Below are 57671 nucleotides of genomic sequence, written 5' to 3'. Positions count from 1 at the left end.
GCTGAGCATAAAGATCCCAGCACGAACAGCACGGCGCCAATCATCAGGCTGTATTTACGCCCGATGCGGAAGTTCATCCAACCACTGCCCACGGCACCGACCGCTGCGCCAAACATCATTGAGCTGACCACCCACTCCTGCTGGGAATTGGTCATATGAAACGAATCGGTGATAAACGGCAGAGCCCCCGCAATAACGCCGATATCCAGACCAAACAGCAGTCCGGCCAGTGCGGCCAAAAAACAGACGAAGAAAGTCATGCCTGCATTGCTTTGGCTATTCTCAGCCGCCGACACTTTGACGGTAGTACTCATACTGCCTCCAATCGATAACGTTCTTAAGTTGCCGTTATGATAGGAGGCAATCCGTCAGAGGTAAGTGAGTGCGATCACATTAGTGGAAACGATTACACTACTTTATTTTAATCAGCAAAAAGGCCGGATCACCACAAAACAGTAAAAAACCCTTGATTAAGAAAGACAATAATCTCATTCACTGCTTTAAAATGAAGACAACCGCAACATCTTATTACCATATCGCAGGGCGTCCATTTTAATAACCCTCAACTAAATGTAACCGATATCACACCACAAACGTCCGAACGCCGTGGATAAAAGATTGGTGATTGGGGTGAAGCGAAGGTCAGATAAGAGGGAAATAGCGATCGTTGTTCGGCTGGCCCGGTAACCTGGGCCAGCTTGATATGTGAGTTAACCGTCGTAACTGCGGAACAGCGCCTGCCCGCGCAGCAAGCGCACGCCCAGCCAACCACCGCACAGCGACAGCAACAACGCACTGAGTAGCGGCAGTGCCCACCACAGCACCGGTGTTGGCGCCCATGGGAAGTCAAATACCTGGCTTTGCAGCAACCACAGCGCCGCTTCTGCCCCCACCGCGGCGGCAATGCCCGCCACCAGCCCCAACAGGGCAAACTCACACCACAGCGTGCTGCGCAACAGGCGCTTGCCGGCGCCGAGCGTACGGTACACCACCAGTTCCTGACGCCGCTGACGCATACCCACCTGCACCTGCGCCATCAGCAACAAACCGCCGCAGAGCACCACCAGCACCACCATCACTTCCAGCGCGCGGCTCACCTGCTGCAGCACACCGCCCACCTGTTTGAGGATCGAACCTATATCCAGCAGGCTGAGCGTCGGGAACTGGCGATTAAGCTGGGTCAGCATCTGCCCGTCCCCGTCGTAACGGAAACTGGTGAGCCAGGTTTGCGGCTGACCGTCCAGCGCACCCGGCGGGAAGATGAAGTAAAAGTTCGGTTTCAGGCTTTCCCAATCCACCTGGCGCAGGCTGGTGACCCTGGCGCTGAACGACTGGGTATCACCGCTGAAAGTCAGCGTATCACCCAGTTTGATTTTGAGTCGTCCGGCAATGCCCTGATCCATCGACACCTCGCCGGCTTTCGGCGGCCAACTGCCTGCCAGCAATGGATTGTGCGCAGGAAGATCGGCCAGCCAGGTCAGGTTCAGCTCACGATTCACCGCCTCGCCGCCCGGATCGTCCTCATGCACCCGTTCGGTCGCCACCTGCTGGTTAATCTCGGTCAGGCGCACGCGGACAATGGGATAGTAGGTTTCCGGTTTAACTTGATGCTGTTGCAGGAAGGTTTTCACCTGTGGCACCTGCGCCTCAGTCATGTTCAGCAGGAAGTAATTCGGGCTGTCCGGTGGCAGTTGCTGCTGCCAACGCTCAAGCAGATCGCCACGCAGCACCAGCAGTAACGCCAGCAACATAAACGACAGCGAGAAAGCCGCCAGTTGGCTGACCGTGACCCAGGGTTGATGCAGCAGACGGTTAACCGCCAGTCGCAGTGCCAGATTCTTCAGCGTAATGCGTCGCAGCAATAACAGGCTGCCCCAGCCGATAGCGCCCAACAGCAGCGCCAGCACCAGAATACCGGCGAGGATCGACCACAGTAGCGTGCTGGCCCCCATCAATGCCGTTAACAGCGCCACCACAATCACCGCCGTCACCGGCAGGAAATAACGCAGCGGCCAGACGTTGGCCACCACATCGCGGCGCAGCACCCGCAGCGGCTGGGTCGCCAGTAACTGCCGGTACGGCCGCAGCCCCACCAACAGAGAAATCATCAGCAATGCGCCGACCGCCCACAGCCACGGCCAGGCCCCGGCGGCTGGCAGTTCCGCCGGCAGCACCGGTGCCAGCAGGCGGATCAACAACGCTTCAAACCCCAGCCCGATAATGCCCCCTCCGACGGCGGCCAGCAGAATTACCGCCAGCCACTGGCCGACAATCAACTTACGCAATGCGCTGCGGCCGGCCCCCAGAGTTTTCAACACCGCGATCAAGTCATAACGGCTGCGGCAATAATGGCTCATCGCCACCGCGACGGCGGCAATCGACAGCAGCAAGGTCAGCAGCGCCGACAGCAACAGGAACTGCTGCGAACGCTGCAACGATTTACCCAATGCACTACCGGACTCCTGCAAGCCAAACCAGCGCTGATCGGGACCAAGCTGTGGCGTCAGACGATCTTCATAACGCTGGATATCCTCCGCAGCCCCGGCAAACATATAACGGTAGGTCAGACGGCTGCCCGGCTGCACCGCCCCGGTTTTGTCCACGTCCGCCAGATTGATCATGATGCGCGGTGCCGTCTGGAAGGGGTTAAAGCCGGAATCCGGCTCCTGAATAATTTCACCGGCAATGCGCAGGCTGGTATCGCCCACGTCCAGCCTGTCACCGACCTTCACGTTCAACAACGCCAACAAACGTGGCGCCACCAGCACGCTCCCCGGCGTCAGTTTGACGTTGGCCGGGCGGGTCTCCAGCTTGCCGTACAGCGGATAGGCAAGATCGGTGGCCTTCACGTCTGCCAACTGGGGCCGATCGCCGGCATAGGTCATGGTGGTGAACGACAACTGTCGACTGACTTTCAGCCCCTGTTGTTGCGCGTCCAGCAGCCAGCCTTCCGGCACCGGCCGGGCGCTGCGCAGTACCCGATCGCCGGCAATAAAATCGCGGCTCTGCTGGCTCAGACCTTTGTCCATGCGATCGCTGATACTGCCCAATGCCAATACGCAGGCCATCGACAGCGTCAGCGCCAGCCAGACGATCAGCAGTGACGGTGAACGCCACTCACGCCAAAACCAGCGCCAGATCATGCTTCCTCCCACAGCTGGCCTTCACGCAGGCGCAGCCGACGCTGGCAGCGAGCCGCCAGGGTTTCGTCATGGGTGACCAGGATTAACGTAGTGGAGAAATCGCGGTTGAGGGAAAACAGTAGATCGGCGATGCGTTCACCGGTCTGGCGATCGAGGTTACCGGTGGGTTCATCGGCAAACAGCACCCGTGGTCGGCCACTGAACGCCCGCGCCAGCGCTACGCGCTGCTGTTCGCCGCCGGAAAGCTGCGCCGGCAAGTGGTCAAGGCGCTTGCCCAACCCAAGTTGCTCCAGCAGCTGCACCGCCTGTTCGCGGCTCTGGCGATCGCTTTCCCCACGCAGCAACGCCGGTAACTGGACGTTTTCCAGCGCATTGAGCGTCGGTACCAACATAAAGGATTGAAACACAAAGCCGACATTTTTGGCGCGAAGCGCGGCGCGCCCCTCTTCATCCAGCGCGGTCAGTGACTCGCCCAACAAATGCACCTCCCCTTCACTGCCGTCGTCCAACCCGGCGAGGATCCCCAGCAGCGTTGACTTGCCCGAGCCGGACTCGCCAATCAGGGCAATTGTCTGCGCGGGTTTGACAACCAGCTCGACTCCGGTAAGGATGGAGAGCTGATGCTCACCCTGACCAACGTGTTTACTAAGATGATGAACTTCAAGAACGTTTTCCGCTGGCATCTTCCCTTCCTTTTGCTGTTGGGATTATTCAGTTTACGCGCTGTCGCCGCCGATACCTTATTGATATTAGGCGACAGTTTAAGCGCCGGTTACCGCTTGCCGGTGGCGCAAGCCTGGCCGACGCTGCTGGCCGACCAATGGCAGAAAAAACCGGGTGACCCGCAACTGGTCAACGCCAGCATCAGTGGCGATACCGCCGCTCAGGGGCTGGCACGTCTGCCCGAGCTGCTGAAACAACATCAGCCACGCTGGGTACTGATTGAACTGGGTGCCAACGACGGTCTGCGCGGTTTCCCGGCGCAGGATCTGCAACGCGACCTCAGCCAAATCATCACGCTGGTGCAACAAGCCGGCGCGCAGCCGCTGCTGATGCAAATCCGTATTCCGCCCAACTATGGCCGCCGCTATACCGAGGCCTTCAGTGCGATTTACCCGCAGCTTGCCAAACAATTCGACATTCCACTGCTGCCGTTCTATATGGAACAGGTGGTGGTGAAAGCGGAATGGATGCAGGATGACGGATTGCATCCCAATAAGGATGCCCAACCGTTTATCGCCACCTGGATGGCGGAACGCCTGGAACCTCTAGTAAAACATGAGTCTAACTAAATAGGGTTGTACACTAGGTAAAGTTATGCAAAAAGCAGTATTGATAACCGGCTGTTCCAGCGGGATTGGATTGATTGCCGCGCAGGATCTGCGTAACCGTGGCTACCGGGTGCTGGCCGCCTGTCGCAAGCCGCAGGACGTTGAAAATATGCGTCAGCTTGGGCTGGAAGGCATTGAGCTGGATCTGGACGACAGTGACAGCGTCGAACGCGCCGCCGCACAGGTGATCGAACTGACCGGCGGCCGCCTGTATGGCCTGTTCAACAACGGCGGTTTTGGCGTTTACGGCCCGCTGAGCAGCATTTCGCGGCAGCAATTGGAACGCCAATTCGCCACCAATCTGTTCGGCACCCATCAATTAACCCAGTTGCTGTTGCCGGCGATGCTGCCGCACGGCGAGGGGCGTATTATTCAGACCAGTTCGGTGATGGGGCTGGTGTCCAGCGCCGGGCGTGGTGCCTACGCCGCCAGCAAGTTTGCGCTGGAAGCCTGGTCCGACGCGCTGCGGATGGAGCTGCACGGCACCGGTGTTCAGGTCAGCCTGATTGAACCCGGCCCGCTCACCACCCACTTTACCCAGAACGTCAATCAGGCGCAGAGCGACAAACCGGTGCACAACCCCGGCATTGCCAAACGCCTCACGCTACCACCGGAAGCCATTTTGCCCAAACTGCGCCACGCGCTGGAAAGCCCAAGGGCCAAGCTGCGGTATCCGGTGACCCTGCTGGCGCACGCGCTCAGCGTATTACGCCGCATCCTGCCCGGCCGCTGTCTGGACTGGGTGTTACGCAGCAACGGTTAATTTGGCTACCCGGGGTTGAAGAATGCCGTCCCGCCCCCATCTAAAAGCCAATGGCTCCGCAAGATCAGAGAGAAAATTACATGCTAGCTCAAGCTGTTGTTGATATTAACGAAACAAACCTGCACCAGACGCTGGAACAGTCAATGTCCATGCCGGTGGTGTTCTACTTCTGGTCGGATCGCAGCCAACACTGTCTGCAACTCACCCCGATACTCGATAAGCTGGCGGCGGAATATGCCGGCCAGTTCCTGCTGGCAAAAGTGGATTGCGACGCCGAGCAGGCCATCGCCGCTCAATTCGGCCTGCGCTCGCTGCCGACGGTATATCTGTTCAAAGACGGTCAGCCGGTAGACGGTTTCCAGGGCCCGCAGCCGGAAGAGATGATCCGTGAATTCCTGCAGCGTTTCCTGCCGAAGGAAGAAGATTTGAAACTGGCGCAGGCGACCGAGCTGTTGGCCGAAGGCAATGCGGCAGAAGCGCTGCCGCTGTTGAAAGACGCCTGGCAAGCGAGCCAGCAACGCAGTGATATCGGTTTGACGCTGGCGGAAACCCAGATCGCGCTGAACCGCACTGAAGAGGCCGAAGCCGTGCTGGCGACCATTCCGTTGCAGGATAAAGATACCCGTTATCAGGGCCTGCTGGCGCAGATTGAACTGCTGAAACAGGCCGCTGATACGCCGGAAATTCAGCTGTTGCAACAGCAAGTGGATCAACAGCCGGAGAACGTCGATTTAGCCGTGCAGCTGGCGCTGCAACTGCATCAGGTTGGGCGCAATGAAGAAGCGCTGGAGCTGTTGATCGGGCATCTGAAGAAAGATCTCGCCGCCGCCAACGGCAGCGCGCGTAAAACATTGATGGATATTCTGGCCGCACTGGGCACCGGCGATGCGCTGGCCGCCAAATACCGCCGTCAGCTGTATTCGCTGTTGTACTGATAGTTCGGGGCGCAGTCCGCTGCGCCCCTCCCTTCTCAACGGTAAACCCGTGCCCCACCTTCAACGCCTTTCGGGCTGAACAACACCTGCCACAGCTGAATATCACGCGAGCGGAATGCTCCGGCGCAGGCGTTCAGGTAATAGGTGAACATCCGCTCGAAACGTTCAGAATAGCCCTCGGACAGCATCGGCCACGCCTGTTTAAAATTCTCATACCAGGCCATCAGCGTGCGATCGTAATCGGCGCCGATATTGTGCCAATCCTCCATCACAAAGCGCCCTTCGCTGGCTTGGGCAATATGGCGCACCGAAGGCAGACAGCCATTGGGGAAGATGTACTTGTTTATCCAGGCATCGACGTGAAGATTGGTTTGGTTGGCGCCAATGGTGTGCAGCAGGAACAAACCGTCGGGCTTAAGATTACGCGCGGCAACACGGAAGTAAGTGTCGTAGTTTTTCGGCCCCACGTGTTCAAACATACCAACTGAAACAATACGATCAAACTGGCGGTTCAAGTCACGGTAATCCTGCAGCACAATTTCGACCTCAAGACCGGCGCAGCGCTCCTGCGCCAGTTTTTGCTGCTCGGCGGAAATGGTCACACCATGCACTGTTACGCCGTAGTTTTCCGCGGCATACTGCGCCAGCCCACCCCAGCCACAGCCGATATCCAGCAACGACATGCCCGGTTTCAACTGCAGTTTCTCGCAGATCATTTTCAGCTTGGCCAACTGCGCCTGCTCCAGCGTATCGGCCTCTTTCCAGTAACCGCAGGAATATTGCATATAGGGATCGAGCATCGCACGGAACAGATCGTTGCCGATATCGTAATGTTCTTTACCCACCTGCCAGGCGCGTTTGCGTGACTGAAGGTTGAACAGCCGGGTATAGGCGATGCGCGCAATGTCGCTCAGATTTTTTGGCAAGCGTTCATCAACGCCGGCCTGCAGGACGCGGGTGAATAATGCGTCCAACCGCTCGCAGTCCCACCAGCCGTCCATGTAGCTTTCACCGAACCCGAGCGACCCCTCCTGCAAAATACGTTTAAACAACGCCGGGTTGTGTACCTTGATATCGCAGGCACGGTTGCCATTGATGGCAATACCGGCAGCGGACAGTAATTCCTCCACAATGCGATACCAACGATCTTTTTTTGGGGCGAGTTCATCAACACTGATTGAGTCCATAACAATCCTTGGAGAAATGTCATTTCAAAAAGCATAGTCGCAAATAAAAATGACAAATATTCGAAGTGAAAAGCGGCAATGCTTTTTACTCTAGCCAAGACGGACAACGTCATGAAATGAATTAAAATTATTGGAAACATGCCAATTTGGAATGTTAATGGCACAACACCTCTGATTATACCCTATAGCTTTCAAGTTGCAGCTAGGCGGCCAACTCGCTCATCCCCAGGCGCTTACTCAAGTAAGTAACTGGGGTGAGCTAGTGCAGATAACAACGCTGCAACTTGAAAGATGACGGGTATATTAGTCTTTGCACTCTAGCTGGCGTAATATCTGTTTACATATGTCTGACAGGAGGTTTGCCATGTTTACCCTTATTCCCATCGTGATTGTCGTCGCACTGATCATCGTATTCGCCGGCGTCAAAATTGTTCCCCAGGGGTTCCAATGGACGGTGGAACGCTTCGGCCGCTACACCAAAACGCTGATGCCCGGTTTAAACCTGGTGGTGCCCTTTATGGACCGCATCGGCAGAAAAATTAATATGATGGAGCAGGTGCTGGATATTCCTTCACAGGAAATTATCTCGCGCGACAACGCCAACGTGGCCATCGATGCGGTGTGTTTTATCCAGGTCGTCGATCCGGCACGTGCCGCTTATGAAGTCAGCAATCTGGAACTGGCGATCGTCAACCTGACCATGACCAACTTCCGTACCGTGCTCGGCTCCATGGAGCTGGACGAAATTCTCTCGCAGCGTGACAGCATCAACAGCCGCCTGCTGCATATCGTCGACGAAGCCACCAATCCGTGGGGCATTAAAATCACCCGTATCGAGATCCGTGACGTACGTCCACCGGCAGAGTTAATCTCGGCAATGAACGCCCAGATGAAGGCCGAGCGAACCAAGCGTGCGGATATTCTGGAGGCCGAAGGTGTGCGTCAGGCCGCCATCCTGCGTGCCGAAGGCGACAAACAGTCGCAAATCCTCAAGGCGGAAGGTGAACGTCAGTCGGCGTTCCTGCAGGCCGAAGCCCGTGAACGTGCCGCTGAAGCGGAAGCGCGAGCCACTCAACTGGTTTCCGACGCTATCGCCAGCGGTAATATCCAGGCGGTGAACTACTTTGTGGCACAAAAATACACCGATGCGCTGCAAAAAATCGGCTCTGCCAACAACAGTAAAGTCATCATGATGCCGCTGGACGCCAGCAGCCTGCTCGGTTCCATTGGTGGCATTGCCGAACTGTTGAAAGACAACAAAGGCAAGTAATCATGCTCGAACAAATTGCAGCAAACCCGCACTGGTTTTGGCTTTCCCTTGGCGGGCTGCTGCTGGCGGCGGAAATGCTCGGTGCCAGCGGTTACCTGTTATGGAGTGGCGTATCGGCGGTGGTGGTCGGCGCCATCGTCTGGCTGCTGCCGCAGCTGGCCTGGGAGTGGCAGGGGGTGATTTTTGCCGTACTGACCGTGGTGGTGGCCTACCTGTGGTGGTACTGGCTGCGCCAGCGCCCGGCAGCGGCTTCCAGCGGTTCGCAGGTGCTTAACCAACGCAATCGTCAGTTGATTGGCACCCGCGCTACACTGACCGAACCCATGCACAACGGTATGGGTCGTATTAACATCGGCGACAGCAGCTGGCGCGCGCAGGCCAGTGAAGACCTGGCGGTGGGCACCGAAGTAGAAGTCATTGCCGTCGAGGGCATAACTTTGGTGATCCGCGCCATTGCCCGTTAATGCTTATGGCAACAGCCCGCCAGGTTGTTAATGATTGGGCACTCGGCTCCGTCATCACCCGGACATTGATCCGCCAGCGCCACCAAACGCTGGCGCATCTCACCGAGTTCGGCGATGTGCTTTTCAATATCCGCCACTTTTTGCAGCGTGCGCGCTTTCACATCGGCGCTGTGGCGGGCCGGATCGTTAAACAACGCCACCAGCTCACGACATTCATCCAGATTAAATCCCACCTGCCGTGCCTGGCGCAGCAGCGTCAGTTCTTCGATGTGCTTCGGGCTGTAGCTGCGATAGCCGTTGTCGGTACGGATCGGCGCAGTCACCAGCCCTTTCTCTTCATAAAAGCGAATGGCCTTGCTGGTTAAACCGGTTTTTTTCGCTACGTCGCTGATATTCATTTTCACTCCTTGACCTTCCCCTTGCTGGAAGGTTTATCCTTCATTCTTAGTGAAAACAGGTAAAGCGGTCAACCTTTAAACACCGTTCTTGAGAGGAATCGAACCATGTCACAAATTACCGTACTGGCATTGCAGGGGCTGACCTGCATGCATTGTGTTAGTAGCACACGTAAAGCTTTAGAAGCCGTGCCTGGCGTTAGCGCCGTGGAAGTCGCCCTTGATAGCGCCAAAGTAACCGGCGATGTCGCGCCACAAATGCTGATTAACGCGGTGGAACAGGCCGGTTATCAAGCCACCCTTGCCTAACCTCCCCATAGGCCGAGCCAAGACCACGGGGCGCACATCAATGCGCCCTTTTTTCTTTGGGATAATTCCTTCACTCTTCAGACTTTCTTGTCTGCCTGATAGCGTTTAGCATGGGGTAAATGTTACGCCCCTCACCTTTCAAGCTGAAAGGCGAACAAGTTATTCAGGAGCCACGCTGTATGGGTCAACTGTTACGCCGCATCGCCGCCTTTCTCGGTCTGATCTCTCCCATGACCTACGCCTATCCGGCGCTGGATATTCGACTGCCTGGCGATCGTCAGTTCCATCTGGTCGGCAGCATTCATATGGGTACGGTAGATATGTCTCCGCTGCCGGCCAAACTGGCCGCACGCCTCAAGCAGGCAGATGCCTTGATTGTTGAAGCCGATATTACCGGCTCCGCCTCGCCGTTTGACCATATAGAACAACAAGCAGAACTTGATCAACGGCTCTCTGAACCCGAATTTCAGCAGTTACTGACGCTGTGTCAGGAACTGGGCACCGATGCAGCAACCTTTTCAACCCTGCCCGGCTGGCAGGTGGCGCTAATGATGCAGGCCCGCCAGGCTCAGCGTTTGGGGTTGCGCGCTGAATACGGGGTGGATTATCAACTGCTGCAAGCGGCCAGAGCACAGCATAAAAAGGTGATCGAACTGGAAGGCGCGCAGCAGCAAATGGCGATGCTGGAGCAGTTACCGGAAGGGGGCATGGCCCTGCTGCGTGATACGCTGGAACACTGGCATACCAACGCTCGGCTGCTGCAAACCATGGTGAGCTGGTGGCTGGACGCGAAACCCAGCGGTATGTTGGAAACCCTGCCAGCCACTTTCAGTGCCGATCTTTACGACGTGCTGATGCATCAGCGCAATCGCGATTGGCGACAAAAACTGGAGGCGTTACCGGCCGGCAACTACGTGGTAGCGGTGGGTGCGCTGCATCTGTACGGCGAGGATAATCTGCCGGCAATGCTGCAGGGGCAGTAAAAAAGTGGCCAATATCGCTACTGGCCAGTCAAAGAGGAATTTCTTGTATTGTAGTTATACGCATTGTAACCCTGTTAACGGTTACAATAGACAGGGTAGCAACCGAGTGAACATCTTGGCAACCCGCATTACGCTGCCGTTGCTCAGGTTGCTGTTACCGTTATATTTTTGTAATTTTGTTGCATCCCGTTGCAACCTTGAGCAGTGGGAGAAATAGGAAAACAAATGACGCCCGCAGTGATTCTGCTAGAGAAACAAAAAGTCGCCTTTACTCTTCATTCCTATCATCACGACAGTGCCGAAACCAATTTCGGTGATGAAGCGGTGAAAAAGCTCGGACTGGATGCCGACCGCGTCTATAAAACGCTGCTGGTGGCGCTGAACGGCGATGCCAAACATCTGGCGGTGGCCGTCACGCCGGTTGCTGGGCAATTGGATTTGAAGAAGGTTGCCCGCGCACTGGGGGCGAAAAAGGCCGAAATGGCCGATCCCGTACTGGCGCAGCGCGTCACCGGTTATCTGGTGGGCGGCATCAGCCCGCTGGGGCAAAAAAAGCGCCTGCCTACGGTGATTGACAGCCCGGCACAGCAGTTCGCCACCATTTACGTCTCCGGCGGCAAACGCGGGTTGGACATTGAGCTGGCGGCAGAGGATCTTTGTCGGCTGCTGGCCGGCAGCTTCGCCGATATCGCCAAGCGCGACTGAATCGATAGGGGGAGACTTACGCCTCCCCCGCTGACGACTTACTGATAAACAATCTCGCCCTTCGGCTCATAGGCCGCCGCATCCAGCGGTGAGTGCTTCTCAATGTACTGTTTCAGTACTTCGGCATCGATAAAGCCGGTGTTGACGTAGCTTGGCAAAGTATCCAGCTTCGGATAACCGTCACCGCCCAGCGCATTGAAGTTCAGCGTGGCCATACGGTAAGTTTTATCCGCCTGCAGCGGCTCGCCTTTGATTTTGACATTGCTGACGCCCTGCTTGCCGTCCGCCGTCAGGCTGACGTTGGCAAACTGTGCATAGGCGCCGGAATCCACTTTCATATTAGCCACCACCGCCAGGTATTTCTCCACCTCGCTGCCTTTCATTTCGACGTAAACCAGCGTGTTGCCAAACGGCTGTACCTTCAACACGTTTTTATAGGTAATGTCACCGGCTTCAATCGAGTCACGTACCCCGCCCCCGCTCATTACGGCAAAGTCGGCCTCGGCACGTTCCATCTGCGCTGCCAGCAGCACGCGTGACAGGTTGGTCTGAACAAAGCGCACCTTACTGCGATCGCCTTCCAGCTTGCCATTGACGCTGCCAATTTTAACGTCCAGCTGCGCCTTGCCCTTTTCCTGGAACGGCGTCAGCAGTTTCATCATCGACGCATCTTCCGCGATCTGCTGGGTGTAATACACGCGCTCGCTGGTGCCGTCGGCTTTCTCTACCTTCTTCTTGAGATTGACCGGGATCAGCTGATAATGCACCAGCTTCAGTTCGCCGTTACGGAACTGGAAGTCGGCACGGCCCACGTACTTGCCCCACTCATGCGCCTGCACGATCCAGGTGCCGTTCTGACGATCCGGCGAGCACGGGGTGCCCGGCACATAATCCACCTGCTTGTGGTTTTCACCGGCCATACAAACCGGATCCTGCGAGTGGCCACCGACGATCATATCCAGATAACCGGCAGGCAGGCTGCGCGCCATTTCTACGTCACCGGGTGCATTGGAGCCATGGTTGCCGTCATCGTAATGGCCCATGTGGGTCGCGGCGATGATCACGTCCGGTTTCTCTTCCTTGCGCAGTTGCTCCACCACCTGTTTGGCTTCCTGTGCCGGTACGTGGAACTCAATGTCGGTGAAATATTCCGGGTTGCCAATCTTGGAGGTGTCATCGGTAGTCAGGCCGATCACCGCGATCTTGATGCCCTGCTTATCGAACAAGGCATAGGGTTTGAACAGGCGCTGCTGGGTGCTTTTCTGATAGATGTTGGCCGACAGCAGCGGGAAAGTGGCCCACTTCTCCTGCTGGCGCAACACGCTGAGCGGATTGTCGAATTCATGGTTGCCGATCGCCATCGCGTCATAGCCCACCAGATTCATGCCGCGGAAGTCCGGCTCGGCATCCTGCAGATCGGATTCCGGTACGCCGGTATTAATATCACCGCCCGACAGCAGCAACAGGCTACCGCCCTTGGCCGCGACCTCCTGGCGAATGCCGTCCACCAGCGTTTTTTGTGCGCCCAGACCATATTCACCGTGGTCGTTCTGCCAGAAATGGCCGTGGTGATCGTTGGTATGCAAAATGGTGATGTCGTAGGTCTTATCCTTTTCCCAGGCGCTGGCGGCTCCCGACAGGAAAGTCAGGGACACGGCCAAAGCGCATGCGGTGGTCTTTAACGAAAAGCGCATGGCGGAACTCCATATGATATTTAACTGCTTTTTTGAGATGGCCGAAATTGTAGCGCGAAACAAAGGCAACTAATTTCAAATTTTTGCGATGTGCGTCAAATTATGTCGGATATGGTAAATATTGAACAACTTGCCTAAGATATCTGCTCTGTCCTCTAAAACTTACCAGGCTAATAATAAAATGACCGACCGTAGCGAAACCGCCCTGCCACAGGCCAAGGGCAGTGCGGTTAAAGGGACTGCTTTCTCGATTCTCGGTGCCATCAGCGTCTCTCACCTGCTCAACGACATGATTCAATCGCTGATCCTGGCGATTTACCCAATCCTGCAGGCTGACTTCAGCCTCAGCTTCGTGCAGATCGGCATGATTACTCTGACCTACCAGCTCACGGCGTCCTTATTGCAGCCGCTGATTGGTTACTACACGGATAAACATCCACAGCCGTATTCGCTGCCCATCGGCATGGGTTTTACCCTGTGCGGGCTACTGCTGCTGTCCGTGGCCAACACCTTCCCGCTGGTGCTGTTGGCGGCGGCATTGGTCGGTACCGGCTCTTCGGTATTCCATCCGGAATCCTCCCGAGTGGCGCGGATGGCCTCCGGTGGCCGACATGGCCTGGCACAGTCACTGTTCCAGGTGGGCGGTAACTTTGGCAGTTCCCTCGGGCCACTGCTGGCGGCGCTGATTATCGCGCCTTACGGCAAGGGTAACGTCGCCTGGTTCTCCCTGGCAGCGCTGCTGGCGATTGTGGTGCTATTGCAGGTCAGTAAATGGTATCAACAACAGCATCGGGCAACAAAAGGCCAGCCTAAAACGGCCTCTTTGGTGAAACCGCTGCCGAAACGTACGGTTACCTATGCCATTGGCATCCTGCTGGTGCTGATTTTCTCCAAATACTTCTATCTGGCCAGCATTAGCAGTTATTACACCTTTTATCTGATGCACAAGTTCGGTGTTTCAGTGCAAAACGCCCAATTTCATCTGTTCGCCTTCCTGTTCGCCGTAGCCGCAGGCACCATTATCGGCGGGCCTCTTGGCGACAAGATAGGTCGAAAACGTGTTATTTGGGGCTCAATCCTTGGTGCAGCACCCTTTACGCTTGTTTTACCCTATGCATCTCTGTACTGGACCGGCATTTTAACGGTGTTTATTGGGGTAATACTCGCTTCGGCGTTTTCTGCCATTCTGGTTTACGCTCAGGAACTGATCCCAGGCAAAGTGGGCATGGTTTCCGGTTTATTCTTCGGTTTTGCTTTTGGCATGGGCGGATTAGGTGCGGCAGTTCTTGGTTATGTCGCAGATTTGACCAGTATCGAGCTGGTCTACCAAATCTGTGCTTTCCTGCCACTGATCGGCATTATTACCGCATTGCTGCCCAATATGGAGCATAACTCACAATAACCCTGCTACAGGCCCGGTTTGAATTCATCGCCAAACCGGGTCATCCCCCACACAAATCCATATTATTTGGCTTATTAAGTGTTAAATCTCCTCATTGGCACACCAAAAGCGGAATCCTCTGCTTTTTCGCAAAATAGCTATATTTAGCTAAGCACGTCGCGAACAAATGCAATAAACTAAATGTATCTTTTCGTAACTCTGTTGCGTTTCCCCTCTGCTGCAATGCATAGCTAGAAGGAGTCTGGATGCATAATTCAACACCGTTAATCACCACCATTGTCGGAGGCTTGGTCCTCGCCTTCCTCCTCGGAATGCTGGCGAATCGCCTGCGCATCTCCCCGCTGGTCGGGTACCTTGCCGCAGGCGTGCTCGCCGGCCCTTTTACCCCCGGTTTTGTTGCCGACACCTCGCTGGCTCCGGAACTGGCGGAAATCGGCGTGATTTTGTTGATGTTTGGTGTTGGCCTCCACTTCTCTCTTAAAGACCTCCTCGCAGTAAAACATATCGCCATTCCCGGTGCCGTGGCCCAGATTGCCGTTGCCACCTTGCTGGGTATAGGGTTATCAAAACTGCTCGGCTGGGATTTGATTTCCGGTCTGGTGTTCGGGCTTTGCTTATCCACCGCCAGTACCGTGGTACTGCTGCGTGCGCTGGAAGAGCGTCAGTTGATTGATAGCCAGCGTGGGCAAATCGCCATCGGCTGGCTGATCGTAGAAGACCTGGCGATGGTGCTGACGCTGGTATTGCTGCCGGCGTTCGGCAATATGCTGGGCAATAACAACGCCAGCAGCGGCCAGTTACTGATTGAGTTGGCAGTGACCATTGGTAAAGTCATCGCCTTTATCGCGCTGATGATTGTGGTTGGCCGTCGCCTGGTGCCGTGGATCCTGGCGAAAACCGCCAGTACCGGTTCACGTGAGCTCTTTACCCTGGCGGTGTTGGCATTGGCACTCGGTATTGCCTATGGCGCGGTGAAACTGTTCGATGTTTCCTTTGCCCTGGGGGCATTCTTTGCCGGTATGGTGCTCAATGAGTCTGAGCTAAGCCATCGAGCGGCCCACGACACCTTACCGCTGCGCGATGCCTTCGCCGTACTGTTCTTTGTCTCGGTCGGCATGCTGTTTGATCCGATGATCCTGATCAATGAGCCTCTGGCGGTGCTGGCAACGCTGGCGATTATCGTGTTCGGTAAATCGGCGGCCGCATTCCTGCTGGTGAAAATGTTCGGCCACTCCAAACGCACCGCGCTGACCATCTCCGCCAGCCTGGCGCAGATTGGCGAGTTTGCCTTCATCCTGGCAGGGCTTGGGATCACGCTGGGCATGATGTCGGAGCACGGCCGTAATCTGGTGCTGGCCGGGGCTATTTTGTCGATCATGCTTAACCCGCTGCTGTTCACCCTGCTCGAACGTTATCTGGCCAAGACCGAGACCATAGAAGACCAAATCCTGGAAGAAGCGGTAGAGGACGAGAAGCAGATCCCGGTCGATATGTGCAACCACGCGTTGGTGGTTGGCTATGGCCGCGTCGGCAGTCTGTTGGGGGCCAAGCTGGCCGAATCCGGTATTCCGCTGGTAGTGATCGAAAACTCACGGCCACGGGTTGAAGCATTGCGTGAACAGGGCATTAAAACGGTGCTGGGCAACGCCGCCAATCCGGAAGTGATGGATCTGGCACGCCTGGACTGCGCACGCTGGCTGTTGTTGACCATCCCCAATGGTTACGAGGCCGGTGAGATCGTAGCCTCTGCGCGAACCAAGCGGCCCAACATCGAGATTATCGCCCGGGCACACTACGATGACGAAGTATCCTATATCTCAGATCGTGGGGCGAATCAGGTGGTGATGGGAGAACGGGAAATCGCCAACAGCATGCTGAATATCCTTAAGTTGGATACGCTGACTGAAGAAGAGAAAATGGGCGGCTGCCCGATTTGATGTGACAAGCGATGTAAAAAAGGTCCGGCGAGCCGGACCTTTTTGTTTTTACCGTTCCCAGTAAGACTCTTCCAGGCTGTCCTCTCGTTCCGGCAGGCCACGCGTCAGACGCGGTGAATGCTGGTTCAGTACCTGATAGCTGACGCGGTTGGCATATTTACACACCTGCGCTAACGAGGAGTAAGTCAGGTAACTGCGAACGTGCTTGCTGGAGTTCGGCACGTTATTGCGGTGAAAACCGTTGGCGGCAATATCATGCAGCAGCGCTGACAGCGCCCCATCACCGGCACCGTTGGTGTTCATGATTTTTTCCGGCCCGCCCATATAGGGTGCAATGTGCGAATAGATGCGGAACGGGTTCTCGCAGCTTTCACGACGCATCGCGCGGCTGAACTCATAGCGGTTGAATTCGGCAATATGCCCCGGCAACAGCGGATGCTGAGTTTCTCGCTTGTTGGCCTCTTCGGTGTAACCCGCCATATACAAACCACTTGGCCCGGCGGTACACAACACCAGATCGACCCATTCCAGCGCCATGTCAGAAGCGGTCAGCGGATCGCTCAGCCCGGTCAGCTCCAGCGCTTCATCTTCGTTCATCGCCAGAATAGAAACGTGCTGTTTCAGGAAGTCGCGCCACCACTGCGGGTTGTCGGCGATCACGTACTTGGTGCCGAGCGTCAGTACCACCGGTACATCGTGCTTTTTGGCAAACTCGATCGCCTGCATGGTCGCCGCCGGCATCGGCTCACCTTCCTTGCAACGCACCAGATAGGACGTCAGCACCAATGCCGAGGCACCGGCAATCACCTCTTCCGTCACGCTTTCCGGCCGCAGTTGATTCATCTGCCCTGGGCTGATGGCGAAGGTGCGCTCACCGCTTTCACCGATCAGCGTGAAGCAGCGACCAATAGCACCGTCAACCGCCTGCAGATGGTTAAGATCGGTACGGCTGGAGGTATTGCACAGATAGCGGTAGGCGTAGCTGCCAATCTTGATATTGCTGCACATCACGCCGAGCAGCACCGAGCGGTCATCCGCCAGCACTGAATAGTTGTGCAAAGTATTGCCGATGGTACCGCCGGCAAACTGATGGGTGATTAAATTGTTGTCGATCAATTCCTGATACAGCGCCTCGGCGACGTCATCCTCGATCACCAGAGAATGCCCCAGACTCAGGCCATAGCGCTGGACGAAGCTGTCGTCCACTTTGGCTTCGATATCCACCAGCGTCTGGTCAATACCGACGACATAAGAGGTGCTGATTTCATTTTCGGGCTGAGCCTGCTGCAAGAGCGGATCGCGGGCGTTCACCGGAAAATAGTGTTTGGACTTACGTTTACCAGGAAATTTCATTTAATTGGCGGCAGTGGCAGTTAACAGGCAGAGAATGTTAGCACATTCCTGCCCGATTGATGATGGCCGTCACCATTTTGCGTTCTGAGGATCAGAAGCGCTGTGCCACCAGTTGCTGCATCATATCAATGTGCGCCGGCTCGTCGTTGAGCGCTGAAATGTACTCGAACTTCTCACCGCCGGCCTTAAGGAAGATCTCGCGGTTTTGCTCTTTGATCTCCTCCAGCGTTTCCAGGCAGTCCGCAGAGAAACCGGGGCAGATAAGCTGAATATGTTTAACACCCTGAGCCGGCAGGCCTTTGAGGGTCTCGTCGGTATAAGGCGTCAGCCAGGGCTCACGACCAAAGCGCGACTGATAAGTCATCATCACCCGCTCCGGTGCCAGCGGTAACGTCGCCGTCAGGGCACGTAACGTGTCCTCGCAACGCTGCGGATAATCGTCGCCCAGACGCGCATAGCGCTTGGGAATGCCATGGAATGACAACACCAGCCGATCCGGCTGACCATGCTCGGCAAACGAATGCTCAACGCTTTGGCGCAGCGCGGCAATGTAGGCCGGGTGCTCGGCATAGTCGCGGATAAAGCTCACTGACGGCAGGCGACGGTAGCCTTTCAGTATCCGGGCCACTCCGTCCCATACCGCGGCGCTGGTCGAGCAGGAGTATTGCGGGTACAGCGGCAACACCACCAGATTGGTCACGCCTTGCGCCAGCAGCTTGTCAATCGCCTCGGCCAGGCTTGGGGAGCCGTAGCTCATACCCAGTTCAACCGGCGTGTTGGGCATACGTGCGGCCAACGCGCGCTGCTGGCGGCGGCTGTAAACCAGCAACGGAGAACCTTCGTCCATCCATACCGACTGATACAACTTGGCGACCCGCGGTGAACGGATCGGCAAGATGGCGCCGTTGAGGATCGGCCACCAAATCAGGGGGGCCGTATCCACCACGCGGTCGTCACTGAGGAATTCCTTTAGATAGCGTTTTACCGCCGACGAGGTCGGAGCATCCGGCGTGCCCAGGTTCACCAGCAATACTCCGTGTTTCTCTTGCTTCATCACAGTTCCCCTTGGTTCCTTGCAAGCTAACCCCCCGTTCTGGGTCAGGGGGTTAACGTGAATTAATGGCACCTATTGTAACGGAAAAGCGCCTCATCGGAACCGATATCAGCAACAGGTAAAGAGTATGAACCTCAGGATTGCGCCAGCTTCCAGACCGCCGCCACATTGCGGGCCGTGACCTCAAGATTATCGGCCGCGTCAGTCAGGGCTTCTTCCAGCGTGACGACACGGTCAAGTACCGAAAAAGCAGCGTCAATGCCATGCTGGTGCACCACCTGATAATCTTTCGACAGGCTGCCGGCGATGCCGATCACCGGCAAGCCATGGCGTTTGGCAACCCTTGCCACGCCAATCGGCGTTTTGCCGTGGATCGACTGGCTATCCAGTCGCCCCTCTCCGGTGATCACCAGATCGGCGTCGCGAAGCGCCTCTTCCAGCCGCAAAGTTTCAATCACGATCTCAATTCCTGGCCGTAAGCGAGCGTTGAGCATGCCGAGCAAGGCCGCCCCCATTCCGCCCGCCGCTCCGGCGCCCGGTGCGTTGAGCACCTCGCGGCCGGTAGCCTGCTGCAGCAAACTGCCGAAATGGCTTAGTGCCGCATCCAACTGCGTCACCATCTCCGGCGTTGCGCCCTTCTGCGGGCCAAACACCGCCGAAGCCCCATGAGGGCCACATAACGGGTTATCCACGTCACAGGCAGCCGTTACGCTCACCTGCTGCAGGCGAGGGTCTACCGCTGAAAGATCAATTTGCGCTAACCGGGCCAGTGCCGCGCCACCCGGCGGCAGCGGTTGCTGTTGGTCATCCAGCAGCCTGGCCCCCAGCGCCTGCATCATACCGGCCCCCCCGTCGTTGGTGGCACTCCCGCCGATACCCAGAATAATCGTCTTCACGCCGTGTTCCAGCGCCGCCAGGATCAGTTCACCGGTACCGTAACTGGTGGTAATACGCGGATCGCGCTGTCCCTTGGGCGCCAAATGCAGGCCGGAAGCGGCCGCCATCTCGATAACGGCAGTTTCCCCCTCCCCCAGCAAGCCGTAAAAGGCAGAGACTGGCTGGCCCAACGGGCCGGTGACCTCAACCCTGACGATTTCTCCGCCGGTGGCCGCCACCATCGAATCCACCGTGCCTTCGCCGCCGTCCGCCATCGGCAATTTCACATACTGCACCTGCGGGTAAATCTGGCGGAATCCGCGCTCGATGGCCTCAGCCACCGCCATCGCACTCAGGCTCTCTTTAAACGAGTCTGGGGCAATTACCACTTTTTTCAGCGTTTTCATCAGTATTCCTTATCCTGCCAGATTAAATACGCCAAACATCAACGCCGAGACGGCGGCAATGGTGAAGCCGATCAGGGTTTCATACGGCAGTAATTTCAGCCGTTGATGCACCACCATATTGACGCTGCCGCCGGTGGCGTGGAAGAAACTGCCGTGTGGCAGGTGATCCAGCACCGTGGCACCGGCATGGATCATCGCCGCCCCCGCCAACCCGCTGACGCCCAGCTCCAGCAAGGTGCTGCTGAATACGCCGGATGCCACGGCGGTACCGGCGGTGGTGGAAGCGGTTGCCATCGACATCAATGCGCCGGACAGCGGGGCCAGCAGCCAGGCCGGCATACCGGTGTGGGTCAATCCGTTAATCAACGCGTCCTTCAGCGCCGAGTTGGCGATAATGCCCGCCAGCGTACCGGTGCCGAGCAGCATAATCGCCACCGGAGCCATGCGGCTCAGGCCAGAAACCATAAACTGATTACACTGGCGAATGCGTCCCATCAATAACGCTCCCACCAATCCGCCGGCCGGTAACGCAATCAGCGGATCGACGGCGATACCGGCGATCGGCCGCAGTGACAGCAACACAATGGCAACCAACGGCGCGCTGATCGCCGCCGCAAAGCCTGGGCGAGAACCCTCAGCATGCTGCGTCAGTTCCTCTGCCAGCACCTTGTCCCCCTTGTTGCTCAAGCGCCGGGCCAGCAGATAGGCCACCACCAGTCCACACAGGCCAGGCACGATGCCGGCCATCATTACCGAGGTCAGCGGCACATGGAAGTTATCGGCGGCCGCAATGGTGTTCGGATTGGGTGACATCACGTTACCGGCCTTGCCGCCACCGATCATCGCCAACAGGATGGCACCGCGCGAGATCCCGGCCTTCTGGGCAATGGAGAGAGCGATCGGCGCTACGGTGATCACCGCCACGTCGATAAATACCCCAACCGCCGTAAGGATCAGTGTAGCTATCGCCAGCGCCAGCAGCGCACGGGTTTCCCCGACCTTGCGGACAATGGTTTCAGCAATGGTGTGCGCCGCGCCGGACTCAATCAGCACCCCGGCCAATACCCCCGCGGCCAGAATGCGCATTACGGCGTTGGTGATGCCCTGAGCGCCGGTGATCATCAGCGTCACGGTCTGTACCAGATCGGCGCCGCCACATAGCCCACCGGCCAGCGCACCGGCAATCATGCCGTAGGCTGGCGGAACCTTGCGTAAAATCAGAACGATAGCGACGACCAATGCCACCAGCGCCCCCAATGTGGATACCGTTGTCATTATTATTTTCCCCGTTGTTGGTGTGGGGAAAACATATCCTGAGCGCCGAACATTAGCGTGAGAAGAAGTCACAAAAACCCACCGGCTGGCGCGCCGTAAAGTTGTGGTTTTACACAACTCAGTGGTGCATCAGCATGCCGATGTATAACTGCAAGGCATCAGTTAACTGATTGATTTTCAATCCAGTAATCGCCTCAATGCGCTGCAGGCGATAGCGCAGGGTATTGACGTGAATATGCAGCTCAGTGGCAGTCTGCGTCTGATCACAATTCCGCGAAAAATAGTGCCGCAGGGTGCTGCGCAGTACGCCTTTTTCATCACTGGCCCCCAGGATCTGCCAGGGGCGTGAAAGCTCCTGCGCACGCCAGTCTTCCCCCAAATCGCACAGCAATGACGGCAGCGGGTAATCTTGGTAGAACAGCGTCTTGTGGCGCAGTTTCAACCGCTGCGCCATCGCCTGGGTGGCGCGAGCGGTCAGGTTAGAACGGTGCAGCCCCGCCTCACCGCTAAAGAAGCCGCCGATAATCAAACGCAGGTTGAAACGCGACTGGAGCTGGCTTTGCAACTGCTGCACCTGTTTGCGCTCCTGTTTCAAACTCCATTCCCCCTGCACCAGACTGGCGGGCCGCAGCAGGACCATTTCGTTGAGGCCGGTGATGGCGAGCAGCGCCTCACGCTGGCTGTGTTCCAGTTCCGCCAGCAGTTCACGCAATAAATTCGGCTGAGGATCCTGTAACTCCAGGATCCAGACGATACGCGGCAGTTGCAGATCCAGGCCCAGATAGGCAGCCATCGACTCCAGCGAGGCCGATGCCGGCTGCGGCTGCAACAACTGATTCGCCAGTTCCTCGCGATAACGCTTTTCCCACTGGTTTTGGCTCAATAATGCCGCCTGCTCCACCATCAGCTCAGCCGCCATTTTTACCAGTTCGGCATAGGCGCGCACCTGGGTGGGTTCGCCGGAAATGCCGATCACCCCCACCTGCTGGCTGCGAAAGCTAAATGGCAGGTTAATGCCTGGCCGTACCCCTTTAAGATGCGCTGCGGTCACCGCATCAATTTCCACTACCCGGTTCTCGGTTAGCGCCAGCACCGCGCCCTCATGGCGCTGGAACAGGCGTGAGGGATTACCGGAGGCAATGATGACACCGTTGCTGTCCATAACGTTGACGGAATGATTGATGATGCCCATCGCCCGCTGCACGATCTGGCGCGCGGTGGATTCTGCCAGCAAATTGGTGGTTCTGAGCATCAGGAGAGTCCCCATGGGTGATTATGGAGGCAGTTATACGTCATTTATCGCGGGTGATTAAAGCGCACTGGCTCAACAAGCCACGGCGATCACAGTTCGGCTGGAAAATAGCAAAAAAAACGCCAGACCGATAAGGCCTGGCGCTATACACCGCAATGAAAAACCGATCAGCCGAGGATGGTCGCCAGTTCAGCGCTCACTTCGGTCACTTTACGGGTGCCGTCGATTTTACGGTATTGGGTGTTGCCTGCTGCAGCTTCTTTGCTGTAGTAGGAAATCAACGGTGCCGTCATCTGGTGGTATTCAACCAGACGTTTGCGCACGGTTTCTTCCTGATCGTCTTTACGGGTCGTCAGGTCTTCGCCGGTTGCGTCGTCTTTGCCTTCCACCTTCGGCGGATTGAATTTAACGTGGTACACGCGGCCAGATGGCGCATGCACGCGGCGACCAACGATGCGATCAACGATCAGTTCGTCCGGCACGTCGAATTCCAGCACATAATCCACGTTGATGCCGGCTTCTTTCATCGCGTCAGCCTGTGGAATAGTGCGTGGGAAACCGTCCAGCAGGAAGCCGTTACGGCAGTCTTCCTGGGTGATGCGTTCTTTAACCAGTGCAATGACCAGTTCATCGGTTACCAGCTTGCCGGCATCCATGATTTCTTTCGCCTGCTTGCCCAGTTCACTGCCGGCCTTCACGGCTGCGCGCAACATATCACCAGTAGAGATTTGCGGAATACCGTATTTCTCCATGATGAATTGAGCCTGAGTACCTTTACCAGCGCCCGGAGCGCCCAGCAGAATGATACGCATTGCGTAAATCCCCTTGCTATGTAGTTTTTATAAAATTGCGAAAACGCTCAACCATACCATTTCAGGGGGGGCTGGCTCAAGGTACGCGAGGAAATCGATTGCGGAGCAGAAAGGGCAAAAAAGAGGGTAAAACGCTGAAAATCAGCGAGAAAAGCAAAAAAAAACGCCTCCAACCTTTAGGTCAGAGGCGTATAAGGTCGAAATTATGCGGACAACAGCTTATTCATGCGGCGGATAAACTGATTTGGGTCTTCCAGCGTGCCGCGTTCGGCCAGCAGCGCCTGATCCAATAACAGGTCAATCCACTCGGCGAATTGTTCGTTATCGCCCACATCGGATGCGCGTTTGACCAGCGCATGCTCCGGATTCAATTCGAAAATGTATTTCACGGCCGGCGCTTCCTGGCCCGCAGCGGCAAACAGTTTTGCCATCTGGGTGCTCATTTCATCGGCGTCGGTGATGACGATAGCCGGCGTATCGGTCAAGCGGTGCGTCAGACGCACATCCTTCACACGATCGCCCAGCAGAGTCTTCACGCGGTCAACAAAAGGCTCCAGCTGCTTCTCAGCGGCCTTCTGCTCTTCGGTTTCATCCGCCAGTTTGTCCAGCGCGTCGTCCGCCTTGCTGACCGACTGGAACGGCTTGCCGTCAAATTCGGTCAGGTAGCTCATCATCCATTCATCGATACGGTCAGAAAGCAGCAATACCTCGATGCCTTTCTTGCGGAACAGTTCCAGGTGCGGGCTGCTCTTGGCGGCGGCATAGCTGTCGGCAGTGATGTAATAAATCTTCTCCTGCCCTTCGGCCATGCGGCCAACGTACTCTTCCAGCGAAACCGTCTGCGCCGAGCTGTCACTCTGGGTAGAGGCGAAACGCAGCAGTTTGGCGATGGTTTCTTTATTGTTCGCGTCTTCCGCCGGGCCTTCTTTCAACACCAGGCCGAACTGCTGCCAGAACTTCTGGTAGCCTTCCGCGTCGTCTTTGGCCAGTTTTTCCAGCATCTGCAGCACACGCTTGGTCAGCGCGCCACGCAGGTTTTGCGTCACACGGCTGTCTTGCAGAATTTCACGCGAGACGTTCAGCGGCAGATCGTTGGAATCTATCAGGCCACGCACGAAACGCAGATAGTTCGGCATGAACTGTTCAGCTTCGTCCATGATAAACACGCGCTGTACATACAGTTTCAGACCGTGCTTGTGATCGCGGTTCCACATGTCCCACGGGGCCTGGGCCGGGATATACAGCAGGCTGGTGTATTCCTGCTTGCCTTCCACCCGGTTGTGGCTCCAGCTCAACGGATCGGTAAAGTCGTGAGCAATGTGTTTGTAGAACTCTTTGTATTCTTCGTCGGTGACGTCGGCCTTGCTACGGGTCCACAGGGCCTGCGCCTTGTTGATTTTTTCCCAGGTGACGGTGCCGTCTTCTTCGTTTTTGGTTTCAATCTCAACCGGCAGTGCGATGTGGTCGGAGTATTTACCGATCACCGAACGCAGACGCCAGGCGTCGAGATATTCATCTTCGCCTTCGCGCAGATGCAGGGTGATTTCGGTACCGCGATCTTCTTTGCTGACGTCGGCAATGGTGTAATCGCCCTCACCGACGGACTCCCAGAACACGCCCTGATCGGCGGCTGCACCGGCTGCGCGGGTACGCACGGTGACTTTATCCGCCACGATGAACGCGGAGTAGAAGCCCACGCCAAACTGGCCGATCAGTTGGCTGTCTTTGGCCTGATCGGAGCCGATAGACTCCAGGAAGGCTTTAGTCCCTGATTTTGCAATGGTGCCCAGGTTTTCAATCACTTCTTCGCGGTTCATGCCAATGCCGTTGTCGGCAATGGTCAGCGTACGCTGGTCTTTATCGAAGGAAAGACGCACACGCAGCTCGCCGTCGCCTTCATACAGCTCTGGCGCGGACAGCGCGCGGAAACGCAGCTTGTCGGCGGCGTCTGAGGCGTTGGAGATCAGCTCGCGCAGGAAAATTTCTTTATTGGAGTACAGCGAATGAATCATCAAATGAAGCAGTTGTTTTACTTCAGACTGGAAACCACGGGTTTCTTGACCTTTCATACTCATTGATTACCTCAAAGATATAGCTACCAAAATCGGACAATGAGGATCAAGTGGGGGTCAGAGCATTGTTTTTCAAGCGACTGGGGGAATTTTTTTGGCAAAGTAACGGGGCCGTGATGGCCCCGCTAAGCATCAGAACTTGATAACGTGGCGACCGGCCAGGGAATGCGACAGCGTGGTGCCGTCGACCATCTCCAGCTCGCCACCCACCGGCACGCCGTGGGCAATGCGGCTGGCCACTACGCCATACTGACCACACATCTCGGCGATGTAGTTGGCGGTTGCGTCACCTTCCACCGTCGGGTTGGTCGCCAGGATCACTTCAGTAACGCTTTCTTTTTCCAGCCGTTGCTCCAGCCGATCCAGACCGATATCGCCTGGGCCAATGCCGTCCATCGGCGACAGGTGGCCCATCAACACAAAGTAGCGCCCGGCGAACTGGCCGGTCTGCTCGATGGCGTGAATATCAGCCGGGCTTTCCACCACGCAGATCTGGCCGTTTTGTTGACGGCGCGGATTGGCGCAGATGGTGCAGATATCCTGCTCGGTGAAGGTGCGGCAATCGGCACAGTGACCGATTTCCGACATGGCGCGGGTCAGCGCCTGCGCCAAACGCATGCCACCGCTGCGATCGCGCTGCAACAGTTGGAATGCCATGCGCTGCGCCGACTTAGGGCCAACGCCCGGCAGGCAACGCAACGCCTCCATCAATGTTTCAAGGAGCGGGCTGGTTTGCATCAGAACGGCATCTTAAAGCCAGGTGGCAGTTGCATGCCATTGGACACAGACGCCATTTTCTCTTTCTGGGTTTCGTCGATACGACGTGCGGCGTCGTTGATCGCAGCAGCGATCAGGTCTTCCAGCATATCTTTATCGTCTTCCATCAGGCTCGGATCGATCTCCACACGACGGCAGTTGTGCGCGCCATTGATGGTGACTTTCACCAGGCCGGCACCGGATTCGCCAGTCACTTCCAATTTGGCGACTTCTTCCTGCATCTGCTGCATTTTTTCTTGCATTTGCTGGGCTTGCTTCATCAGGTTGCCCAGACCGCCTTTACCAAACATAGTCGTCTCTCGTCGCTAGGGCCGCGCACTTTACGCAGCGTTTAAATGGGGCGAATACTCTCTTCATCCAGGTCCGCGTCGAAGAAACGGCGCAAAGTCTGAATATGGGTATCCGTAACGATCGACTGGCGCGCCTGCGCCAGTTTTTCTTCATAAATGGCTTGTCGCCACTCCAGCGGAGTCCGCTCCGCCGGATTATCGTCTTCCACCACGGTCAACTCAACCGGGCTACCGTACAGCTCGCTGAGCGCATCGGTCAGCACCTTCTGCGCCGAAGGCGAATTCAGGTGACGCTGCGACGACCGCAGGTGAAGACAAATCTTACCGGGTTCCAACTGTTGTTTAACCGCGTTTAATGCCAGTTGCTGCACCAGTTTTGGGATTTTAAGCTTATCGATTTCCGCCGCCCAGGCGTCGCGTTCCAGCGATTCAACCACCAGCTTCGCCGACAGCTCGGGCGTTTTCTCATGCTCGAGCGCGGTGCGCAACGCTTTCGGCGTAGCCAGCGGCTCCGGTTCGGCCTCCGGCTCGGTCAGTGCGCGCCAGCGATAAGCCTCCGGCTTGGCCGGTTTTTCCTGCACGATCTTTTCCGCCTGGCGCTGCTGGCTGCGCTCAGTCACGGAAGCCAATCGCTCCAGTGCCGAGTTCGCCGGCCGCGCTTTTCCAGGCGCCGCCGGTTCACTCTTTTTTGTTGTGGATGCTCCCTGCTGCCTCAGCAGTTGGGTACGCGCCTTTAATAATTGCGCGGTGGCATCCGGTAAATTCGCTTGCTGATTGTTCTGCGGTGCAACCTGCCCTAACGGCGGCGGTGCGTCCTGAAACTGTGGCGGCTGGGCCGCTTGAACTTGCGGCTGAGCCATCTGCACAGGTGCAGTCTGCACCATGGCTACCGGCTCGGGGATCATCGCCTTCGGATGAAACGCCAGCGCGCGCAGCAGGGTCATTTCAACCCCCATGCGGCGATCCGGCGCAAAGGCCAGCTCTTTGCGGCCAACCAACAGCGTTTGGTAATAGAGCTGTACGTCAGTCGGCGGCAAGGTACGCGCCAGCTCACGCAGCCGCTGTTCAATGGCGGCGTAATGATTATCCAACACCGACGGCAGCAACTGCACCATCGCAATACGGTGCAGCAACGCCAGCGTCTCGATCAGCAGATTTTCCCAATCGACACCGCGCGAAGCAGCCTGCGCGACCTGGGCCATCACCTTTTCGCCATCGGCACTGACCAGCGCTTCGAGAATAGCCAGCGGCTGTTCATCGTCAAGCGTGCCCAGCATTTGGCTGACGGTGGCGGTGGTCACCTGCCCCTGTCCCATGGCAATCGCCTGGTCAGTGAGGCTCAGTGCATCACGCATGCTGCCATCGGCGGCACGCGCCAATAGCTGCAACGCACGCTGATCGCTGGTGATCTGCTCTGCCTGCAGCACCGTTTCCAACTGGCTGCGGATCTGATCGACGTCCAGCGCCTTCAGATGAAATTGCAGACAGCGGGACAAAATGGTTACCGGCAACTTTTGCGGGTCGGTGGTTGCCAACAGGAATTTGACGTGCGAAGGCGGCTCTTCCAGCGTTTTCAACAGCGCATTGAAGCTGTGACGCGAGAGCATGTGCACTTCGTCAATCAGGTAAACCTTGAAGCGGCCACGGGCGGGGGCGTACTGGACGTTATCCAGCAGATCGCGGGTATCTTCCACCTTGGTTCTGGACGCGGCGTCGATCTCGATCAGATCGACAAAACGTCCCTGCTCAATCTCGCGGCAGTTATCACATTGACCGCACGGCGTGGCGGTGATGCCGGTTTCACAGTTCAGGCCTTTGGCCAGCAGGCGCGCAATGGTGGTTTTACCCACGCCGCGCGTACCCGAGAACAGATAGGCGTGATGGATCCGCCCCAGCGAGAGGCCGTTAGCCAGTGCCGTCAGGACATGTTCCTGTCCGACCACATCTGCAAACGTTTGAGGGCGCCACTTACGGGCTAGAACCTGATAGCTCATTAATACCGGAAAAGTCGAGTAATCTGGAGGGTCATGCTAACACAGCCCCGCGGCGATCCGCGAGGCCGTTGTGGTAATGCAGATCAGTGGCCGGAGAAGTTGACCAGGCTGTAGCATTCAATACCCAGGGTGTTTAAACGCGCTTCACCGCCGAGATCCGGCAGATTGATAATGAAGGCGGCGTCGGTCACTTCACCACCCAGACGGCGGATCAGTTTTGCTGTGGCTTCGATGGTGCCGCCGGTTGCCAGCAGATCGTCCACCACCAGCACTTTATCACCGGCGCTGATAGCATCGGTGTGGATTTCCAACTTGTCGGTGCCGTATTCCAGCTCATAGCTTTCGCTGAGGGTGGCACGCGGCAGCTTGCCCGGTTTGCGCACCGGTACAAAACCCACGCCCAGCGCCAACGCAACCGGGGCGCCAAACAGGAAGCCGCGCGCTTCGGTGCCAACCACTTTGGTGACGCCCGCTTCGCGGAAACGCTCAACCAGCAATTCAATGCTGGCGGCGTAGGCCAGCGGATTTTCCAGCAGGCTGGTGACGTCACGGAACAGTATGCCCGGCTTAGGGTAATCCGGGATGGTTTTGATACTGTCTTTAATAAACTGAAGCTGCTGCGCAGTAGCGGTCATAATTGTTGCCTGATAAAACTGCCTGATGACTTGCGCGCAGGTCATCTTAACCCGCACACGAAAACGGTCAAATTTATGCAAACTGGCGGACAAATGCAACCGACGGTGTGCGATCAGCGCTGTTTTTGTTGTGGCAGGTCAACAACCGGCAGCCGTGACATAAAGATCAGCAGAACGGCCAGCATCACCAACAGTAAACCGCGCACCCACCAAAGCTTCACCAACCACAGCGAAATCGCAAACGTCAGCACAATCATCAATACGGCCTTCCATTTGGTCCCCGGCGGCAAGGCGCGGTGCTGTTGCCAATGGCGCAGATAGGAGCCAAACCATGAACGGTACAGCAACCAGGCGTGAAATCGCGGCGACGAACGGGCAAAGCACCAGGCGGCCAGCAGCAAAAAGGGCGTGGTGGGCAACAGCGGCAATACCACGCCCAGCGTCGCCAGCACCACCGCCAGCCAACCGAGGATTATCAATAACCAACGCGTCATGGGGATCCTTGTCCATCAATCTGTCTGACGTCACTTTATCACCAGCCTCCCCAGCGTCACCAGTCGCAGCGGCCGGAATATGCGTACAGCGCTTGTTTCACGGTGTGAACGCGTGCAAGCTGAGTCCACTATCCTCGTCATGGAGCCAACGTGAGTACTCAGCGTCTTTTACAAGTGTTAGAACAACAGATCACGGTGTTAGCCGGCGAAATCACACCGCAAGGCGACGCACCGATCCCTCAGGCACGCTTTGACGCTGCGTTATTTTCCAACCGCGGTACCCGGCTGCGCGATTACCTGACAGAAGTACAAAAGAACTTCGCCCAGTTGCAGACCGCAGCCAACGACAGCCGCACCACCCAGGTGGCCTTTCTGGCCGAGAGACTGGTGGCGCAGATCACCGCCCTGCAGCGCGAATTGGCGACCCAGGCACTGCGCCGGAAAAATCAGCCCAAGGAAGTCGTGGCGGCCGATTTGTACCATAAGCTGGCTGAGCATCAGGATTATGAGCGTCGGATTATTTCGATGATCCAGGATCGGGAAAGTCTGTTGGGCAGACAGACCACGCTGGCAGCGCAGCAAAAACTGCAGCATGAGCTGGCGGCGCTGGAAGGCCGATTGATGCGTTGCCGCCAGGCGTTGGCACGAATCGAGCGCAGTATTGAACGTAAAGAAAACGGTTTTTGAAGATTTATCACAATATTTTAATGATTCTTCCCCTCCGCGGATCTTGTTCACTATACTCAGCCGAAGCGAAGCATCACTCATTCATCTCAATTTAAACGTGGGTTTTATGTCTCTAGAAAATGCCTCAGCAGAATTGCAACTGGCGGTAGACCTGATTTACCTGCTGGAATGCAATGAGATCGATCCGGCCACCGCGCTGGCGGCGCTGGATATTGTCAAACGGGACTACCAGGAAAAGTTGCAACGCAACGGCGTAACCTCCCCTTACCTGCCTGTCGGCCAGTAAACAGGGTTCAGCCTGCGCTGAACCCTTGCTTCTCATTCCATTATCATCCTGCCGACGTACCGCCTTCATCCGGCGATAATGTCCGTTTCACTTCCTGCACCTCGTTGCCCTGCTGATTATGCAAATACACCTCAAGCTGGTTGAAGGCGATATTGATATCGTTCTCACGGCACAGGCGTTCGATCGAGCGGTTCAGTTCGTCAACGGTATAGCTGCGGTCACGCAACTCACGCACGTAAAGGCGCAGTTCGTGATCCAGCGTGCTGGCGCCGAAATTAAGGAAGAATACCTGCGGCTCGGGATCGGTCATCACCCGCGGGTTATCGCGCGCCGCCTGCAACAGCACCGCTTTCACCTTGTCCAGATCAGATCCGTAGGCTACGCCAACCTTGATCAATACGCGGGTGATGGTGTCTGACAGCGACCAGTTGATCAACCGCTCGGTAACAAACGCCTTGTTAGGGATGATCACTTCTTTGCGGTCAAAGTCGGTGATGGTAGTGGCACGAATGCGGATTTTGCTGACCGAGCCTGAGAAACTGCCGATAGTAATGGTATCGCCGATACGGATCGGCCGTTCAAACAGGATAATCAGACCGGAGACAAAGTTGGCGAAAATCTCCTGTAAACCGAAGCCCAGCCCGACGGTCAAACCGGCCGCCAGCCACTGCAGCTTATCCCAGGATACGCCCAGCGATCCCAGTGCGGTCACTGCACCCACGGTGGTAATCAGATAGGTCAGTATGGTGGTGACCGCGTAAGATGTGCCCTGCCGCAACTGCAGCCGCGACAACACCACCACCTCCAGTAAACCAGGCAGGTTGCGCGTCATGACGTAGGCGACGATAACCGCCGCTATCGCTACCATCATGTTGCCCAGCGTTACCGCCTGCGCCACGCTGCTGCCGGCAACGGTAGAGGTGTAATGCCATAGCGTGATGCTGTCCAGATACGAGATCACCGTCACCAGATCGGACCAAATGGCATAAAAAGCGCTGGCGAAGATAATAAACAGCGCCATGGTGGTCAGACGCAGCGACTGCTGGTTGATTTGATCTAGCGCCAAAGGAGGTTCTTCAACCGGTTCCAGCCCTTCGGCTCCCTCTTTCTCTTTCGCCAGGCTCTGGCGACGGGCCAGCGCACGGCGGTAAGCCAGACGGCGCGCCGCGACGCTCAACCCACGGATCGCAGTCAGATATACAATATTCCACAGGAAAAACAGGTACAAACTGTCGATCCAGCGGCCAGCCAGCCGCAGCGTGGTGTAGAAGTAACCGGCAAACATCAGCCCAAGCAGGATCAACGGTGTGGCAGCAATGGCGGTAACAATCACCAATCGCACCGCGTGCGAACCTTTCTCGCGCCAACTGTCACGGCACATCGGGAACACCAGCACGGTCAGCAGTGCCAGCGTCAGCATGACCACCACCTGGCCGATCACGTCTTCCACCAGCCGCAGCGGCGCTTTCTCGCCCAGCACCGACCAGAAGATCAACGGCAGCAGCGCCAGGCCCAGGCGCACCGTCTGACGGCGGTAATGCGCACAAAGCTCAGGGGCAAAATTAAAGTGCCGCTCACAAACGCCGCCCACTGCCAGCATGCGGTAGGTGAAGCCGAAAATCAGCCAAAATAGCGCCAACTGCTGCGACAGCGCCCAAATGAAATCACTGAGGCCAATTTCGGCACGATCCCCCCAGAACCCCGCCCCCAGCAGCAGCGCCGAGCCGGGAACAACCTTCAGCAAGGTCAGTAAGATGGCTTTGGGTGTGTGCAGTTGGCCATCGCGCTTTAACTGCCCGACATCGTTGGCCAGCCGTTGCAAATGGCTGTCGATCAGCTTGTAGCGCCAGCGTAACAGGCCGAGCAGCAGCAACAGCGGGATCAGCACCACCAGCGAGTTCAAACCGCCCTGCACTATTTTTCCAAGGTCTAATTTGAAATCGAGGGTGGCGAGTTGATCTCTGACCGCCCCCGGCAGGGCTTTCAACCACGCCAAATCAACCGGTTTGTTACTGTTAACCCAGAAAATCTGCTGGGTCAGCGTATCCCGCAGCGAGCTGTTAACGCTGGTCAACTGCTGCTGGTTGATCTGCAGGTTGATCGACTGCGCCAACTGATTGCTAAGCTGTTTGTTCAACTGATCCAACAGCTCACGCCGCATATCGACGATTTCGTTTAAAGCGTCCAGCACGTCCGCACTGGCTTTTTCTTTGCTGTCGGCAACCAGCTTATTGATGTAATCGTCGCCTTTGAACAGGTCGTCGCGCTGCTGGTTGATATCAAACTGTTCCAGACGCAGATCGGCGATGCGCGTGCCCATGTCTGCCACCAGCGTCCCCTGCGGCAGGCTCTGTTGTTGCTGATACAAAATGCGTGACAGCACCAGACTGCCTTTGAGCACCTGGATCTGTTCTTTCAGATTACGTTCCGCCTGCAGGCCACGATCGAGCCAGTTCTTCACCCGAATATTCTGCTGGAACAGCACGTTGCTCTCTTCGGTGGCAGCAATCAGCCGTTGGCTGAGTTGGCGGTTAACATCCAGCTCTTTACTGACTAATTGATCGTGCTGAATGTCAGTCGCATCTTCCGGGTTCTGCGCCTCTTTGGCGGTTTTTTCCGACAGCGTCAGGCGCTTGCTGTTGACCACTTCTTGCAGCAACTGCACGCTGTGATCCAAAGCATCAATATGCCCGGTGGTGTAATCGCGCTGTTTCTGCAGCAAATCTTGCAGGGTGGTGTTGGCTTCCAGGCTTTTGCGCTGCAGATCAATTTGCGCATTGAGCAACGTCTGTTCGGTTGCCAGCATCACTAACTGGCTGTCGCGCAGTGAGTTTTGGCCCGGCGTCTGATCGTTGATTTGGTTACGGATCTCCTGCAGACGCTGCGAAGCGGTGTACATGCTGCTCTGCACCCGCTCCGGCTGGGTCTGCAGTGAAACCAGCTGGCTGTTATAGGTCGACAGGTTTTCCTGCGCAGTCTGCAGGTCGTCGAGGGTTTGATAAAGGCGGGTTTCCAACTGGCGCAGCGAAAGCTGCAGCAGTTCGGCCCTGGCGGCCGTGCCGTCTACCGGCGTCTTGAGTGCATCGAGATCGGCGGTTACCTGACGCAATTTGCCCGGCGCCAGTTGCAACTGCTGCTTAAGCTGAGCGCCATCCTGTTTAGTTCGTTCAATCGCGTCCAGCAGCTCAAGCGTGCGGGCCAAATCTTGTTGGGTGAGCTTATTGACCGGGGTCAGCGTCTTTTGCTTGTTCAAGGCTTCAATCTGGCCTTGAATTTCGCTACGGGACGGCAGGTCGCCATTCAGGGACGCATAGGCCGCAGGTTGGCACACCGCACAAACCGCGATCAGTAAAAACAGGGCAAGGGTGCGGGAAAGGCCCACACTCAGGAACGAGGGGAACGCCAGAAAAGAACCTTTAGCTAACCTGCGATGCATGATTTGGCTTCGAATCAATAATAAAGAAGCCTAAAGATTATCACGATCGCAGATAGCCAAAGAATAAGAAAAGCATTGCTGGTGATGTACAGATGTCGCAGGATCAGAACGTCAGCACTTTGCCTGCCGCCAGCGTCCACTGCGCCAACTCGACCAGGGTTCCGATCTCTACCCCATCCGCCAGTGGCAATTGGCTCACGCCACGTGCGTCGGCGCAGGTCTTGCACAGCTTCACCGGCACCTGTTGCGCGGTGAGAATTTCCAGCATCTGCTGCAAATGGTAACCTTCGCGCGGCTGTTGGCCTGCCAGCCCGGCCACCACCGCATCGGACATCAGAAACAGTTTCAGGTCGAGATCGCTTTGCTGCTCTTTCAGGGTAATGGCCAGACGCAGGGCGTTAAACAGGGATTCGTGGCCATAGGCGGCGCCATTGGCAATCAACACTACGGATGACATGGTGTTTCTCCTATAAAGGATGGATTTCGACGCTGTGTGGCTGCGTCGCCAGTTCTTCCGGCTTGATTCGTAAGGCGGGACTGAATTGAACCATTTCGAGGAAGGAGTCGATCAGCGCCGTCGCTTCGGCTTTCAGATCAAAGCTCTCCGGCATAAACAGCCAATTCTCCATCAGGCCGGTAATATAAGCATGCAGGATAATTGCCGCGCGGCGGGTGTGCAAATCAACGGGCAGTTGGCCGTGGCCCATACAGTCACGCAGCACCGACTCAATGCGTTCATAACCTGTCAGGTATAAGACTTTACGCGCCTCATGCAGCGGCATCATCTCACCGACGAATTCGCACTTGTGGAAAACGATTTCCATCAGCGCTCGTCGGCGGCTGTCATCGACCGTAGCCGTCAGAATGTAAATCAGAATTTCCCGTAAAATACGCAGTGGATTCTCGGGGAACTTTGCCTGATACTCTAGTTCCAGATCACCAATTTTTGACTCTGATAATTCCCAAACTTCATTAAACAGGTCTACCTTGTTCTTGAAGTGCCAATAAATTGCACCACGCGTAACTCCGGCAGCAGTGGCAATATCTGTCAGTGACGTTGCAGAAACGCCACGTTCAGAAAATTCTTGCACCGCAGCATCAAGTATGTGCTGTCGAGTTTCTAGCGCCTGCTGTTTGGTTTTTCGTGCCATGACGTTGTTTTTTCGGGGGAGTGTGATTTACATACATTCGCGTATGTATGTACCATAGCACGCACATATAATTAACGCAGCAATGGGTTTTAAAGCTTGTGATCCATTGATCATTTTGAAATCGGACACTTGAGGTTTTTCTATGAACAAAAACAGAGGGTTAACGCCTCTGGCGGCAGTTCTGATGCTTTCAGGCAGCTTAATGCTTACAGGATGTAACGATAAAGAAACCCAACAGCAAGGCGCCCAACCACCGGCTCCCGAAGTGGGTGTAGTGACTTTGAAGGCCGAGCCTCTCAATATGACTACCGATCTTCCTGGCCGCACCGCTGCGTATCGTATCGCCGAAGTTCGCCCTCAGGTCAGCGGTATTATCCTGAAACGCAACTTTGTTGAAGGCAGTGATATCAAGGCAGGCACTTCCCTGTATCAGATTGATCCTGCTACCTATCAGGCAAGCTATGACAGCGCCAAAGGCGATCTGGCCAAAGCACAGGCCAGCGCTTCTATCGCGCGCGTGACGGTCAACCGCTACAAGCCCTTGCTGGGCACCAGCTACATCAGCAAGCAGGATTACGATACAGCCGTTTCCAACCTGCAGCAGGCAGACGCCGCTGTGATAGCCGCAAAAGCGGCGGTTGAAACTGCGCGTATCAACCTGGCTTACACTAAAGTGACGTCCCCAATCTCCGGGCGTATCGGCAAATCTTCAGTAACCGAAGGCGCGCTGGTCAGCAACGGTCAAACCACGGCGCTGTCTACCGTGCAACAGTTGGATCCGATTTACGTCGACGTCACTCAGTCGAGCAACGACTTCCTGCGCCTGAAGCAAGAATTGGCCAGCGGTGCGCTGAAACAGGAAAACGGCAAGGCCAAGGTGAAACTGCTGCTGGAGAACGGCGCGCAGTACGCTCAGGAAGGCACGCTGGAATTCTCTGACGTCACCGTGGATGAAACCACCGGTTCAATCACCATTCGCGCCCTGTTCCCTAACCCGAACGATACGCTGCTGCCAGGTATGTTCGTTCGCGCCCGTCTGGACGAAGGCGTGCGCAGCGATGCATTGCTGGTGCCACAGCAGGGTGTAACACGTAACCCGCGTGGCGAAGCTACCGCGATGGTGGTGGGCGCTGACGATAAAGTCGAAATGCGCACGCTGAAAGCGGACCAGGCGATTGGTGACAAATGGTTGGTTACCGACGGCTTGAAAGCCGGCGACCGCGTAATTGTCACTGGCCTGATGAAAGTCCGCCCAGGCGCTCAGGTAAAAGTGCAGGAAGTTGACACTCAGGCGCAAAAGCAGCCGCAGTCTGAAGCGCAGAAGTCATAAAAAGGAGCCGGTAAGACATGGCTAAGTTCTTTATAGATCGCCCTATTTTCGCCTGGGTAATCGCCATCATCGTCATGTTGGCGGGTGTGCTGTCAATAATGAAACTGCCGATTGCGCAGTATCCAACTATTGCACCACCGGCGGTCAGTATTTCCGCAAACTATCCGGGCGCAGATGCAAAAACGGTGCAGGATACCGTGACTCAGATTATCGAACAGAACATGAACGGTATCGATAATCTGATGTACATGTCCTCCACCAGTGATTCCTCTGGTAGCGTTACCATTACACTGACGTTTAACTCTGGAACAGACCCTGACATCGCGCAGGTTCAGGTACAGAACAAACTGTCATTGGCTACGCCGTTACTGCCGCAAGAAGTACAGCAGCAGGGCCTGAAAGTTGAAAAGTCCAGCAGCAGCTTCCTGATGGTAGCCGGCTTTATTTCCGACGATCCGAGCATGACTCAGGACGACATCGCGGACTATGTGGCCTCTAACATCAAGGACCCGATCAGCCGTTCATCCGGCGTGGGTGAAGTGCAGCTGTTTGGTGCCCAGTACGCGATGCGTGTCTGGTTGGATCCAAATAAGCTCAATAACTTCCAGCTGACCACTACTGATGTGACGTCCGCCATTACCGAGCAGAACAACCAAATCGCCGCAGGGCAATTGGGTGGGATGCCACCGGTGCCGGGTCAACAGCTTAACGCCTCGATCATCGCGCAGACCCGTCTGACCTCTCCAGAAGAGTTCGGCAAAATTCTGCTGAAGGTGAATGCCGACGGTTCTCAGGTTCGCCTGAGCGACGTGGCACACATTGAGCGCGGAGCTGAAAGCTATGCGGTGACCGCACGTTATAACGGCAAACCGGCGGCAGGCCTGGGTATCAAACTGGCTACCGGTGCCAACGCCCTGAACACTGCACAAGGTGTGAAAGACGCGCTGACCAAAATGCAGCCTTTCTTCCCGCAAGGGATGAAAGTGGTTTATCCGTACGACACCACGCCGTTCGTTAAAATCTCGATTAACGAAGTGGTGAAAACGCTGATCGAAGCCATCATCCTGGTATTCCTGGTGATGTATTTGTTCCTGCAAAACTTCCGCGCAACCCTGATCCCAACCATTGCGGTACCGGTGGTGTTGCTGGGGACCTTTGCCATTCTGGCGGCCTTCGGCTTCTCGATAAACACCCTGACGATGTTCGGCATGGTGCTGGCGATAGGCTTGTTGGTGGATGATGCCATCGTGGTGGTAGAGAACGTCGAGCGTGTAATGTCCGAAGAGGGACTGCCGCCGAAGGAAGCCACCAAGAAATCGATGGAACAGATCCAGGGCGCGTTGGTCGGTATTGCCATGGTGCTGTCGGCGGTATTCGTCCCTATGGCGTTCTTCGGCGGCTCGACCGGTGCTATCTACCGTCAGTTCTCCATCACCATCGTTTCTGCGATGGCGCTGTCGGTACTGGTAGCGTTGATTCTGACGCCTGCACTGTGCGCCACCTTGTTGAAACCCGTAGCGAAAGGCGACCACGGGGTTAAAACCGGCTTCTTCGGTTGGTTTAACCGCATGTTCGAAAAGAGCACCCATCACTACACCGACAGCGTAGCCAACATTCTGCGCAGCACCGGTCGTTATCTGGTGATCTACCTGCTGATCGTTGTCGGCATGGCGCTGCTGTTCCTGCGCTTGCCTTCCTCGTTCCTGCCGGACGAAGACCAGGGTATTTTGCTGACCATGGTGCAGTTGCCTGCGGGTGCTACCGAAGCGCGTACCTCTAAGGTTCTGGAAGAAGTCACCGACTACTTCATGACCAAAGAAAAAGACAACGTGGTTTCGGTGTTTACCGTTGCGGGCTTCGGCTTTAACGGTAACGGTCAGAACAACGGTCTGTCATTCGTCAGCCTGAAAGACTGGTCTGAACGTAAAGGTGAAGAGAATAAGGTCCCGGCGATTGCAGGCCGCGCAATGGGCGCGTTCTCGCAAATCAAAGATGGCCTGGTATTCCCGTTCAACCTGCCGGCGATTATCGAACTGGGTACCGCGACCGGTTTTGACTTCCAGCTGATTGACCAGGGTGGCCTGGGGCATGAGAAACTGACCGAAGCACGTAACCAGTTGCTGGGCATGGCTGCCAAGCATCCGGACATGCTGGTGGGCATGCGCCCTAACGGTCTGGAAGATACGCCGCAGTTCAAACTGATTATCGACCAGGAAAAAGCCAAGGCTCTGGGCGTTAGCATCACCACCATTAACAGCACGCTGAGCACCGCGTTGGGTGGCTCTTACGTTAACGACTTCATCGACCGTGGTCGTGTGAAGAAAGTGTACGTACAGGCTGATGCGCCGTTCCGTATGTTGCCGGAAGATATCAATAAATGGTTTGTCCGCGGCACCAGCGGCCAGATGGTTCCGTTCTCCGCCTTCTCCTCGGCGAAATGGGAATACGGTTCACCGCGTCTGGAACGTTATAACGGTCTGCCTTCCATGGAAATTTTGGGTCAGGCAACGCCAGGCAAGAGTACCGGTGAAGCCATGAACCTGATGGAAGAACTGGCCTCCAAGCTGCCGAGCGGCATTGGTTACGACTGGACCGGTATGTCCTATCAGGAACGTCTGTCCGGTAACCAGGCTCCAGCACTGTATGCCATCTCGATTCTGGTGGTGTTCCTGTGTCTGGCAGCATTGTACGAGAGCTGGTCAATTCCGTTCTCGGTCATGCTGGTTCTGCCACTGGGGGTTATCGGTGCGTTGCTGGCGGCCACCATGCGCGGCCTTAACAACGACGTTTACTTCCAGGTGGGGCTGTTGACCACCATAGGTCTGTCGGCGAAGAACGCCATATTGATTGTGGAATTCGCCAAGGACCTGATGGATAAAGAAGGCAAGGGTCTGATAGAAGCCACGTTGGAAGCGGTGCGTATGCGTCTGCGTCCAATTCTGATGACTTCTCTGGCATTCATCCTCGGGGTTCTGCCGCTGGTTATCAGCAGCGGTGCAGGCTCCGGCGCACAGAACGCGGTAGGTACCGGCGTTATGGGCGGGATGATTACCGCGACCGTGCTGGCCATCTTCTTCGTTCCGGTCTTCTTCGTGGTGGTTCGCCGCCGCTTCAGCAAGAAGTCCGAAGATGTGGAACACAGCCACCCGGTTGATCATCACTGATTAAATTAGTGATCCCGAACCTCTGAATACAAAGGCCGCTTATGCGGCCTTTTTCTTTGGCTTCATCGGCTTAATGCAAACCACTCTCATTAATTTATCGGCAGATGCATTTTGTACTTGATCCGCCCTGCCGTGCGGCGCATAATTATTGTTATAGTATAACATTACATTGGAGCACATCATGAAAGCAGGCATCCACCCAAACTACCGTACCGTGGTGTTCCACGACCTCAGTGCCGATACCTACTTTAAGGTGGGTTCGACCATTAACACCGATCGCACCATTGAGCTTGAAGGTGAAAGCTGGCCGTATGTCACTCTCGACGTCTCTTCCGCTTCGCACCCGTATTACACCGGCAAGCAGAAAGAGTTCTCTAAAGAAGGCAGCACTGCGCGCTTCCAGCAACGTTTTGGCCGCTTCTTTACCGGCAATAAGTAACAGGGGATCCACATGCAGGTTTTGAGTTCATTGCGTTCGGCGAAGAACCGCCATCCGGATTGCAAGGTCGTGCGCCGTAAAGGCCGTATCTATGTGATTTGTAAAACTAACCCACGCTTCAAAGCGGTACAGGGACGTAAGAAAAAGCGCTAAGTAAAGCAGTGCCATCTGTCTGTCGCAAAGCCCCGTTGCTGCTCAACGGGGCTTTTTTTATGGAGAAAGCTGAAACACCAAAAATGCCCTGCCTGACAGACAGGGCGAATGCGTTATTTCATGCTGCCGAGTAGAGTATCGACATTGTGCTCAAATGCCTGCTCGTAAGTGGCTGCTGGACCATTAGCTTTGGATAAGGCTTCCGGATACAGTTCCCCCCCTGCCTTGGCACCGGTGGCGGCGGCAATTTGCTTCACCAGGCGAGGATCGGTTTGGTTCTCAATAAAGTAGGCATTAACCTTCTCCTGCTTGATCTGTTTGATCAGCCCGGCCACGTCGCTGGCACTCGCCTCAGCCTCGGTAGAGAAGCCGACCGGGGCAAGGAAGGTGACACCATATTCTTGGCCAAAGTAGCCAAAAGCATCGTGACTGGTCAGCACCTTGCGTTTTTGCTGCGGCACTGCGGCAAACTGCGTTTTGGCCCACAGATCCAACTTCTGCAGCTGCTGGATATATTCCGCGCCGCGCTGACGGAAATAGTTGGCATCCTCAGGGTCAGCGGCAATCAGCGCGTTCATCACGTTGGTGGCGTACTGCACGCCATTCTTCATGCTGTTCCAGGCATGAGGATCGGTGACCTCTTTGCCGTCTTCATTCATCTGACGCGAGTTGATCCCCTGCGATGCGGTAATCACCTGCCCTTTGTAACCCGAGGCACTGACCAGGCGATCGATCCACCCTTCCAGGCCCAGGCCACTGACGAACACCACGTCAGACTGCGACAATAGCTTGCTGTCTTTCGGTGAAGGTTCGAAGCTGTGCGGGTCGCCGTCCGGCCCCACCAGCGTAGAGACATTGACATGTTCTCCCCCCACCTGCTTGACGATGTCGCCGAGGATAGAAAAACTGGCGACAGCGTCAACCGTCTTCGCCATAGCCAATGGGCTGGACAGCAGAGCAGCGACTGCCAGCGATATAGGTAAACGTTTCATACTTTCTCCTTGCACTTGGCACTTCTCAACGGCGCGCCAGGGAATAAATCCCCCCACGCGTCCCAAACAAAATTGACCCAAAGAAAATCACGCTGGCGCTGAGCACGATCGCCGGCCCTGCAGGCAATGACGCGTAGTACGACCATTCCAACCCAATAAGGCTTGAAAGCATGCCGATACCCATAGCCACCGCCAACGTATGCGGCAAATTACGCGCCCAAAAGCGCGCGCTGGCGGCGGGAAGCATCATCAGCCCGACCGACATCAATGTGCCGAGGATCTGGAAACCAGCGACCAGATTGATCACCACCAACGCCAGGAACAATCCATGTATCAGCGCCAGCCAGCGCGGTGCGCTGACGCGTAAAAAGGTGGCATCGAAAGATTCAATCACCAGGGCACGGTACAGTGCGGCCAATGCCAGCAGCGACAAGCTGGCTATCGCCCCCACCATCACAATCGCATGAATATCCACCGCCAGAATCGAACCGAATAGCACATGCAGCAAATCAACGCTGGAACCGCGCAGCGAGACTAAAGTGACGCCCAGCGCCAGTGACCCCAGGTAAAAACCGGCGAAGCTGGCATCCTCTTTCAGCGGCGTTCGCCGGCTGACCAGCCCGGATAGCATGGCCACCGCCAGCCCGGCAATAAAGCCACCGACGCCCATCGCCACCATCGACATACCGGAAATCAGATAGCCTATCGCTGCACCGGGCAAGACCGCATGGGACAGCGCATCGCCGACCAAACTCATGCGCCGCAACAGCAGAAAAACGCCCAACGGCGCTGCACTGAGCGACAGGGCAAAGCAAGCCACCAGCGCACGACGCATAAAACCGAACGAGGCAAAGGGATCGACAAGGAGATCAACCAACATCATTGCGCCACCGCCATTCGACACAGCGGCGAGCTGGCAATATTCAACGCTGGAATGTGTTCCAGCACCCGATCTGCCGCCCCCCAGTGGCAACACTGTGGCGTCAATAACAAGGCCTGCGGGAAATGGTTCGCCACCATCGACATATCATGCAGCACCGCGATGACCGTCTTGCCTTGTCGATGCAACTGAGCGATCACTTGCAGCAATAGCCGGATAGTGGCGCTGTCGATACCGGTAAAAGGTTCATCCAGTAAAATCAGCGGCGCCTGCTGAACCAACATTCGAGCAAACAGTACCCGCTGCAGTTGGCCACCGGAAAGCTCACCGACCGGGCTGCGGGCCATCGGAGTCATCCCCAGGGTATCCAGCGCCTCGGCTATCTGCTGCGCAGCTCGCTTATTTAGCCCTCTAAACATACCGATCTGCGGCCAACTGCCCATCGCCACCAGATCGCTGACCACCATTGGGAATTGGCGATCCAACTCGGCCTGCTGCGGTAAATAAGCCATACGCGGTAATTTATTTCCGCTAAAAGACAGGCTCCCACTTTGCAGAGGCAAAAGCCCGGCCAACGTTTTCAACAGTGTTGACTTGCCGGCACCGTTCACTCCGACGACGGCAGTCAAAGAGCCGGTGGTGAAGTGACCGCTGAGCGGCGGAAAAAGCGGGGTACTACCGTAGCCCACGACAGCCTGTTGTAAGGTAATCATGGCAGCGCCACCGCCCAGTAGATGCCTGCCCAGAGTATCGCCAGTAATAAAATGGCGATGCCACAGCGCAATCGGGCAGAGGCGGTGAACAATGAATTCAAGGACGGTATGGCACCATCTTGCGGTGTGGATGTCAGTTTCATGGCCAGACGGAAGGAAAGTTAAGTGTTACATTATAACATCACAAACATTTCACTGACTCAAGCCCCCACACTACGATTAATGCAACTGAACGTAACAAGGAATGCGTTACTTTCGCTGGCAATTCACCGCTTTGACAACGTCAGCGCTACTCCTTCCGGGATATACCGAGAAATATCAGGGTTATTAATCGATAAACAACGTTGAGATTCTGTAAAAAATCCGACTGTTAACGAAAAGTTTACCGACGAATTGATAAAAAAGGAGTAAGATTAATAGATAGGATCGCTATACTGCCAGGCATTATATGCAAGTCACTCTTCGCTGCGACACAATGACGGAAGCACTTTCTGTTAAAAAACTAAAGAAAGTGATTAACGAAAAAATATCAGAGTTAGTGCCAGCATTGACCAGCGGCCTGAGTTTTTATTCGGAAAGCGCGCGTTATGCTGAAGGTTCATTAGAAATACTTGATATTCAGGAATTGAGCAGCAGCCAGTATTCAATGAGTTACCGCTATAAATGGACAATTTTCAATGCCTGTCTGGATATCAGCGCCGAGGAATACATCAGCGACAGCGTCACTTTCAGCCTGGCCGAAGCGGGACTTATCTTTGACCTCATTGATAACTCCCGCCCATCTACCGCAGATGAATTGTAAGTTTACGTAATAACAGCAGGCCAGATGCGAAGAAATGATTTATATTCATTATACGGGAAGTTTATTTTATCATCATCTTTAAGCTACCTCTGTCCATGATGTAAATCAGCTTACTCACAGAGTGTTATCAACACCGAAATTAAGACTTACGGAGGGGATGATATGGATGAGTATTCGCCTAAAAGGCACGATATTGCTCAGCTGAAATTCTTGTGTGAAAACCTGTATGATGAAGGTATCGCCACGCTGGGCGACAGCCATCATGGCTGGGTGAACGATCCGACGTCTTCCGTCAACCTCCAGCTTAATGAGTTGATCGAACATATTGCTTCGTTTGTGATGAGTTATAAAATTAAATACATGGACGAAAGTGATTTATCGGAACTTGTCGAAGAGTATCTCGATGATACCTACACGCTGTTCAGCAGTTACGGTATAAATGATTCCGATCTGCGTCGTTGGCAGAAAACCAAGGCGCGATTATTCAGAATGTTCTCAGGAGAGGACATCTGTACGACAATGAAAACTTAGGGGATAATTATCCCCAAACTATTCTATTCGACGGTTTATAACACCAAAGGTTATCATGACTAAAATTGATTATCTGATGCGTTTACGTAAATGCACCACGATCGAAACACTGGAACGCGTTATTGAAAAAAACAAGTATGAGCTTTCAGATGACGAACTGGAGCTGTTTTACTCAGCAGCCGACCATCGCCTGGCCGAGCTCACCATGAATAAACTCTACGATAAAATCCCTACTGCCGTTTGGAAATTCGTAAGATAATCCAGGCTAAAAACGCGTTGAGCCGATACATTCGTCGGCCTCAATGTTACCTCTATCTTCCTATTTTTCTCATTGACTTACTGCACTTTCATTCGTTGTTGAAAATCCTGTAATAACAATTGGAAACAATCCTCAATTAACGCCGGATGGTTCCGATGCGCACTGCGCATTAACGCCACGGTGCGGCTAAGCATCGGCTGCTGTAGTTGAACCACGGTTAATTCATCATCGTTCAAATGTGTGGTGTAAAGTTGTGGTAAAATAGCCACCGCCAATTTCGAACGCACCAACCCATATAACGTCTCCAAAAAATCCACCTGGAAGCGGGCGGTTAAATTCAGACGATGGCTTTCCGCCAGCGCCAAAACCAAACGACTGATATTCCCCTTGGAGAAAACCGCGATATCTCGTCGGGTTAATTGACGCCATGGCAGATGATGAGATTCAGCCAGCGGATCGTCACGGCGCATAACCACCACGAACGGATCCTCCTGCAACGGATATATCTCCAGCGATTCCGGCACCGAACTGTCGAGCGCGCCAATGCCAAAATCGATCAACCCGTTCTCTAATTGCAATAACAACGAGTCATTGGTTTGATCGTGAAATTCTATCCGCAAACGCGGAAAATTTGCCGCCAGCAATTGCGGCACGGCCGGAAACAACAGCCCGCTGACCGAAGGCACCAGCCCGATACGTACAGTACCATCCCCGCCTGCCAGCATGATGCGCTGCATATCATCAAAAGCCGCCTGCGCCACATTCAGCAGTCGTTCGGCATGCGGCAAGATAGCTGCGCCCTGTTCAGTCAGCGTCACTGCTGAAGCGGTACGGTTCACCAGCTTGCCACCCAGCACCGTCTCTATCTGCCGTAATGCGCTACTCAATGCCGGTTGGCTGATCGCCAGACGGTTCGCGGTATCGGTAAAATGCCGTAGCTGCGCCAGGGTGACGAAATATTGGATCTGCTTTAGAGAAAGCGCGGGTAATCGGCGCCAGGGTTCAGACATGTCAGCTTTCCGTCCGCTAAAAAGTAAACGTTTGCGACAGCATAAACGTTTCTTATCAGGCGATAAATTAAATCATCTGTGCAAAGCCAGTCCGCCGCCCTAGAGTAACAACCCTGTCATCATGCCGGGTAATTACCATGACCACTCATTGCATCAGCACGGGCGAACGCCAGCGTGCGGTGAAGGCCGCATTGGGCCAACTTCCCTTTGATTTGCTGCTGACCAACGCCGCGTTAATTGACATGGCAACCGGCGAAGTCCGTAACGTCGACGTCGGCATCGTCGGCGCACTGATCGCCAGCGTCCATCCCTGCGGCACCCTGACCGAAGCCTTGCAGACGCAGGACTTGGCCGGCGCTTATCTGAGCCCAGGACTGATCGACACCCACGTGCATGTTGAAAGCTCACACCTGCCGCCGGAACGCTATGCCGAGATCGTCGTCGCCCAAGGCACCACCACCATTTTCTGGGATCCGCACGAGTTGGCCAACGTGCTCGGCGTTGCCGGTGTGCGTTATGCGGTAGACGCCAGCCGCGGCCTGCCACTCAGGGTGATCTGCGCAGCCCCTTCAAGCGTCCCCTCCACTCCGGGGCTGGAAATGTCCGGTGCCGATTTTGCCGGCCAGGAAATGGAAACCATGCTGGCGTGGCCAGAAGTCGGCGGCGTCGCCGAGGTCATGGACATGCACGGCGTGTTGAATGGCAGCGAACGCATGCTGGAAATTCTCAATGCCGGACTCAATAGCGGCAAATTGATCGAAGGCCATGCGCGCGGGCTGAGCGGCGCCGACCTGCAGGCTTATCTGGCGGCTGGAGTCACCTCCGACCATGAGCTGACCTCCGGAGCCGATGCGCTGGAGAAATTACGCGCCGGTCTGACGCTGGAAATCAGAGGTTCCCACCCTTATCTGCTGCCGGAGATTGTCGCGGCGCTGAAAACGCTGCCGCACCTGTCCTCACAAATCACCGTCTGCACCGATGATGTCCCGCCAGATATGCTGCTGGAAAAAGGCGGCATAGTAGCGTTACTCAATATGTTGATCGAACAAGGCCTGCCGGCGACCGACGTGCTGCGGATGGCCACGCTCAATGCCGCCATTCGTTTGCAGCGCAACGATCTCGGGCTGATTGCCGCAGGCCGCGTTGCCGATCTGGTGGTGTTTGATTCGCTGACTCAGCTTAGAGCGCAACAGGTCTACGTCGCAGGTAAATTGACGGCACAGCAAGGCAAGATGCAAAAGCCGCTCAAGGCCAACCCTAACGTGGCGGCACCGCGTGACACCCTGCGGCTGCAACCTTTGGCTGCCGGGGACTTTGTGTTGAAGGTTCCGGCGATCCGTCACGGCAAAGCCACTCTGCGCCACATAAAGGGCGCGCGTTTTACCCAGTGGAACGAAACCACGGTCGAAGTACGTAACGGTGAAGTGCAGATCCCGCAAGGCTTTAGCCTGATCTGGGTGCAGCACCGCCATGGCCGCCATCAGGCCACACCGCAACTGGCATTGCTGGAGGGCTGGGGTGAGTTGCGGGGTGCCATTGCCACCAGCTACTCACATGACTCACATAATCTGGTTGTGCTGGGGCGTGATGCCGCCGACATGGCGCTGGCCGCCAACGCCCTGATTGCCAGTGGCGGCGGCATGGCCCTGAGTCAAAACGGGGAAATTCTGGCGCAGGTGGCAATGCCGATTGCCGGTATGCTCTCTGACTTGCCCGCCGCAGAGCTGGCACAACAGTTCAAAAACCTGCGCGATTTGAGCGCACGAATCGCCGACTGGGAGCCGCCTTACCGGGTTTTCAAGGCGATTGAAGGCACCTGCCTGGCGTGTAACGCCGGGCCGCACCTGACCGATCTCGGCCTGACCGACGGCTCAACACGTCAGATTGTCGATCCGCTGATCGCCTGCTGGGAAACCCCGGCCTAAAAATAATCATAATAACAATATGTACCCTATGGATTTCAAGTTGCGGCTTAAAATACGACGGGTAACGACGGAGAGAATTTAAATGGCTGAAAATTCAGTACCTGCTCCAACACCAGGGGGCTGGCTGCAACGGCGTTTTCAACTGCATGCGCGGCAAAGTAATGTCAAAACCGAATGTCTGGCCGGTATCACCGGTTTTCTGGCGGCCGCTTATCTGTTGGTGGTGATCCCAGGGTTGTTAGCCGTCGGCGGCATGGATAAGGGGGCTGCCACTACCGGCACCATTCTGGTGTTTGTGCTGGGTAGCTTGCTGATGGCGTTATACGGCAACCTGCCGTTTATCGTCGGACCGGGCATCGGCGGCTCGGTGTTGGTCGGCGTAACTCTTGCAGGCAGTGAAGGCATCGGTTGGCAAATTGGCCTGGGTATCGCCTGCTGGTCCGGTATTTTGTTTTTCGCCCTGACGCGGCTCGGGCTACGTGAGGTGGTCACCCGTTCGGTACCGCAATCGATCAAGCTGGGGCTAACGGCCTCTATCGGGCTGTTCGTGGCAATACTGGGGTTCCGCAATGCCGGGCTGGTGCTGGCCAATGCAAAATCCAACGCGTTGATGCTGGGTGATTTCACCGCGCCCGGTGCATTGATCGCCCTCTGCGGCCTGTTCCTGGCCATCGCCCTGCAGGCCCGACGTATTCCCGGTGCTATTTTGTGGGCCATCCTGTTCGCTACTCTGGTCGGCATCCCGTTCGGCGTCACCCATCTGCCAACCAGCCTCGTGGCGATGCCGCATTCATTGGCCCCGGTGCTTGGCCATGTTGACCTTATCGGTGCATTGAATATCGCCTTCCTGCCCTATTTGTTCGTCTTTTTCGCCTCGGAGTTTTTCTCCACCATGGGCACCACGCTGGCCGTAGGCGGTGAAGCCGGCCTGCTGGACGAACACGGCAATATGCCGCACATCAACCGGCCCTTTATGGTGGACTCTATCGCAGCCGCGCTTGGCCCTATAGTCGGTATTCCTGCCGCCACCGCCCTGATTGAATCCTCTGCGGCGGCAGAAGCCGGTGGAAAAACCGGACTAACCGCCTTGGCCGCTGCGGTGATGTTTTTGCTGATGCTGCTGTTCACACCGATTGCGCTGATGATCCCGAAAGAAGCCACCGCCCCGGCGCTGATTTTGATCGGTCTGAATATGTTCAGCGGACTACGCAAAGTTGATTTGGCCAACTTCACCGACGGCCTGCCGGTACTGATGATGGTAATGATCACCCTGATCGCCAACAGCTTTGGTACCGGTATCGCTGGTGGATTGCTGTTTTATATCATTATCAAGGTGATTGCCGGTCAATGGCGCGAAGTACCCGCCGGGTTGTATCTGTTGGCGATCCCGCTGGCGTACTATTTTGCCACGCTGGTTAGGCACTGATCTAAAAGTGGTGCACTGATATTCTGTCAGCGCACCACTTTAATAACTCGAGTACAGAAATATATTCTCTGTCGCCCTGTAAAATAGACCACACAGGGAGATAACCGATATAAAAACACTTCTTTTACGAAAAATCCCATCAACCACTCCAAATAATACATAAACCCATAAAAACGTAAAATCAGATCAACAAAAATAATAACTATTTGATTTTAAATGATTACATCACAAAACAAAAACCAGCCAAACTAAAATCCCACTCCTGATATAAAAACCAACGCTATTTTGCCTAAGCACAACACTTTGTTTATTTAAACTTGCCGAATCTCAATCATCTATTACATTTAATACTTGAGTTACAAATCGTTACAAGGGAAATCACTGTTACTCATCATTCTCCATCTAACAACCAACGGGGATCCTAATGAAATTAACACCAATCATGAGAGGGCTGGCGTTAGCGGGAATGCTATCCGGCTTTGCTATTTCATCCTGGGCAGAAGTTGCGCCGAAAGAAGCAGCCTCCGCAACCAAACAAGCCAATGATGCACTGTACGATCAGCTCCCCTTCTCAGATAACACCGATTTTGCCAACGCACATAAAGGTTTCATAGCTGCCTTGCCCACCGAAATTATCAAAGGTGAAAAAGGCAATGTCATCTGGAATCCCCAACAGTATGCCTTCATCAAGGAAGGCGAAAAATCGCCGGATACCGTGAACCCAAGCCTGTGGCGCCAGTCGCAGTTGATTAACATCAGCGGCCTGTTTGAGGTCACGGATGGTGTTTACCAGATCCGTAACCTGGATCTCTCCAATATGACCATCATTGAGGGGAAAGAAGGCGTTACCGTGGTTGACCCTTTGGTTTCGGCAGAGACCGCCAAAGTGGGTATGGATCTCTATTATAAAAATCGAGGTAAAAAGCCCGTTGTCGCTATTATCTACACTCATAGCCACGTAGACCATTATGGTGGTGTGCGAGGTGTAGTCGATGAGGCCGATGTCAAGTCTGGCAAAGTGAAGGTTTATGCCCCCGCCGGCTTTATGGAGGCCGCCGTGGCAGAAAACATCATGGCGGGTAACGTCATGAGCCGCCGCGCCAGCTATATGTACGGCAATCTGTTGAAACCGGATGCCAAAGGCCAGGTGGGTGCGGGGTTGGGCACCACCACTTCGGCGGGTACCGTCACCCTGATTGCCCCAACCCACATCATAGAGAAAGATGGCCAAAAAGAGGTCATCGACGGCCTTACCTATGATTTCATGCTGGCGCCAGGCTCTGAAGCACCATCAGAAATGCTGTGGTTTATCGAAGAGAAGAAACTCATCGAAGCGGCAGAAGATGTGACCCATACGCTGCACAATACCTATTCGCTGCGTGGCGCAAAAATCCGCGAACCCCTCCCTTGGTCAAAATATATTAACGAAGCGATAGTTCGCTGGGGTGACAAAGCGGAAATCATCATGGCTCAGCACCACTGGCCAACCTGGGGTAACGAGAACGTCGTCAACCTGCTCAAGAGCCAGCGCGATCTTTACCGTTATATTAATGACCAGACCCTTCGCATGGCGAATGAGGGTCTGACCCGTGATGAAATAGCAGCGAAGTTCAAACTACCGGACAGCCTGGCGAAAACCTGGGCCAACCGGGGTTATTACGGTTCGGTGAGCCATGATGTTAAAGCGACTTATGTGCTCTATCTGGGCTGGTTTGATGGCAATCCTGCCACGCTGGATGAACTGCCACCGGAAGAAGCCGCGAAGAAATTCGTCGATTACATGGGCGGTGCCGATGCGATCCTCAAGAAAGCCAAAACCGACTTTGATCAGGGCAACTATCGTTGGGTCGCTCAGGTTGTCAGTAAAATAGTCTTTGCCGATCCGAATAATCAGGACGCGCGTAATCTTGAAGCTGACGCCCTGGAACAGCTGGGCTATCAGGCTGAATCTGGCCCATGGCGTAACTTCTACCTCACCGGCGCTCAGGAACTGCGTAACGGCGTGGTGAAAGGGCCAACCCCGAATACCGCCAGCCCGGATACCGTTCGAGCGATGACGCCGGAAATGTTCTTTGACTTCCTGGCGGTGCATATCAACGGAGAAAAGGCCGGCAAGGCCAAAGCCGTGTTTAACATTGATCTTGGTAGCGATGGCGGCAAGTACAAGCTGGAACTGGAAAACGGCGTGCTAAACCACACCGCCAACGCCGAAGCCAAAGATGCCGATGCCACCTTCACCCTTAACCGCGACACATTGAATAAAATCATCCTCAAGGAGGAAACGCTAAAACAGGCGGAAGATAAGGGAGAAGTGAAGGTAACGGGGAACGGGGCGAAAATGGACGAAATGTTAGGCTACATGGATAACTTTGAATTCTGGTTCAACATTGTAACTCCGTAACACCCATACCCTGCGGCTTTCTAGGTCGCAGGGTAAATCCGAACATATCGGAAATCCGCACGCCGCATTGCCATGCTCCCGCCCTGCTTTGGTATCCAGAGATTTTCCAGCAGTTCATCACCCGTTTCTGGAGCCCTACTTTTCTAGGTTGATTTTTACTTTATTGAGCGCTGAAAGAATACTTGAGGGGATGGTAAGAAAAAGCAATAAAAGGCAGAAATTGGTGGAGGCCCTGCCAGCTTGCGCTGAAAGATAAAAACCCTTTTTATTCAATACACTGAACGTAGGTGTCACACCATTATTGTGACACCTGTAAGCAGCGAAATCAATGAACAGCTTACCATCGCTACTCCATCACCTTATCTGCGTATAAAACTCAAATCCCCTGCCAACGCTTTCTCACGCCAAACCAAGACTAAAATGTATAAAGGCAGTGTCCGAAAGGAAGTCAATCCATCCGGATCTAACTGGATGCAACTGGATGCAATAAGATTCAAAAAAATTACCATTTTGGTAATCAAGAAAAAAGAACGATCTTTGGATGCATCCATATTGATTCTAAAAATTGGAAGATGTATGCTGCTTACATTAGTTACCCTTGGAGGATACCCTATGTCAGATGCACAATACTCAGCTCAGAACTTTGAGCGATTCCTCCATAATCTCCCAAGCTCAAACATTGTTAGTGAAGCAACCGCGCGTAACCTTCGTGATGCATCACTCCGTCTGCTAGGTCACATAAGCGGCCTAGACGAAATCGAAGATGTCCGAAACCTTAAAGTCGAAGACTTAATCGAAAGATTAAGGTTAGCCAGCGAAGGGGCGGTGTCATCAACATCAATGCAAGCCTATAAAAGCCGCTTTCAAAGTGCTCTTGATAAGTTCATTGCATTTGAAAATGGTGATCTAACACCAACGATAGATGAGATACGCCACAATACGCAGATGGGGAAAACACGAATGACACCGCAGCGGAAAATTGTAAAACAAGAGTGTGATACGAAAACGTTTGAGTTACCTATTCCGCTACGTAACGATTTGCTTTTGAGAATAGAAAACCTGCCCCTTGATCTCACAAAAGAAGAAGCTGCAAAAATTAGTAAGATCATTGAAGCGTATGCAAGGGATGACGAATTCTAAAAGAATAGCCCTGCGTCAACAGGGCTTAGGGTCGGGGTATGCGTCAACATATCCCGGTGTGTATGGAGGTTACCCAGCCAGTACACGTATATATGTGCGACATATATTCGATATATACACTACTGGTTCTCCCAACAGAGTGCAACCTGTGCAGGTATACAGTGTTGTGCGCAGATAAAGGAGAACGCGATGCAGGCACATGATATTACTCGTGATGATTACATCTACGAGCATGACAAGCCAGTTTACGTGCGTAGCTACTGCCGTATGCGCTACGGTGAGCTTGAACACGTAACTGATCACTATCGCTCTTATCCAATGCGCTGATAGCGTTCCTGTAGACTAAGCCCGGCGATCAAATGTCGGGCTTTTTTATGTCCACGTGACACGAGCAAAACAATCAATTGTTGCTATTCGAAGTTGTCGCCATCATGTTCAATATTGTGGTTTTTTCATAGGCTGCAATGGCTGCCGATGTAAGTATCCCCTCAAAACGGCCCATTCACTTTTAGAGATCTTCCGACATACTGATTATGTCCCCTGAGGAGATCGCCATGCGTAAAGCCCGATTCACCGAGCACCAGATCATTTCCGTCCTGAAATCAGTCGAAGCTGGCAGGACCGTCAAAGATGTGTGTCGCGAGGCCGCTATTTCCGAAGCCAGCTACTACAACTGGAAGGCGAAATATGGCGGGATGGAAGCCGCTGATATCAAAAGAATCAAAGATCTTGAGGACGAGAATCGTCGTCTGAAGCAGATGTTTGCAGATCTGAGTCTGGAATATCGGGCGCTGAAAGACGTCATCGAAAAAAGCTTTAAAACCAGCAATAAAGCGTGAGCTCGTCAGTTATCTGACTACGCAGTTTACGATGAGCATACGCCAGGCATGCAGGACGTTATCGCTGAGCAGGACGGTGTTTCGTTATCAACCGGATATGCGACGTGATGAACCGGTGATCCAGAGGCTGACTGAGGCGGCTGAGCGCTATCCCCGCTACGGATTTAAGAAGTTTTTTCAGGTACTTAGCAGGAAGGGACACGTCTGGAACCACAAGCGTGTACACCGGATTTACTGTCTGCTGAAACTAAACTTTCGTCGTAAGGGAAAGCAACGCCTGCCGGTGCGCAATCCAGCTCCGCTGGCCACGCCGGAAGCACTCAACCAAAGCTGGTCGATTGATTTTATGCACGACGCGCTGACATGTGGCCGACGTTTTCGGACTTTCAACGTCGTGGATGATTTCAACCGCGAGGCTCTGGCCATCGAAATTGACCTGAATATCCCGGCGCAGCGGGTGGTGCGGGTGCTGGACAGAATAATGGCAAACCGTGGATATCCGTTGAAGATGCGAATGGATAACGGGCCGGAGCTGATATCACTGGCACTGGCACAATGGGCTGAGGACCATGGCGTGATGCTGGAATTTATCAAGCCAAGCAAACCGACGCAAAATGCCTTTATCGAACGGTTTAACCTAACGTGCCGGACCGAAATACTGGATTTTATCTGTTCAGAACACTGAATGAAGCACGGGTAATAACGGAGCGCTGGCTGAATGAATACAACAGTGAGCGGCCCCATGAATCCCTGAATAACCTGATGCCGAAAGAATACCGGTTGATGGCTGATAAGATGGAAATCTCAAAAAATGTGTGGAACTAAAACGGGTGTGCTTACAACGCACACTGATTTATAAACATTTTCCTTTTTAACATTCAATTTTTTGTTTCTATGATATTTTAATATCTATAGTAAATATAATGATCACCCTATTTAAATTGCTAAGTCATGATAGTACTTTTCATATGAAATTCATATTAATTCCCCTTCGTTAAATAATAATATATAGTAAGCTTTATTTTTAATTGCCCACAAATGGAGAAAAGCATGTCCGAATTCTTTACCAACCTACTCATGAGCATTGTAACTGGTGGTTATATGGGATTGGTTGTCTCAAAAGCAGTAGCCTTCTCAGCTGTTAAAAAAGAAGTATTACGTATCATCCGTGGGGTTGACTATATGGAGGAATATAGTAACACTGACAAAGTGAGTGATTTATATATTCTTGCTTCAGAGATGCTAGGTCTAGGTCATAAAAAAGCTGGTGATATTCTTTGTAAAATATCTAACGATGCAAATCGCGAGATCAGTAATCCCACCATTAAGAATGGCATCGGTGGGAAGATGTTTGTTGACATGCAACGCGAAGTTAGAAAGTTACGTCCTAGTACGTGGGCTTTACTAAACCCATTCAAGCTTAATTTATAGTGGTTATTAATTAAAGTTTTTCATATAACTATTAGGAGAGAAAATAAAAAGCGTACTGTACGCCGTTCTGCTGGCTTTTTGTCTCCCAGCCATAGCTGGAATTACATTAATCCTCTCAGACGAACAGGAGACCACTGTGGGCGGTAAAATCTGTATCTACGAGAACAGCCAGAGAACAGAAACGACTACCGTTAGTGCTGGTCGTTCCTACCCTCATACAAAGACGTTTGATGATGAATAACTATTATTTTTCTTTTGCAGCAATTTCCCTTAATTCATCCTCAATCAGACTTAAACAAGTAGCATAGCGCTTCATCGTTTCTGTGTGGATCTCTTTTAACCCTTTCCCCACCTCAATGCACATTTGGTATAACGCCTCATACCTTATTCTATGCACATCATTTTGGCTATCAGCTGCAATAGTTGCAACCTCCTCAATCTGTCTCAATGCATCATTGTTCATTTTATACGAGTCGACAAGACTCTTAGCGCTACCATAGAACCGAACTGTCTCTCTCAATGTAGCTTCTGAAACACACGACAGTGCAAGTGCATTCTGCTCGTAAAATATAAAATTGTTTTGTGTTATTGGAAAAATAACATTAAAGACATTCCCATCTTGATGAGCTTCAATTTTGTCATACACTCGACCTCTGTATATCTCGAGTAATGTTGTAATCTCTGACCTTACCCCAACAAGAACATGTTTTCTTTTCTCAAGCGCGGCTAGCTCTTGACTTTTATTTTGTCTGCGTCCTTCTATTAGCGTCCCCCACAGAGTGAACAATCCACCTATAACGGCACCAAGCAGACCAGAAATTAAATTAGAGTCCATACTTACCCTTGTGTATATAAGCACATTGAAATAAAAATTTAGTAAAACTATCGTGTTTGTACTTCCCTATCTACTTTTTTCTTTTGGTGGAATACTGAATTCACAATCACTCTTATCCATAAATTTAAATGACTTATAATCTTTTGTCACAAGCACTGCGTCAGCATACACTTCTAAAACATCAAAATTTTTATTACAAACCAATGTAACACGAGTTGCGTGTGACGCTAAGCCACCAATATTATATAGTAAAAAAGCAAGAGCCAAAAACCAACTAAAGTAGTAATAATACCAGTGAACCTTTAATTTCCCCGCCAATATGCTCGTCCCTGTACGACTAATCTCTTTAAGTTTAAAGCTAGGTATCCATTTTCTCCAATCAGTACCTTTATCTCCAAAACTTACATCAATATCCTGACGTAAATAAATCCATAAAACCATGTAAGCAGGAATAATTGAAAACCAATCACCACGCGCAACTGCGTTAATTGAAAAAATAAACATAGTTATTATGAGGATTAAGTTTTTAGTAAGGAATATTTTTGCCTTTTCATAAAGGATAGTTTTCTCATCCTCTTTTCTAACTAAAAAATCCATCAACATACTAACCATGCTAAAAATCAAGCATGAAAAGAAACCAAACTTCAGCATAATAGCAACGTCGATATTTATAAATTCATGTGGTATTCCTTTTTCTTGGTAATACCCTAAATAAAATGAATATCCAAAAGTATAAAAACATGCAGTTATTAATAGCACCAGAATCCCATCAGATACTTTCATAGCAACACCAACCTGAAAATTTATATTTTTTGTCAAAAAATAATATGACTAATTTATACCTATAGCAATAGTAATTACGTCATCTGTTGATGGTAAAACAGGTCGAGTCACAACATCTCGACCAACTCTACCAACTGGCCCACTTCAACGTTCTTCCCATAGCGGTTATAGGTAATCGTACCATTGCTGTGTCCGAGAAGCTGGCTTGCAAACTGTTCAGGCACTCCCATTTCTTTCAGCCTAGAGGCCGCGTAATGCCTTATGCTGTGAAACTCCGGCAACCCATGAGGCTTGCGGAAACTCCCAAACCACTTACTGAACGCATGCGAAAAAAGGCCAAGATGAGGTGACAGTTTAGGGAACAATCGAATCTCCTGTTTTTCAATATAGGCCAGCAATCCTGCCTCCAACAGCTTCGAACTGATAGGAACGAACCGCCGCGAACTGGAGGTTTTCAGACTCTGCCCCTCGTTCAGGTCATCGATGCGGAAACACCACGTACCGTTAACCCTCATGACGTCATTTTTATAGAGCTGGCAAGCCTCGTTTTGCCTCATGCCGGAGTAGCGACAGATAAGGACGATCCACCTCCTCCACTCAACCACACCCTGAATAGCGTTGTGTAACTGTTTCAGATCATAGGTAGTGTAGGCAGGTCGCCTGTCCATTGGGGCGGTCGAGTCTTTAACATTCATCCCCTCAAATGGATTTTTGATCTCATCGTCAGTACGCATGTTAAGCCACCGGAAGAACCCCGCATTTTTCTTGATATACCTGTTTCTGGTTGATGCAGAACCTTCCAGCTTGTCGACATAATCAGCCGCACTTCGTTTACTGAATGGTTGTTCTGTTGTCGCCAGATAGGCGTTAACGCAGCGCTCAATGGTGAGCAACTCACGCTCGCCTACAGTATTTTTTTTAGATGCTATGTAAGCTTGTAATTCATTCTTGAGATTGATTTTGGGTTGTTGGAGTTGTTGTGTTGCAGCCGCAGCAGGTGACGTATGTGCCGGGATGCCCTCGGAGAAGGGGAAATGACGGGAAACAAGATAGCGCTGAACGCGTTCCAGAGCTTTGCGCTTTGAACGGGTGCGGAGTGATACGCGGATTTCCCGGCGTTTTCGAGCTGTCAGGTCGATTCGACGGTAATACCAAATGCCATGACGGGAGAGGACAAGGTGAGACATAGTTAGCTTCCTAAGTGATACACAAAAAGTGTGACACCTACGAGTTCCATGCACTAAATCTC

General features: G+C 54.1%; 51 protein-coding genes, 2 pseudogenes and 1 other annotated feature (1 of these 54 running past the window's edge). Of the genes and pseudogenes, 25 read left to right on the top strand and 28 right to left on the bottom strand.

All coding sequences use genetic code 11. The annotated features are described in order from the left end of the window. The 3 genes from ACNT1W_RS07785 to ybbA all read right to left on the bottom strand — a co-directional run. Positions 1-314, bottom strand: partial view of a sugar porter family MFS transporter gene (locus ACNT1W_RS07785; RefSeq protein WP_419246601.1) — the beginning only. It extends 1093 nt beyond the left edge of the window; the window shows 314 of its 1407 coding nt (coding positions 1-314); its start codon is at positions 312-314; its stop codon lies off the left edge, out of view. A 396-nt stretch (positions 315-710) separates the two neighbouring features. Beyond that, positions 711-3143, bottom strand: coding sequence for a putative ABC transporter permease subunit YbbP (gene ybbP, locus ACNT1W_RS07780; RefSeq protein WP_419246600.1), 2433 nt, complete (start codon positions 3141-3143; stop codon positions 711-713). Continuing rightward, the gene (ybbA, locus tag ACNT1W_RS07775; RefSeq protein WP_017891875.1) at positions 3140-3826 is read right to left on the bottom strand and encodes a putative ABC transporter ATP-binding protein YbbA; all 687 of its coding nucleotides are present in this window, start codon (positions 3824-3826) and stop codon (positions 3140-3142) included. Before ybbA ends, ybbP begins: the two co-directional genes overlap by 4 nt. Between ybbA and tesA the strand changes: the two genes are divergently transcribed. The 3 genes from tesA to ACNT1W_RS07760 all read left to right on the top strand — a co-directional run bounded on the left by tesA (position 3797) and on the right by ACNT1W_RS07760 (position 6172). Then, positions 3797-4435 (top strand): multifunctional acyl-CoA thioesterase I/protease I/lysophospholipase L1, encoded by a 639-nt coding sequence (gene tesA / locus ACNT1W_RS07770; protein WP_167470805.1) that lies wholly within the window; start codon positions 3797-3799, stop codon positions 4433-4435. The two genes, ybbA and tesA, sit on opposite strands and share 30 nt — an antisense overlap. Positions 4436-4460: 25 nt before the next feature. After that, on the top strand, positions 4461-5237 hold the full coding sequence (locus ACNT1W_RS07765) for an SDR family oxidoreductase (RefSeq protein WP_218215522.1): 777 nt from the start codon (positions 4461-4463) through the stop codon (positions 5235-5237). Positions 5238-5317: 80 nt separating this feature from the next. Continuing rightward, on the top strand, positions 5318-6172 hold the full coding sequence (locus ACNT1W_RS07760) for a co-chaperone YbbN (RefSeq protein WP_041418485.1): 855 nt from the start codon (positions 5318-5320) through the stop codon (positions 6170-6172). Between the two features lie 35 nt (positions 6173-6207). Here the strand turns inward: ACNT1W_RS07760 and cfa are convergent, their stop codons facing one another. Continuing rightward, positions 6208-7359, bottom strand: coding sequence for a cyclopropane fatty acyl phospholipid synthase (cfa, locus tag ACNT1W_RS07755; protein ID WP_012005593.1), 1152 nt, complete (start codon positions 7357-7359; stop codon positions 6208-6210). Positions 7360-7723: 364 nt separating this feature from the next. Here cfa and ACNT1W_RS07750 point away from each other — a divergent pair, with 364 nt between their 5' ends. Then, positions 7724-8629: an SPFH domain-containing protein gene (locus ACNT1W_RS07750; RefSeq protein ID WP_017891872.1), complete on the top strand. Its 906-nt coding sequence runs from the start codon at positions 7724-7726 to the stop codon at positions 8627-8629. 2 nt (positions 8630-8631) lie between these two features. Then, a complete protein-coding gene (locus ACNT1W_RS07745) occupies positions 8632-9093 on the top strand; it encodes an NfeD family protein (protein WP_012005591.1) in 462 nt (153 codons plus the stop codon). Here the strand turns inward: ACNT1W_RS07745 and cueR are convergent. Next, entirely contained in the window at positions 9090-9491 is a 402-nt protein-coding gene (gene cueR / locus ACNT1W_RS07740; RefSeq protein WP_012005590.1) for a Cu(I)-responsive transcriptional regulator, read from the bottom strand. The two genes, ACNT1W_RS07745 and cueR, sit on opposite strands and share 4 nt — an antisense overlap. Positions 9492-9596: 105 nt before the next feature. Between cueR and ACNT1W_RS07735 the strand changes: the two are divergent. The 3 genes and pseudogenes from ACNT1W_RS07735 to ybaK form a co-directional block, all read left to right on the top strand. After that, positions 9597-9794: pseudogene (locus ACNT1W_RS07735) on the top strand (cation transporter); the annotation flags it as partial. A gap of 182 nt (positions 9795-9976) precedes the next feature. Then, positions 9977-10780: a TraB/GumN family protein gene (locus tag ACNT1W_RS07730; RefSeq protein ID WP_012005588.1), complete on the top strand. Its 804-nt coding sequence runs from the start codon at positions 9977-9979 to the stop codon at positions 10778-10780. Positions 10781-11005: 225 nt separating this feature from the next. Beyond that, a complete protein-coding gene (gene ybaK, locus ACNT1W_RS07725; protein WP_012005587.1) occupies positions 11006-11485 on the top strand; it encodes a Cys-tRNA(Pro)/Cys-tRNA(Cys) deacylase YbaK in 480 nt (159 codons plus the stop codon). Between the two features lie 38 nt (positions 11486-11523). Here ybaK and ushA read toward each other — a convergent pair whose 3' ends face one another. Further along, positions 11524-13179, bottom strand: a complete 1656-nt coding sequence (gene ushA / locus ACNT1W_RS07720) for a bifunctional UDP-sugar hydrolase/5'-nucleotidase UshA (RefSeq protein WP_012005586.1) — start codon at positions 13177-13179, stop codon at positions 11524-11526. 181 nt (positions 13180-13360) lie between these two features. On the opposite strand from ushA, the gene ACNT1W_RS07715 reads away from it, so the two are divergent. Next, positions 13361-14581: an MFS transporter gene (locus ACNT1W_RS07715; protein WP_115183122.1), complete on the top strand. Its 1221-nt coding sequence runs from the start codon at positions 13361-13363 to the stop codon at positions 14579-14581. 245 nt (positions 14582-14826) lie between these two features. After that, positions 14827-16518: a YbaL family putative K(+) efflux transporter gene (gene ybaL / locus ACNT1W_RS07710; RefSeq protein ID WP_419246599.1), complete on the top strand. Its 1692-nt coding sequence runs from the start codon at positions 14827-14829 to the stop codon at positions 16516-16518. Between the two features lie 48 nt (positions 16519-16566). On the opposite strand, the gene ACNT1W_RS07705 is transcribed toward ybaL, so the two are convergent. The 12 genes from ACNT1W_RS07705 to ACNT1W_RS07650 all read right to left on the bottom strand — a co-directional run bounded on the left by ACNT1W_RS07705 (position 16567) and on the right by ACNT1W_RS07650 (position 29809). After that, complete coding sequence (locus tag ACNT1W_RS07705; RefSeq protein WP_012005583.1) at positions 16567-17871, bottom strand: inosine/guanosine kinase; 1305 nt, start codon at positions 17869-17871, stop codon at positions 16567-16569. A gap of 91 nt (positions 17872-17962) precedes the next feature. Beyond that, the gene (gene hemH / locus ACNT1W_RS07700) at positions 17963-18925 is read right to left on the bottom strand and encodes a ferrochelatase (protein WP_012005582.1); all 963 of its coding nucleotides are present in this window, start codon (positions 18923-18925) and stop codon (positions 17963-17965) included. A 134-nt stretch (positions 18926-19059) separates the two neighbouring features. After that, positions 19060-20208 carry a glycerate kinase gene (locus ACNT1W_RS07695; RefSeq protein ID WP_218215515.1) on the bottom strand — a complete coding sequence of 383 codons (1149 nt, stop codon included), beginning with the start codon at positions 20206-20208 and terminating at the stop codon, positions 19060-19062. Between the two features lie 9 nt (positions 20209-20217). Beyond that, positions 20218-21483, bottom strand: coding sequence for a GntP family permease (locus ACNT1W_RS07690; RefSeq protein ID WP_012005580.1), 1266 nt, complete (start codon positions 21481-21483; stop codon positions 20218-20220). Positions 21484-21601: 118 nt separating this feature from the next. Further along, on the bottom strand, positions 21602-22735 hold the full coding sequence (locus tag ACNT1W_RS07685; protein ID WP_419246598.1) for a sugar diacid recognition domain-containing protein: 1134 nt from the start codon (positions 22733-22735) through the stop codon (positions 21602-21604). A 167-nt stretch (positions 22736-22902) separates the two neighbouring features. Next, positions 22903-23547 carry an adenylate kinase gene (adk, locus tag ACNT1W_RS07680; RefSeq protein ID WP_012005578.1) on the bottom strand — a complete coding sequence of 215 codons (645 nt, stop codon included), beginning with the start codon at positions 23545-23547 and terminating at the stop codon, positions 22903-22905. Positions 23548-23750: 203 nt separating this feature from the next. Then, positions 23751-25616 (bottom strand): molecular chaperone HtpG, encoded by a 1866-nt coding sequence (gene htpG / locus ACNT1W_RS07675; RefSeq protein ID WP_165366722.1) that lies wholly within the window; start codon positions 25614-25616, stop codon positions 23751-23753. A 135-nt stretch (positions 25617-25751) separates the two neighbouring features. After that, entirely contained in the window at positions 25752-26357 is a 606-nt protein-coding gene (gene recR / locus ACNT1W_RS07670; protein WP_012005576.1) for a recombination mediator RecR, read from the bottom strand. Beyond that, positions 26357-26686, bottom strand: a complete 330-nt coding sequence (locus ACNT1W_RS07665; protein WP_012005575.1) for a YbaB/EbfC family nucleoid-associated protein — start codon at positions 26684-26686, stop codon at positions 26357-26359. The genes recR and ACNT1W_RS07665 overlap by 1 nt, the downstream gene beginning before the upstream one ends. A gap of 41 nt (positions 26687-26727) precedes the next feature. Next, positions 26728-28680: a DNA polymerase III subunit gamma/tau gene (dnaX, locus tag ACNT1W_RS07660; RefSeq protein WP_012005574.1), complete on the bottom strand. Its 1953-nt coding sequence runs from the start codon at positions 28678-28680 to the stop codon at positions 26728-26730. After that, positions 27331-27395: a sequence feature (DnaX frameshifting element), on the bottom strand. It overlaps the preceding gene by 65 nt. Positions 28681-28763: 83 nt before the next feature. Further along, positions 28764-29315, bottom strand: a complete 552-nt coding sequence (gene apt / locus ACNT1W_RS07655) for an adenine phosphoribosyltransferase (protein WP_017891861.1) — start codon at positions 29313-29315, stop codon at positions 28764-28766. 113 nt (positions 29316-29428) lie between these two features. Further along, complete coding sequence (locus ACNT1W_RS07650) at positions 29429-29809, bottom strand: DUF454 family protein (RefSeq protein ID WP_419246597.1); 381 nt, start codon at positions 29807-29809, stop codon at positions 29429-29431. A 150-nt stretch (positions 29810-29959) separates the two neighbouring features. Between ACNT1W_RS07650 and priC the strand changes: the two genes are divergently transcribed. Together priC and rsmS are read left to right on the top strand one after the other, a co-directional pair. Further along, positions 29960-30496, top strand: coding sequence for a primosomal replication protein PriC (gene priC, locus ACNT1W_RS07645; protein ID WP_012005571.1), 537 nt, complete (start codon positions 29960-29962; stop codon positions 30494-30496). A gap of 106 nt (positions 30497-30602) precedes the next feature. Further along, complete coding sequence (gene rsmS / locus ACNT1W_RS07640) at positions 30603-30782, top strand: pleiotropic regulatory protein RsmS (RefSeq protein ID WP_012005570.1); 180 nt, start codon at positions 30603-30605, stop codon at positions 30780-30782. Between the two features lie 43 nt (positions 30783-30825). Here the strand turns inward: rsmS and mscK are convergent, their stop codons facing one another. The 3 genes from mscK to acrR all read right to left on the bottom strand — a co-directional run bounded on the left by mscK (position 30826) and on the right by acrR (position 35369). Then, positions 30826-34218: a mechanosensitive channel MscK gene (gene mscK / locus ACNT1W_RS07635; RefSeq protein WP_112362763.1), complete on the bottom strand. Its 3393-nt coding sequence runs from the start codon at positions 34216-34218 to the stop codon at positions 30826-30828. Between the two features lie 103 nt (positions 34219-34321). Continuing rightward, entirely contained in the window at positions 34322-34675 is a 354-nt protein-coding gene (locus ACNT1W_RS07630; RefSeq protein ID WP_012005568.1) for a DsrE/DsrF/TusD sulfur relay family protein, read from the bottom strand. A 10-nt stretch (positions 34676-34685) separates the two neighbouring features. Next, positions 34686-35369 (bottom strand): multidrug efflux transporter transcriptional repressor AcrR, encoded by a 684-nt coding sequence (gene acrR, locus ACNT1W_RS07625; protein WP_112362762.1) that lies wholly within the window; start codon positions 35367-35369, stop codon positions 34686-34688. 142 nt (positions 35370-35511) lie between these two features. Here acrR and sdeX point away from each other — a divergent pair, with 142 nt between their 5' ends. The 4 genes from sdeX to ykgO all read left to right on the top strand — a co-directional run bounded on the left by sdeX (position 35512) and on the right by ykgO (position 40455). Further along, positions 35512-36699 (top strand): multidrug efflux RND transporter periplasmic adaptor subunit SdeX, encoded by a 1188-nt coding sequence (gene sdeX, locus ACNT1W_RS07620; protein ID WP_012005566.1) that lies wholly within the window; start codon positions 35512-35514, stop codon positions 36697-36699. A 17-nt stretch (positions 36700-36716) separates the two neighbouring features. Then, complete coding sequence (gene sdeY, locus ACNT1W_RS07615; RefSeq protein WP_012005565.1) at positions 36717-39863, top strand: multidrug efflux RND transporter permease subunit SdeY; 3147 nt, start codon at positions 36717-36719, stop codon at positions 39861-39863. 181 nt (positions 39864-40044) lie between these two features. Beyond that, a complete protein-coding gene (locus tag ACNT1W_RS07610; protein ID WP_012005564.1) occupies positions 40045-40302 on the top strand; it encodes a type B 50S ribosomal protein L31 in 258 nt (85 codons plus the stop codon). Between the two features lie 12 nt (positions 40303-40314). Beyond that, entirely contained in the window at positions 40315-40455 is a 141-nt protein-coding gene (gene ykgO / locus ACNT1W_RS07605) for a type B 50S ribosomal protein L36 (protein ID WP_012005563.1), read from the top strand. 113 nt (positions 40456-40568) lie between these two features. On the opposite strand, the gene ACNT1W_RS07600 is transcribed toward ykgO, so the two are convergent. Genes ACNT1W_RS07600 through ACNT1W_RS07590 form a run of 3 tightly spaced genes read right to left on the bottom strand, consistent with a single transcriptional unit; the run spans position 40569 to position 43040 of the window. Continuing rightward, positions 40569-41447 (bottom strand): metal ABC transporter substrate-binding protein, encoded by an 879-nt coding sequence (locus ACNT1W_RS07600; protein WP_419246596.1) that lies wholly within the window; start codon positions 41445-41447, stop codon positions 40569-40571. Between the two features lie 25 nt (positions 41448-41472). Beyond that, on the bottom strand, positions 41473-42330 hold the full coding sequence (locus tag ACNT1W_RS07595; RefSeq protein WP_012005561.1) for a metal ABC transporter permease: 858 nt from the start codon (positions 42328-42330) through the stop codon (positions 41473-41475). Further along, positions 42327-43040 carry a metal ABC transporter ATP-binding protein gene (locus ACNT1W_RS07590; RefSeq protein ID WP_368453036.1) on the bottom strand — a complete coding sequence of 238 codons (714 nt, stop codon included), beginning with the start codon at positions 43038-43040 and terminating at the stop codon, positions 42327-42329. The genes ACNT1W_RS07595 and ACNT1W_RS07590 overlap by 4 nt, the downstream gene beginning before the upstream one ends. A gap of 448 nt (positions 43041-43488) precedes the next feature. Here ACNT1W_RS07590 and ACNT1W_RS07585 point away from each other — a divergent pair, with 448 nt between their 5' ends. From ACNT1W_RS07585 to ACNT1W_RS07575, 3 genes are all read left to right on the top strand, one after another. Then, positions 43489-43842 (top strand): hypothetical protein, encoded by a 354-nt coding sequence (locus ACNT1W_RS07585; protein ID WP_375189272.1) that lies wholly within the window; start codon positions 43489-43491, stop codon positions 43840-43842. Between the two features lie 162 nt (positions 43843-44004). After that, positions 44005-44373, top strand: coding sequence for an Hha toxicity modulator TomB (gene tomB / locus ACNT1W_RS07580; protein ID WP_004940312.1), 369 nt, complete (start codon positions 44005-44007; stop codon positions 44371-44373). A gap of 55 nt (positions 44374-44428) precedes the next feature. Then, positions 44429-44632, top strand: a complete 204-nt coding sequence (locus ACNT1W_RS07575; protein ID WP_012005558.1) for an HHA domain-containing protein — start codon at positions 44429-44431, stop codon at positions 44630-44632. Positions 44633-44709: 77 nt separating this feature from the next. Here the strand turns inward: ACNT1W_RS07575 and ACNT1W_RS07570 are convergent, their stop codons facing one another. Then, positions 44710-45642, bottom strand: coding sequence for a LysR family transcriptional regulator (locus tag ACNT1W_RS07570; RefSeq protein ID WP_012005557.1), 933 nt, complete (start codon positions 45640-45642; stop codon positions 44710-44712). A 137-nt stretch (positions 45643-45779) separates the two neighbouring features. Here ACNT1W_RS07570 and ACNT1W_RS07565 point away from each other — a divergent pair, with 137 nt between their 5' ends. From ACNT1W_RS07565 to ACNT1W_RS07540, 6 genes and pseudogenes are all read left to right on the top strand, one after another. After that, positions 45780-47567 carry an adenine deaminase gene (locus ACNT1W_RS07565; protein WP_115183130.1) on the top strand — a complete coding sequence of 596 codons (1788 nt, stop codon included), beginning with the start codon at positions 45780-45782 and terminating at the stop codon, positions 47565-47567. Between the two features lie 82 nt (positions 47568-47649). Continuing rightward, on the top strand, positions 47650-48993 hold the full coding sequence (locus tag ACNT1W_RS07560) for an NCS2 family permease (RefSeq protein ID WP_112362757.1): 1344 nt from the start codon (positions 47650-47652) through the stop codon (positions 48991-48993). 424 nt (positions 48994-49417) lie between these two features. Continuing rightward, on the top strand, positions 49418-51394 hold the full coding sequence (locus tag ACNT1W_RS07555; RefSeq protein WP_012005554.1) for an alkyl/aryl-sulfatase: 1977 nt from the start codon (positions 49418-49420) through the stop codon (positions 51392-51394). 303 nt (positions 51395-51697) lie between these two features. Beyond that, the gene (locus tag ACNT1W_RS07550; RefSeq protein WP_419246595.1) at positions 51698-52534 is read left to right on the top strand and encodes a hypothetical protein; all 837 of its coding nucleotides are present in this window, start codon (positions 51698-51700) and stop codon (positions 52532-52534) included. A gap of 554 nt (positions 52535-53088) precedes the next feature. After that, a pseudogene (locus ACNT1W_RS07545) lies at positions 53089-54198 on the top strand (IS3 family transposase). 225 nt (positions 54199-54423) lie between these two features. Next, positions 54424-54804 (top strand): hypothetical protein, encoded by a 381-nt coding sequence (locus ACNT1W_RS07540; protein WP_419246594.1) that lies wholly within the window; start codon positions 54424-54426, stop codon positions 54802-54804. A 244-nt stretch (positions 54805-55048) separates the two neighbouring features. Here ACNT1W_RS07540 and ACNT1W_RS07535 read toward each other — a convergent pair whose 3' ends face one another. From ACNT1W_RS07535 to ACNT1W_RS07525, 3 genes are all read right to left on the bottom strand, one after another. After that, on the bottom strand, positions 55049-55639 hold the full coding sequence (locus ACNT1W_RS07535) for a hypothetical protein (protein ID WP_419246593.1): 591 nt from the start codon (positions 55637-55639) through the stop codon (positions 55049-55051). 66 nt (positions 55640-55705) lie between these two features. Next, positions 55706-56422 (bottom strand): hypothetical protein, encoded by a 717-nt coding sequence (locus ACNT1W_RS07530; protein ID WP_419246592.1) that lies wholly within the window; start codon positions 56420-56422, stop codon positions 55706-55708. A 107-nt stretch (positions 56423-56529) separates the two neighbouring features. Then, complete coding sequence (locus tag ACNT1W_RS07525) at positions 56530-57609, bottom strand: tyrosine-type recombinase/integrase (protein ID WP_419246591.1); 1080 nt, start codon at positions 57607-57609, stop codon at positions 56530-56532. Positions 57610-57671: the final 62 nt, after the last annotated feature.

This window comes from Serratia sp. NFX21 (assembly GCF_048517035.1).
In the GTDB taxonomy this organism is placed as follows: domain Bacteria; phylum Pseudomonadota; class Gammaproteobacteria; order Enterobacterales; family Enterobacteriaceae; genus Serratia; species Serratia quinivorans.
Note: the sequence above shows the minus strand (reverse complement) of the source record. Positions and strands in the feature narration are given on the sequence as shown.

Bases quoted from the DNA above. Each gene is read 5' to 3' on its own strand.
- ybbP (WP_419246600.1), bottom strand. From the start codon at position 3,143: ATGATCTGGCGCTGGTTTTGGCGTGAGTGGCGTTCACCGTCACTGCTG.
- tesA (WP_167470805.1), top strand. From the start codon at position 3,797: ATGAACTTCAAGAACGTTTTCCGCTGGCATCTTCCCTTCCTTTTGCTG.
- ybbA (WP_017891875.1), bottom strand. From the start codon at position 3,826: ATGCCAGCGGAAAACGTTCTTGAAGTTCATCATCTTAGTAAACACGTT.
- ACNT1W_RS07765 (WP_218215522.1), top strand. From the start codon at position 4,461: ATGCAAAAAGCAGTATTGATAACCGGCTGTTCCAGCGGGATTGGATTG.
- ACNT1W_RS07760 (WP_041418485.1), top strand. From the start codon at position 5,318: ATGCTAGCTCAAGCTGTTGTTGATATTAACGAAACAAACCTGCACCAG.
- cfa (WP_012005593.1), bottom strand. From the start codon at position 7,359: ATGGACTCAATCAGTGTTGATGAACTCGCCCCAAAAAAAGATCGTTGG.
- ACNT1W_RS07750 (WP_017891872.1), top strand. From the start codon at position 7,724: ATGTTTACCCTTATTCCCATCGTGATTGTCGTCGCACTGATCATCGTA.
- ACNT1W_RS07745 (WP_012005591.1), top strand. From the start codon at position 8,632: ATGCTCGAACAAATTGCAGCAAACCCGCACTGGTTTTGGCTTTCCCTT.
- cueR (WP_012005590.1), bottom strand. From the start codon at position 9,491: ATGAATATCAGCGACGTAGCGAAAAAAACCGGTTTAACCAGCAAGGCC.
- ACNT1W_RS07730 (WP_012005588.1), top strand. From the start codon at position 9,977: ATGGGTCAACTGTTACGCCGCATCGCCGCCTTTCTCGGTCTGATCTCT.
- ybaK (WP_012005587.1), top strand. From the start codon at position 11,006: ATGACGCCCGCAGTGATTCTGCTAGAGAAACAAAAAGTCGCCTTTACT.
- ushA (WP_012005586.1), bottom strand. From the start codon at position 13,179: ATGCGCTTTTCGTTAAAGACCACCGCATGCGCTTTGGCCGTGTCCCTG.
- ACNT1W_RS07715 (WP_115183122.1), top strand. From the start codon at position 13,361: ATGACCGACCGTAGCGAAACCGCCCTGCCACAGGCCAAGGGCAGTGCG.
- ybaL (WP_419246599.1), top strand. From the start codon at position 14,827: ATGCATAATTCAACACCGTTAATCACCACCATTGTCGGAGGCTTGGTC.
- ACNT1W_RS07705 (WP_012005583.1), bottom strand. From the start codon at position 17,871: ATGAAATTTCCTGGTAAACGTAAGTCCAAACACTATTTTCCGGTGAAC.
- hemH (WP_012005582.1), bottom strand. From the start codon at position 18,925: ATGAAGCAAGAGAAACACGGAGTATTGCTGGTGAACCTGGGCACGCCG.
- ACNT1W_RS07695 (WP_218215515.1), bottom strand. From the start codon at position 20,208: ATGAAAACGCTGAAAAAAGTGGTAATTGCCCCAGACTCGTTTAAAGAG.
- ACNT1W_RS07690 (WP_012005580.1), bottom strand. From the start codon at position 21,483: ATGACAACGGTATCCACATTGGGGGCGCTGGTGGCATTGGTCGTCGCT.
- ACNT1W_RS07685 (WP_419246598.1), bottom strand. From the start codon at position 22,735: ATGCTCAGAACCACCAATTTGCTGGCAGAATCCACCGCGCGCCAGATC.
- adk (WP_012005578.1), bottom strand. From the start codon at position 23,547: ATGCGTATCATTCTGCTGGGCGCTCCGGGCGCTGGTAAAGGTACTCAG.
- htpG (WP_165366722.1), bottom strand. From the start codon at position 25,616: ATGAAAGGTCAAGAAACCCGTGGTTTCCAGTCTGAAGTAAAACAACTG.
- recR (WP_012005576.1), bottom strand. From the start codon at position 26,357: ATGCAAACCAGCCCGCTCCTTGAAACATTGATGGAGGCGTTGCGTTGC.
- ACNT1W_RS07665 (WP_012005575.1), bottom strand. From the start codon at position 26,686: ATGTTTGGTAAAGGCGGTCTGGGCAACCTGATGAAGCAAGCCCAGCAA.
- dnaX (WP_012005574.1), bottom strand. From the start codon at position 28,680: ATGAGCTATCAGGTTCTAGCCCGTAAGTGGCGCCCTCAAACGTTTGCA.
- apt (WP_017891861.1), bottom strand. From the start codon at position 29,315: ATGACCGCTACTGCGCAGCAGCTTCAGTTTATTAAAGACAGTATCAAA.
- ACNT1W_RS07650 (WP_419246597.1), bottom strand. From the start codon at position 29,809: ATGACGCGTTGGTTATTGATAATCCTCGGTTGGCTGGCGGTGGTGCTG.
- rsmS (WP_012005570.1), top strand. From the start codon at position 30,603: ATGTCTCTAGAAAATGCCTCAGCAGAATTGCAACTGGCGGTAGACCTG.
- mscK (WP_112362763.1), bottom strand. From the start codon at position 34,218: ATGCATCGCAGGTTAGCTAAAGGTTCTTTTCTGGCGTTCCCCTCGTTC.
- ACNT1W_RS07630 (WP_012005568.1), bottom strand. From the start codon at position 34,675: ATGTCATCCGTAGTGTTGATTGCCAATGGCGCCGCCTATGGCCACGAA.
- acrR (WP_112362762.1), bottom strand. From the start codon at position 35,369: ATGGCACGAAAAACCAAACAGCAGGCGCTAGAAACTCGACAGCACATA.
- sdeX (WP_012005566.1), top strand. From the start codon at position 35,512: ATGAACAAAAACAGAGGGTTAACGCCTCTGGCGGCAGTTCTGATGCTT.
- sdeY (WP_012005565.1), top strand. From the start codon at position 36,717: ATGGCTAAGTTCTTTATAGATCGCCCTATTTTCGCCTGGGTAATCGCC.
- ACNT1W_RS07610 (WP_012005564.1), top strand. From the start codon at position 40,045: ATGAAAGCAGGCATCCACCCAAACTACCGTACCGTGGTGTTCCACGAC.
- ykgO (WP_012005563.1), top strand. From the start codon at position 40,315: ATGCAGGTTTTGAGTTCATTGCGTTCGGCGAAGAACCGCCATCCGGAT.
- ACNT1W_RS07600 (WP_419246596.1), bottom strand. From the start codon at position 41,447: ATGAAACGTTTACCTATATCGCTGGCAGTCGCTGCTCTGCTGTCCAGC.
- ACNT1W_RS07595 (WP_012005561.1), bottom strand. From the start codon at position 42,330: ATGATGTTGGTTGATCTCCTTGTCGATCCCTTTGCCTCGTTCGGTTTT.
- ACNT1W_RS07590 (WP_368453036.1), bottom strand. From the start codon at position 43,040: ATGATTACCTTACAACAGGCTGTCGTGGGCTACGGTAGTACCCCGCTT.
- ACNT1W_RS07585 (WP_375189272.1), top strand. From the start codon at position 43,489: ATGCAAGTCACTCTTCGCTGCGACACAATGACGGAAGCACTTTCTGTT.
- tomB (WP_004940312.1), top strand. From the start codon at position 44,005: ATGGATGAGTATTCGCCTAAAAGGCACGATATTGCTCAGCTGAAATTC.
- ACNT1W_RS07575 (WP_012005558.1), top strand. From the start codon at position 44,429: ATGACTAAAATTGATTATCTGATGCGTTTACGTAAATGCACCACGATC.
- ACNT1W_RS07570 (WP_012005557.1), bottom strand. From the start codon at position 45,642: ATGTCTGAACCCTGGCGCCGATTACCCGCGCTTTCTCTAAAGCAGATC.
- ACNT1W_RS07565 (WP_115183130.1), top strand. From the start codon at position 45,780: ATGACCACTCATTGCATCAGCACGGGCGAACGCCAGCGTGCGGTGAAG.
- ACNT1W_RS07560 (WP_112362757.1), top strand. From the start codon at position 47,650: ATGGCTGAAAATTCAGTACCTGCTCCAACACCAGGGGGCTGGCTGCAA.
- ACNT1W_RS07555 (WP_012005554.1), top strand. From the start codon at position 49,418: ATGAAATTAACACCAATCATGAGAGGGCTGGCGTTAGCGGGAATGCTA.
- ACNT1W_RS07540 (WP_419246594.1), top strand. From the start codon at position 54,424: ATGTCCGAATTCTTTACCAACCTACTCATGAGCATTGTAACTGGTGGT.
- ACNT1W_RS07535 (WP_419246593.1), bottom strand. From the start codon at position 55,639: ATGGACTCTAATTTAATTTCTGGTCTGCTTGGTGCCGTTATAGGTGGA.
- ACNT1W_RS07530 (WP_419246592.1), bottom strand. From the start codon at position 56,422: ATGAAAGTATCTGATGGGATTCTGGTGCTATTAATAACTGCATGTTTT.
- ACNT1W_RS07525 (WP_419246591.1), bottom strand. From the start codon at position 57,609: ATGTCTCACCTTGTCCTCTCCCGTCATGGCATTTGGTATTACCGTCGA.